Annotated in this window: 34 protein-coding genes (1 of these 34 running past the window's edge); 10 read left to right on the top strand and 24 right to left on the bottom strand. The window is 47.7% G+C overall.

Going from position 1 to position 57,671, the window contains the following annotated elements; all coding sequences use genetic code 11:
- The 3 genes from AC2215_RS25895 to AC2215_RS25885 form a co-directional block, all read left to right on the top strand.
- Positions 1-34: the final stretch of a PhoH family protein gene (locus AC2215_RS25895; protein WP_486812920.1), read on the top strand. Its footprint begins 926 nt before the window's first position; the window shows 34 of its 960 coding nt (coding positions 927-960); its start codon lies off the left edge, out of view; its stop codon occupies positions 32-34.
- A 1,045-nt stretch (positions 35-1,079) separates the two neighbouring features.
- Positions 1,080-5,246 carry a toll/interleukin-1 receptor domain-containing protein gene (locus AC2215_RS25890; protein WP_486812919.1) on the top strand — a complete coding sequence of 1,389 codons (4,167 nt, stop codon included), beginning with the start codon at positions 1,080-1,082 and terminating at the stop codon, positions 5,244-5,246.
- Positions 5,247-5,392: 146 nt separating this feature from the next.
- Positions 5,393-6,175: a hypothetical protein gene (locus tag AC2215_RS25885; protein WP_486812918.1), complete on the top strand. Its 783-nt coding sequence runs from the start codon at positions 5,393-5,395 to the stop codon at positions 6,173-6,175.
- Positions 6,176-6,242: 67 nt separating this feature from the next.
- Here AC2215_RS25885 and AC2215_RS25880 read toward each other — a convergent pair whose 3' ends face one another.
- Positions 6,243-6,890 (bottom strand): glutathione S-transferase family protein, encoded by a 648-nt coding sequence (locus tag AC2215_RS25880; protein ID WP_486812917.1) that lies wholly within the window; start codon positions 6,888-6,890, stop codon positions 6,243-6,245.
- Positions 6,891-7,217: 327 nt separating this feature from the next.
- On the opposite strand from AC2215_RS25880, the gene AC2215_RS25875 reads away from it, so the two are divergent.
- Positions 7,218-8,396, top strand: coding sequence for a serine hydrolase domain-containing protein (locus tag AC2215_RS25875; RefSeq protein ID WP_486812916.1), 1,179 nt, complete (start codon positions 7,218-7,220; stop codon positions 8,394-8,396).
- A gap of 173 nt (positions 8,397-8,569) precedes the next feature.
- Here the strand turns inward: AC2215_RS25875 and AC2215_RS25870 are convergent, their stop codons facing one another.
- The 8 genes from AC2215_RS25870 to AC2215_RS25835 all read right to left on the bottom strand — a co-directional run bounded on the left by AC2215_RS25870 (position 8,570) and on the right by AC2215_RS25835 (position 23,752).
- On the bottom strand, positions 8,570-9,118 hold the full coding sequence (locus AC2215_RS25870; protein WP_486812915.1) for a GNAT family N-acetyltransferase: 549 nt from the start codon (positions 9,116-9,118) through the stop codon (positions 8,570-8,572).
- Between the two features lie 252 nt (positions 9,119-9,370).
- On the bottom strand, positions 9,371-12,919 hold the full coding sequence (locus AC2215_RS25865) for a WD40 repeat domain-containing protein (protein ID WP_486812914.1): 3,549 nt from the start codon (positions 12,917-12,919) through the stop codon (positions 9,371-9,373).
- Positions 12,920-12,933: 14 nt separating this feature from the next.
- Entirely contained in the window at positions 12,934-13,902 is a 969-nt protein-coding gene (locus tag AC2215_RS25860) for a M48 family metallopeptidase (RefSeq protein ID WP_486812913.1), read from the bottom strand.
- 234 nt (positions 13,903-14,136) lie between these two features.
- On the bottom strand, positions 14,137-15,849 hold the full coding sequence (locus tag AC2215_RS25855) for a tetratricopeptide repeat protein (RefSeq protein WP_486812912.1): 1,713 nt from the start codon (positions 15,847-15,849) through the stop codon (positions 14,137-14,139).
- 86 nt (positions 15,850-15,935) lie between these two features.
- On the bottom strand, positions 15,936-17,135 hold the full coding sequence (locus tag AC2215_RS25850) for a DUF6473 family protein (protein ID WP_486812911.1): 1,200 nt from the start codon (positions 17,133-17,135) through the stop codon (positions 15,936-15,938).
- Between the two features lie 203 nt (positions 17,136-17,338).
- Complete coding sequence (locus AC2215_RS25845; protein WP_486812910.1) at positions 17,339-18,373, bottom strand: hypothetical protein; 1,035 nt, start codon at positions 18,371-18,373, stop codon at positions 17,339-17,341.
- Positions 18,374-18,414: 41 nt separating this feature from the next.
- A complete protein-coding gene (locus AC2215_RS25840; protein WP_486812909.1) occupies positions 18,415-20,127 on the bottom strand; it encodes a tetratricopeptide repeat protein in 1,713 nt (570 codons plus the stop codon).
- A 121-nt stretch (positions 20,128-20,248) separates the two neighbouring features.
- The gene (locus tag AC2215_RS25835) at positions 20,249-23,752 is read right to left on the bottom strand and encodes a tetratricopeptide repeat protein (RefSeq protein WP_486812908.1); all 3,504 of its coding nucleotides are present in this window, start codon (positions 23,750-23,752) and stop codon (positions 20,249-20,251) included.
- Positions 23,753-24,720: 968 nt separating this feature from the next.
- Between AC2215_RS25835 and AC2215_RS25830 the strand changes: the two genes are divergently transcribed.
- From AC2215_RS25830 to glmU, 3 genes are all read left to right on the top strand, one after another.
- Entirely contained in the window at positions 24,721-25,737 is a 1,017-nt protein-coding gene (locus AC2215_RS25830) for an energy-coupling factor transporter transmembrane component T family protein (RefSeq protein ID WP_486812907.1), read from the top strand.
- A gap of 744 nt (positions 25,738-26,481) precedes the next feature.
- A complete protein-coding gene (locus tag AC2215_RS25825) occupies positions 26,482-27,081 on the top strand; it encodes a hypothetical protein (RefSeq protein WP_486812906.1) in 600 nt (199 codons plus the stop codon).
- A 244-nt stretch (positions 27,082-27,325) separates the two neighbouring features.
- The gene (glmU, locus tag AC2215_RS25820; RefSeq protein ID WP_486812905.1) at positions 27,326-28,693 is read left to right on the top strand and encodes a bifunctional UDP-N-acetylglucosamine diphosphorylase/glucosamine-1-phosphate N-acetyltransferase GlmU; all 1,368 of its coding nucleotides are present in this window, start codon (positions 27,326-27,328) and stop codon (positions 28,691-28,693) included.
- Positions 28,694-28,900: 207 nt separating this feature from the next.
- Here the strand turns inward: glmU and pyrG are convergent, their stop codons facing one another.
- The 5 genes from pyrG to AC2215_RS25795 all read right to left on the bottom strand — a co-directional run bounded on the left by pyrG (position 28,901) and on the right by AC2215_RS25795 (position 41,935).
- Complete coding sequence (pyrG, locus tag AC2215_RS25815) at positions 28,901-30,571, bottom strand: CTP synthase (RefSeq protein WP_486812904.1); 1,671 nt, start codon at positions 30,569-30,571, stop codon at positions 28,901-28,903.
- Positions 30,572-30,813: 242 nt separating this feature from the next.
- Positions 30,814-36,870: a LamG domain-containing protein gene (locus AC2215_RS25810; RefSeq protein ID WP_486812903.1), complete on the bottom strand. Its 6,057-nt coding sequence runs from the start codon at positions 36,868-36,870 to the stop codon at positions 30,814-30,816.
- Positions 36,871-37,609: 739 nt separating this feature from the next.
- Complete coding sequence (gene ccmP / locus AC2215_RS25805; RefSeq protein WP_486812902.1) at positions 37,610-38,248, bottom strand: beta-carboxysome protein CcmP; 639 nt, start codon at positions 38,246-38,248, stop codon at positions 37,610-37,612.
- 309 nt (positions 38,249-38,557) lie between these two features.
- Complete coding sequence (locus AC2215_RS25800) at positions 38,558-40,087, bottom strand: alanine/glycine:cation symporter family protein (protein WP_486812901.1); 1,530 nt, start codon at positions 40,085-40,087, stop codon at positions 38,558-38,560.
- 363 nt (positions 40,088-40,450) lie between these two features.
- On the bottom strand, positions 40,451-41,935 hold the full coding sequence (locus AC2215_RS25795) for an alanine/glycine:cation symporter family protein (protein ID WP_486812900.1): 1,485 nt from the start codon (positions 41,933-41,935) through the stop codon (positions 40,451-40,453).
- Between the two features lie 352 nt (positions 41,936-42,287).
- Here AC2215_RS25795 and AC2215_RS25790 point away from each other — a divergent pair, with 352 nt between their 5' ends.
- Positions 42,288-42,452, top strand: coding sequence for a metallothionein (locus AC2215_RS25790; RefSeq protein WP_486812899.1), 165 nt, complete (start codon positions 42,288-42,290; stop codon positions 42,450-42,452).
- 429 nt (positions 42,453-42,881) lie between these two features.
- Positions 42,882-43,844 (top strand): hypothetical protein, encoded by a 963-nt coding sequence (locus AC2215_RS25785; RefSeq protein ID WP_486812898.1) that lies wholly within the window; start codon positions 42,882-42,884, stop codon positions 43,842-43,844.
- A gap of 71 nt (positions 43,845-43,915) precedes the next feature.
- On the opposite strand, the gene AC2215_RS25780 is transcribed toward AC2215_RS25785, so the two are convergent.
- The 5 genes from AC2215_RS25780 to trmFO form a co-directional block, all read right to left on the bottom strand.
- Positions 43,916-44,257 carry an STAS domain-containing protein gene (locus AC2215_RS25780; RefSeq protein ID WP_486812897.1) on the bottom strand — a complete coding sequence of 114 codons (342 nt, stop codon included), beginning with the start codon at positions 44,255-44,257 and terminating at the stop codon, positions 43,916-43,918.
- A 727-nt stretch (positions 44,258-44,984) separates the two neighbouring features.
- Positions 44,985-45,554 (bottom strand): Uma2 family endonuclease, encoded by a 570-nt coding sequence (locus tag AC2215_RS25775; RefSeq protein ID WP_486812896.1) that lies wholly within the window; start codon positions 45,552-45,554, stop codon positions 44,985-44,987.
- A 43-nt stretch (positions 45,555-45,597) separates the two neighbouring features.
- Positions 45,598-46,737 carry an NAD(P)/FAD-dependent oxidoreductase gene (locus AC2215_RS25770; RefSeq protein WP_486812895.1) on the bottom strand — a complete coding sequence of 380 codons (1,140 nt, stop codon included), beginning with the start codon at positions 46,735-46,737 and terminating at the stop codon, positions 45,598-45,600.
- 6 nt (positions 46,738-46,743) lie between these two features.
- The gene (locus AC2215_RS25765) at positions 46,744-47,403 is read right to left on the bottom strand and encodes a GUN4 domain-containing protein (RefSeq protein WP_486812894.1); all 660 of its coding nucleotides are present in this window, start codon (positions 47,401-47,403) and stop codon (positions 46,744-46,746) included.
- Positions 47,404-47,450: 47 nt separating this feature from the next.
- A complete protein-coding gene (trmFO, locus tag AC2215_RS25760; RefSeq protein WP_486812893.1) occupies positions 47,451-48,806 on the bottom strand; it encodes an FADH(2)-oxidizing methylenetetrahydrofolate--tRNA-(uracil(54)-C(5))-methyltransferase TrmFO in 1,356 nt (451 codons plus the stop codon).
- A gap of 364 nt (positions 48,807-49,170) precedes the next feature.
- Between trmFO and AC2215_RS25755 the strand changes: the two genes are divergently transcribed.
- A complete protein-coding gene (locus AC2215_RS25755; RefSeq protein WP_486812892.1) occupies positions 49,171-50,355 on the top strand; it encodes a tetratricopeptide repeat protein in 1,185 nt (394 codons plus the stop codon).
- Between the two features lie 256 nt (positions 50,356-50,611).
- On the opposite strand, the gene AC2215_RS25750 is transcribed toward AC2215_RS25755, so the two are convergent.
- The 5 genes from AC2215_RS25750 to AC2215_RS25730 all read right to left on the bottom strand — a co-directional run bounded on the left by AC2215_RS25750 (position 50,612) and on the right by AC2215_RS25730 (position 57,018).
- Entirely contained in the window at positions 50,612-51,004 is a 393-nt protein-coding gene (locus AC2215_RS25750) for a phosphomannose isomerase type II C-terminal cupin domain (protein ID WP_486812930.1), read from the bottom strand.
- Between the two features lie 460 nt (positions 51,005-51,464).
- Positions 51,465-53,432, bottom strand: a complete 1,968-nt coding sequence (locus AC2215_RS25745) for a phosphodiester glycosidase family protein (protein WP_486812891.1) — start codon at positions 53,430-53,432, stop codon at positions 51,465-51,467.
- Between the two features lie 48 nt (positions 53,433-53,480).
- Positions 53,481-55,181, bottom strand: a complete 1,701-nt coding sequence (locus AC2215_RS25740; RefSeq protein WP_486812890.1) for an SLBB domain-containing protein — start codon at positions 55,179-55,181, stop codon at positions 53,481-53,483.
- A gap of 526 nt (positions 55,182-55,707) precedes the next feature.
- Entirely contained in the window at positions 55,708-56,412 is a 705-nt protein-coding gene (locus AC2215_RS25735) for a TVP38/TMEM64 family protein (RefSeq protein WP_486812889.1), read from the bottom strand.
- 141 nt (positions 56,413-56,553) lie between these two features.
- The gene (locus tag AC2215_RS25730) at positions 56,554-57,018 is read right to left on the bottom strand and encodes a glutathione peroxidase (protein ID WP_486812888.1); all 465 of its coding nucleotides are present in this window, start codon (positions 57,016-57,018) and stop codon (positions 56,554-56,556) included.
- Between the last annotated feature and the right edge of the window lie 653 nt (positions 57,019-57,671).

Genomic DNA, 57,671 nt, shown 5'->3' with positions numbered 1-57,671 from the left:
CGTGAAAGCTTACGAGAAGTACGAGAAGAAGTGAAATTGGGCAATTGACAATTGACAATTGGTCAGCATTCGCCAGTAATAAGTAATAAGTAGGAGTCGTATCGGTTAAGCCCGAATTCAGCCGAATGCGCGCCTCTCGATCGATCGATAAAAAATCAGGTCCAATTCATTTGTGGAATCCTTCGCTCGGAAGTAGAGGTCAAACTTATTACTTATTACTTTCAACTTATTACTTGTGAACCCCTCTCCCCCTCCCTGCGTCTAGAGCGTCTGGAGCGTCCCCGTGTCTTCCCCCGCTCCCCATCCTCCCCTGCTCGCGAAATAGTCTGTAACCATCCTGAATATAGCGATAAGATGGCAGCTTACCCGTCTGGGGTACTGCGATCGCTAGTTATCTCGTCTATACTATTAGCTGAGAATTGAAGGATTTGCAATCTCTGGGTGGATCTCAATGGCAAATCCACATGCTAAATCTAGAGCAAATCTATAGAGTAGGGACTCGCGCAACCCTACTCCTGGGGCGTTATTTTCTGGCTTTTCTACTCTGGTATATCTATAACGTCTGGCATTTAGACAACAGTCGATCGAATAACCTGTAACTCTCGTGTTACCGGAATTTTTGGCTTTAAATCGTCAATTAACCTCTAGACTCTCAAATTCGATCGGGATAGAGATTTGACAGTTCGCGGGATGAAACGGGTCTTTGAATTTGTCTAAACTCCCATTCACGCCCTCGATCGCATTTCCGATGGTCGGTGAGGTTTACAAAAAGATAGTTATCTCGATCGAGGGCGATATTTTACCGCGCGCTTTTTTGGGTTCTCAAACAATTGCGATCGATCTGAATATCTATCTATAGTATTTCTCGAATGGATAAGGTACAGACGATCCCCCTAAATTCCCCTTAAAAAGGGGGACTTGAGATTCAAAATATGTCTTCACTGAATTGAGCATCGCGATAAATCCTAATTTTGAATTTGTTGCATCGCTCGATGTTACAAGTTTGAGAATCACAAGTTTCAAATCACCAGGGTGATGCCCCGAGCCTTGTCTGCAAACTATTGATTGGGGAACTCAACATGACCACTTTTTTCGATGCTTTCATCTCTTACGGACGACCGGATAGTAAAGAATTTGCGATCGCCCTCAAAGAGCGTTTAGAACAACAGGTTTTAAATATTTGGTTTGATTTCGATAATATTCCCTATGCCGTCGATTTCCAAAACCAAATTAATGATGGAATTGAAAGGGCACATAACTTTTTATTCATTCTCTCACCCCATGCCGTTAATTCACCCTATTGTCTCAAAGAAATCGAACTCGCCATTCGGTATAAAAAGCGGATTATCCCGCTATTGCACGTCGAGGAAATAGATCGAACGATCTGGCAACAGCGAAACCCAAACGGAACGGATGAGGAATGGGAAGCTTACCAAGCCCAAGGGTTGCATTCAATTTTTTCCAATATGCACCCGACAATTAGTAAAATAAATTGGGTTTATTTTCGAGAAAAAATAGATAATTTTGAGACCGCGTTGACAGGATTAATTGAATTATTAGGTCAACATCAAGAGTATATCGAAAAACATACTCATTTACTGGCAAAATCACTCAACTGGGTTCGCCATCACAAACAAACTCGGTACTTATTAATTCAGGAAGAGAAGCACCAGGCACTATCTTGGCTGAAAATCCGGTTTCAAGACGAACAACCACCTTGTATTCCATCAGATTTACATTGCGAATATATTACTGAAAGTCTCAAGAATGCCAATAACTTGATGACTCAGGTTTTTATCTCCTATGCTGAGGGCGATCGAAACAGAATGGAGGTAATTTGCAAGCGTTTGCGACGGGAAGGAATTACCGTTTGGCGGAACGATCGGGATATTCAAACGGGTGAGGCTTTCGAAGAAGCGATTTACCGGGGCATCGAGCAGGCAGATAATATTATTTACCTGCTTTCGACCGCTTCGATTGATTCCTATCGCGCTCGCCAAGAATTGGATTACGCCTTATCTTTGCATAAGCGGATTATTCCGATTTTACTCCAAGAAATTCCGCCAAAACAAATTCCGATCGCCCTACAAAGTTTGCAGTATATCGACTTCACGGATAACGAACGAGAAGAAGAGCGCCGACTCGATGAAAGCCAACTCCTGAAGGTTCTCTATCTCGATGCCGCGTACTATCACGAGCATAAAGTCTTCCTCACCAAAGCTCTCAAATGGAAGCAACAAGGGGAAAACCCCAGTATTCTGTTGCGAGGGTATAATTTGCGCAGTGCCGAAACTTGGTTGCAGGTGGCGCAGACGCGGATGCAGCATCCCCCCACGCCGTTGCAAGCAGAATTTATTACCCAAAGTTTGCAGCAACCGCCACTGGAATCTCTTGATGTTTTTATTGCGTATTCCCGTACGGATTCGGACTTTGCCCGGAAGCTGAACGATCGGTTGCAGATGCAGGGAAAAACGACCTGGTTCGATCAGGAAAGTATCGCTTCGGGTACGGATTTTCAGCGGGAGATTAATCTAGGAATTAAAGCCTGCGATAACTTCTTGTTTATTATCTCGCCGCGATCGATTCATTCGCCTTACTGTGCCGATGAGGTGGAGTATGCAGCATCCTTAAATAAGCGCTTCGTGACGGTGTTGCATCGAAGGGTAAAATCGGTCGATTTGCACCCAGAACTGGCGAAAGTACAGTGGATCGATTTTAATGGTCACGATGGGGATTTTAACGCCAATTTCAACCCCTTGGTGCGAACCCTCGATACCGACCGACAACACGTCCACAGTCATACGAAATGGTTGCAACGGGCGCTGGAGTGGGAGGAAAGAGACCGTAGCGATGACTTGCTGCTGCATGGAAGCGAGTCGGCTTTTGCCAACAAATGGTTGCAGCACGCCCAACAACAGCTTAAAAAACCCGCAGCGACAACCCTACAAAAAGAATTTATCGAAGCCAGTCAAAATGCGATCGCTGCGACCCAAGCAGAGGAACAGCGGCGACGAGATGAAATGCTGCTGCAAGAAGAACGGACCAAGGAAGCAGAAGCACGACTAGCCCAAGAGAAAAAACACGCCAAACGACAACGGAAAATTGTTGCTGCCTTGAGTTTGCTACTCGTTACTGCGGTAACCGGAACTCTGGTGGCTTTTAGTCTGTGGAGGGAAACGAAAATTATCAAAGAAAGTTATATGTCTTTGGCGAGTCGAATTTCCTTAGTGCTTTCGGAGAACAATCGCAAGTTAGATGCCCTCATCGAAGCACTTCGGGCTGGGAAACAGTTGCAAGAGCAGCCACGGGTTAGCCAGAACACTCGAAGTCTAGTTTTAAGCGCGTTACAGACTGCAGTGTATCGATCTCGATTCCAAGAAAAAAATCGCTTGAGCGAACATAAGGGTGCAGTCAATAGCGTCAGTTTTAGCCCTGACAAGCGCCCTGAAGATCGGATAATTGCCACGGCCAGTAGCGATGACACGATTAAACTCTGGAGTCATGAGGGCGAGAGGCTTGAGACCCTAACTGGGCATACGGGTACGGTCGCAAGTATCAGTTTTAGCCCCAACGGGCAGATGATTGTGAGTGGGAGTTGGGACAAGACGATTCGACTCTGGAGTCGCGAGGGTGAGCCACTTGGTATTATTGGCGAACACGATCGCACGGTATACGGCGTGAGTTTCAGTCCCGACGGTCAAACCATTGCCAGTTCGAGTCAAGATGGAACGGTTAAGCTATGGAACCTCCAAGGCGAACTTCTCCAAACTCTGACCCATCAAAACGAAGTCAGTAGCATTAGTTTCAGCCCCGACGGTCAGACGATTGCCTCAACCATTTACGACCCTCCCATCATCACCCTCTGGAGTCGGGAGGGTAAAAAACTAAACACCCTCGAGAATCACAATGCTCCGATTCATACGGTCAGCTTCAGCCCCGACGGCAAGACAATTGCTTCGGGTGGAAACGATCGACAATTGATTCTCTGGGATGCGGAAACCGGCGTCCGGCAACGCACCATTCAAAGACATGATGATGCGGTAAAGAGCGTTGCCTTTAGCCCCGATAGTCAAACCATTGCCGCTGCAAGTCGAGATGGCACGGTCAAACTCTGGGATCGAGAAACCGGTAGCTTGCAACACACTCTTGAAGGGCACAAGCTTCAGGTGAATAGCATCAGTTTCAGCTCCGATGGTCTGACGATTGCTTCTGCGAGTACGGATTCAACTGTTAAACTCTGGAATCTTGAAAGTCAGACGCTTCAGCATCTCAACGGACACACAGATTTAGTCCAAAGCATCAGTTTTAGCCGCTATGGCAAGCGCGTGGCGACGGCAAGTGATGATAGAACTGTAAAAATCTGGAGCCGCGAGGATGACGGTGAATGGTTCCTAGACCAAACTCTTCCCCATCCCGGTTGGGTTCGTAGCGTCAGCTTCAGCCGCGACGAACAGACGATCGCGACGGCAGGTCAAGGTCGCACCATTCGACTTTGGAGCTATGAGGGTAAACTTCTCAGAGAAATTTCCCACGATGATGGGGTCAATAGCGTCAGTTTCAGTCCCGACGGTGAGAAAATCGCCGTTGGCAACCAGGATAATACCGTAACACTTTTGAATCGGGAGGGCGATCGACTTGGCATTTTTAAAGTGCATGAAGATGAAGGGGATGACATACAGGTTTTGAGCGTCGCCTGGAGTCCTGACTCTCAGAAGATCGCCGTCAGCACTCAGGAGAACCCGGCAGTCACCCTGTGGAGTGCGAGCGGTCGGCAACTTGGCACCCTTGAGGGGCATCAGCAAGAAGTCCATAGCATCAGCTTCAGCCCGAACAGCACGCGAATTGCAACGGCGAGTGTGGATGGGACGGTGAAACTCTGGAGTCGCGAGGGAAAGGAACTACACACCCTGGTGGGGCACGACTATACAGTCAGGAGCGTCAGTTTTAGCCCGAATAGCAAAGTTGTTGCCTCCGCCAGTGATGACGGAACGGTGAGGCTGTGGAATCTCAAGGGCGAGCCACTTCATATTTTGAGAGGTTATGACAGACCGGTTTATAGCGTAGCTTGGAGTCCCGACGGCAAGATTCTTGCCTCTGGTGCGCGTGGCGGAACCGCGATTCTATGGAATTTAAAAGATTTACAGCTCGATCGACTGATGGAGGATGCTTGCGATCGAGTCAGAGATTACCTGACGTACAATGCCCCAAAGCGCGATCGCACCCTCTGCCCCGATATTGAGAATTGATAAAGCCAGACAAATCTCCGGATATAACTGAATATAAGTAGATATAAGTATACGCATTCGTCCGTGCGTTGTTTTGATGTGCTTACTGTCTGTGTGGTCTTGACATCGCCCTCGCAATTCTCACAATCTAGAGCTGCCTTTTTTCCATGCAACACCCTGTTTCGATCGAATTTGAATCTGGCCCCACCGCCAAAGCCCTCTATCCCCAAGCCAATACAGACCTCGAGAGCGCCCTAGAATTGTTGGGACTCAAAAGCCCCCGCTTGGTACTAGTGGTGGTGGGGGGAGCCAGTCTCTTGAGCGATGCGGCTCGGGAACGGTTACGATCGCTCTTTCTCGATGTTCTCGCTCCCCTAGCCGAGTCCTTAAATGCCTGTGTCGTCGATGGCGGAACCGATGCGGGGGTGATGCAGATGATGGGGCAAGCACGTCACAAAATAGGAGCCACCTTTCCCCTCATCGGTGTCATTCCTGCGGGTTTGGCCACTTTGCCGAACCAAGAGCCTCCCGCAGCGGATGCAGCTCCCCTCGAACCCAATCACACCCACTTTTTCTTAGTTCCGGGTTGCCAGTGGGGGGACGAATCCCCCTCGATTGCGGCGATCGCTCAGACCCTATCGGGCCCTTCTCCTGCGGTTACCGTGTTGATCAATGGCGGACAAATTACCTGGGTGGATGCCGCTCAAAGCGTGGCAGCGAAACAACCGGTGGTGGTGGTTGCCGGTAGCGGACGGACGGCGGATATTCTGGCAGCCGCGTTGAACGGGAACGTCACGGACGATCGCGCCCTACCCTTGATAGAATCGGGTCTGCTGCAAGCAGTGGATTTGCACGATCCCGAAACGTTAGAGCGAGTCGTCAAACAGATTCTGACTGGGGAAACTGCCCTGAGCGGTGTCGGTTGTGGAGATTCTAATAAAATGCAATAGCCTCCGCTAAAATCACGGGATGGAGAATAAGACAATGGGTCAAATCGTAATTGTCTGTATTGAATTTTCAACTGTCAGTTGAAAATTCAGTTGCATATTTGTCATCTTTCAATCGAATAAAAGTTGGGCGCTCCATTAACTGGGTAATATATTGTTTAACCGGGCTGTCTTCTGGCATCATTCCCAGTTTTAAAGCCCAAAGTAATACGCCCCCCGTCACCACATCCGCTGCGGTAAACCGATTTTCAACCAAATAATCTCGATCGTGCAATCGTTCGTTCAGCGGTTGACACACTTTATCAAACCACTGCAAGGCTTCTTTCTGAGATACTTTGGTGCGATCGCTCTTGGGCAAAACTTTCTCCGGCAAATCCGGCAGCACGTTAAACATATACTGTTCTACGGGCGCTTCGAGGGTTAAAGAGGCATAAAATAACCATTGATAATAATATCCTCGGGCGGGACTTTGTGGCGGGGGCGCTAACTCTTTTTCCGGATATCGATCGGCTAAATAGGCGCAGATTGCTGCGGATTCATAAATCGTCACATCTCCATCGACTAAAACTGGAACTTTGCCATGGGGATGGAGTCTTTGATACTCGGGCTGACGGGACATTTCCATCGTCACCGGGACGAGTTCGTAGGGAAGATTGAGTTCTTCTAAAAGCCAGCGAGGGCGCACGGCTCGTGTTGTGGGTATATAGTAAAGTTGCATCAGGGATTTAAATTAAACAAACGGCTTAAAATAATTAAAAATTAATTCAAAAATTAAAGTCCTTAAAATAGAAGCATATCATAAAAATTGAATAAATCAGTCGGGTGAGTATCTAGCTTCTGTCGCGATCGAGATACTCCCCTAATAGATAAAAAATCGCTCTAAGGTCGATAAGTATTCAGCGCTCAAATATCTGCTTTTAAATCACCAAAATTGCTATTATTTTAAATAAGTTTATCGATTGAACAAAATTAATTATTTCCTGAGTTTAAACCGTTTTTTTTGCGGAATATTTACGGCTGGAATAAATTTAAGGGAGACGAAAAATTGAAAACTTCACTTACAACAGAAATTGAATCTATTGTTGCCCCCTGGATTGCTAAAAAAGAACACATCAATCTTGCGATTGGGGTCATTCAGAAGGGCGAGCGCTGGGTAAAAGGCTGGGGTTCGTTACCTTCAGCATCCAATCCTTCAGACTCGATTGCTCCAGAATTAAAGACGGTCGATGGCGATACAGTATTTGAAATTGGTTCGGTAACGAAAGTCTTCACCTCGACGCTGCTCTCATTATTGGTAGAAAAAGGAAAAATCGAGCTAACCGCACCCCTCTCGAAATTTGGAGACAACTACAAAAAAATTCCCGACACCGTAACTTTAGAAAGTTTGGCAACCCATACCTCGGGCTTACCCAGACTGCCGGAGAATGGCGCTCTAGCCGCTCGCGAAAACCCGGATAATCCCTATGCAAACTATACCTTTGAAAACCTAAACGAATACCTGCAAAACTACGATGGCAAGCCGGGAAAAACCGCCGGAAGCATCAGTTATTCCAATCTCGGTGTGGGGATTTTGGGGAATATTCTAGCCCACCAGTGCGATCGCTCCTATGAAGATGCAATTATAGAGCAAATTTGCCGTCCCCTGGGGTTGAAAGATACCAGCATCACCCTCACCCAGTCGCAACAGTCTCGATTTGCGTTGGGTTATCTCGAAGATGGGAAACTCACGCCTCACTGGGATTTGCCGACGTTTGCTGGGGCGGGTGCATTGCGATCGACTGCGAACGATTTACTCACGTTTCTAGAAGCCAACCTCCAGCCGAGTCAAACCCCCATAGCGGAGGCGATTCTCAATACCCACAAGTTGCGCCACCAAACCTTTGCCCCCACTGGCGGATTGCTAGGGTTGCTAGGGGGGATGGCGAAATGGATGCGGCGGTTGCAGGGTAGCCCCCTGGTGAAACGGGAAGAAATGGGTGTGGGTTTGGGGTGGTTTGTGGAGTATATGCCCGGTGTCGATCGCAACGTTCGCAATCACAATGGGGGAACGGGAGGACATCGATCGTTCTGCGGGTTTATCGAGGAAACGCAAACCGGCGTGGTGGTGTTGTCGAATTATGGGGAAATTCTATCGAGTATGTTCGGGCGATATTCGATCGATACAGTCGCGTTGAAGATTTTGGAAACGATTAACTCGAAGGATTTCGATCTTACACAGGGGTAAGGTGGGCAGTTGGGCGATCGGTTTCAATATTTAATTGTGACAAGAAAAACTGTCCACCCTATGACTGTAATTCCCCCTCTTGGGAGGGGTTAGGGGTGGGTTCAGAATCGCATCGCACAAGTTATTTCATCCTCATTCCTAAGCCCACATACCGACGAGAAAAACTGCCCACCCTACAACAACTCACTGAAGATGCGCGAATAGCAAAGCACGTCGCTGAGTTCGGGATTGCCTAAGTTGGGAAATACCAAATATTGCCGCAGTGTACCTTCGAGGGCAAACCCGCACTTTTCCAATACCCTCGACGATGCCCAATTTTCGGGGTGGCAATGGGCTTGGAGGCGGCAAATCCTCAGTTTGGGGGCAATGGCGACAATTGCCCCGAGTGCTTCCGTGGCATAGCCATATCCCCACGCATCTCGGGCGAGGACGTAACCCACAGTTGCCTGCAAGGGGGTCTCGAAATCAAAGCCGGTACTGCCGAGAAGGGTTCGCGAGTGGCGAGATTCGATAAGGTACGGGCCGCCGGGTGAGTTTGCCCAAGCCGCATCGCTAAATGCCAAAAACGATCGGGTTTGTTCGATCGATTCGTGTCTGGGCCACCCCAAATACCGCGTAACATCGCGATCTCCCCCATAGCGCTCGAAAATCATCTCCGCATCGGTGGGTAAAGGTTGGCGTAAGATGAGGCGATCGGTTTCGAGGGATTGAGGTGCTTTCATAACGTCAGTTCGGGATAAAAAGTGTCGGGTGAGGGTGGGGTTGGGGTGTAGGGAATAGAGTTTCCGGTGACCCCCGATCCTTGGAGTCTCTCAGACCGAGTTGGGGGATAATATCAAGTTCGGTTAAACACTTATAATTCCTCGTGAGGTGAGCAGGGGGAGTAGGGGGAGCAGGGGGAGCAGGGGGAGAGAATTTCCAACGGATTTGATGTTTTTCATAGATGCCAGCATTTTTTGCTGTAATCGCGCATCCTACAAAACCGCCCCCAAAACCTTTAACATCTCTTGCTGAGGAAAACTCAACCCCCTCACCCCCGAAATCTGCATTCCTTCGTAAATGCGGGGGGCTTTCCAGGTTCGATCGCACTTTCCATCGGGCAGCGTCCAAAACTTCACCGTCAGTTCCCCACTGCCACTCACCAAAACCCGATGATTCGGACTAAACGCCACGGATGTTACCCACATCTGATGACCTCGCAACACTTGCAAGCATTTGCCGGTGGAAACCTCCCACAATCGCACCGTTCCGTCTTTGCTGGGGCTGGCAAGAATCTGTCCGTCGGGGCTAAAGGCGATCGCCATCACCCAATCTTCATGTCCTGCCAAAACCTGCAAGCATTGCCCGGTGGAAACCTCCCACAGCCTTACCGTCCCATCGACACTCCCACTTGCGAGGATTTTGCCATCGGGACTGAGGGCAACGAACCACGTCCAATGGATATGTCCGCTAAAGGTTTGACATTGCTTCGTTTCCAAATCCCACAGACGGACGTTGGCATCGAACGCCCCCACCGCAAGCTTTTTCCCATCCGGGCTAAAGGCGATCGATTGGATGAAATGACCCGATAGCGTATCGAGAACGGCCCCAGTGGCCAGATCCCAAAGCCGCACCGTCCCATCCCAACTGCCACTAGCGAGAATTTTGCCATTGGGGTGAAACGCTACTGCCGTCACCGTTGCCGTATGCCCTTGCCAAATCTGGCGGCAGGATCCGGTTTGGGCATCCCAGAGACGAACGCTCAAATCGCTACCCCCACTGGCGAGGGTTTTGCCATCGGGGCTGAAAGCCACGGAATAAATCGTCCCGCGATGTCCCCAACGGGTACGAGAAGTTCCCGTTGCCACCTGCCAAAATCGCACTGCCCCATCTGCACTGCCGGTAACGAGGGTTTCGCCATCGGGACTGAATGCCACCGAGGCGATCCAACTCATTTGGGCTTGAATGGTTTTCTGGCAGGTTTTCGTCCGCAAATCCCACAGGCGAATGGTAGGATCGTCGCCACCACTGGCGAGGTGCGTCTCCTCTGAGTTCACCGCCAAACCGTAGATGGTGCTGGTATGACCCCTCAACGTGGCGATCCGATCGCCCGTACTCACCAGGGCAATACAAATGGTGCGATCGCTGCTACCACTGGCGAGTTGTCGCCCCCCATCCAGGAATGCCAGGGCAAAAATGGCGTGGGTGTGGGGGTGAATTTCTCGGATGCATCGCCCGCTTTTTGCCTGCCATATCCGAATCGCCTCGTCGCATCCTGCCGTTGCCAACCACTCGCCGTCGGGACTGAATTTGACTGCGCGCAACCAGTCCGTATGTCCAATGAGGATATGGATACAGCGTCCAGTTGCCGTATCCCACAGCTTAGCCGTGCGATCGTCGCTGACACTGGCGAGAATTTTGCCATCGGGGGAGAGAGCGATTTCCCACATGGGTTGAGAATGGGCCCTCCAGGTTCGGACAGTGTTTCCGGTTGCTAACTCCCACACCCAAATCCTGCCATCGTCTCCCGCTGCAAATAAACGATCGCCCTGGCAAGAAATGGCAATCGATCGAATGCAAACCCCATCGGTGTCAAAAACCCGATCGCATTGCCCCGTCGCCACCTCCCACAACCGCACGCTGCCATCCTCGCTGCCACTGGCGAGATACCGCCCGTCGGGGGTAAAGGCGATCGACCAGACATTATTCGTGTGTCCCTCAAACACCCTCACCAAGAGAGTTTGAGTTACATCCCACAGCAAAATACGACCGACAAAATGCCCCGTTGCCAAAAACTTGCCATCGGGACTGAATGCCACGCTGGTGATGATGCTATACGCTTTTGCCAGTTCCGATTTCGACAAATCCGCATCGGTGAAGTTCGCCCCTTGCAAGGGGGTATATTGTAAATCCGCCTGCCAAATAACCAAATTCGAGAAGTCGCAATCGGTTAAATCCGCCTGGAAGTGGCACAACAGATTGAGGAGATTTCCCGCCAGATAACCGGGTTCGCGAGGATGCTGGCGGCGCAAGTTATCGAGGATGTCGTGCAGTTGCGTTTCGATCGCTTCTGGCGTGTGAAAATAGGCGAGGAGTTCGTCTACCAGGGGTTGGAGGATGAGTTGGCGTTGAGTGGCGCGGATGTAGTCTTTGGTTTGGGCTTCGAGGAGGGCGTGATGCCACAGCAGTCCCGAGGGGGGTGGGTTGCCGCCGACAAGTTCGGTGCAAGCGCCATCGATGAGTTTTCCGGTGACGAATTCCATTACCACCGGCTGCAGGGTGAACCGGGGGGATGAGTTTGGGGCGGCGGGTTCGCGAACGGAGACGCACAGGGAACGGCGGTGCAAGGATTCCAAGGCTTCGAGTAATTTGGGACTGGCGATGGGGAATACCAGATGCGATCGCAACTGCCCCAGGGAAATGGGTTCGCGCACAGTTGCCAGCCAGTACATCAGTTCCCGTTCTGAAGCCGACAAACGCCCGAATTGCTGTTCTAGAAGAATCCGCAAGCCGTTAAAAACCGCAATCCCTTCCCCTAAAAACGCCTTCACATCCCCGGCAAAGATATCTCGAATCGCCGTGGCTACCATTTTCAACCCCAGGGGATTGCCTTGGTAAAATTCCACCAGCCGTTGGTATTCATCGGCTTCCCCCGCCAATCCCTTCACTTCCAGCAAGCGAATAGCATCCTCTGCCCCCAATCCCGGCAAAGGAAACGTTCTCACCGGCAGGGTATCCCCTTCAAGGGCAGCAATTTCAGCCGGTTTTTCCCGACTGGTTAAAATTAAACAGCTTTGATGGCAGACTTCCCCCACTTGCCGCAGCAGTTCGGCGTATCCTTCGTAACCGGCGCGAGGCAATCCGGCGACGTTCTGGGCACTCCCTAAGAGAGTTTCCCAATTATCGAGTACCAACAAGCAGCGGCAACTGCTCAAATATTCCAGTAATTGCGCAATTTGGCTGCCCAGATTTCCCGTTGGCAGGTTTTCCGGCATCAGGAAGCCGAAGATATCCGCAAGTACGTCCGTTAAAGGAGGTGCGTTCCGCAGCGATCGCCACAGGATACAATCGAAATGCCCTTGGAGTTGTTGGGCGAGTTTCACCGATAGGGCGGTTTTGCCCGCGCCCCCCATTCCGAGCAAGGCAACGATTCGGCAGCGATCGCCCAATACCCACTGGTTCAGGGTTTGCAACTCGGCTTGTCTGCCGTAGAACGCACTAATATCGACGGCTTCTCCCCAATCTATTCGCGTTGCTTTGTCGGTTGTCGCTTTAGCGGGGCGAGTGTAATCTTCTTCCGTCAGTTCCAATTCAAAGCTGCGAAAAATGCGATCGAGGGTGCGCTTGTCGAGTCCGATTTGGCGATCGAAGATTTTGGCGATCGTCTTCGGATCGAGTCCCACGCGCTGGTTCAAGTCTTCGAGAGTGTAGCGTTTCCCGTCGCGATCGCCAACTTCAGAATGTTCGATCGCCCCTCGCAGTCGCGCCAATCCGATACGAGAGAGAATCACGCCTCGCCTGCGCGTCGATTTGCACTGCACCATCGGCAACTCTCCTATCAACCAGACGATTTGCGCTGTTTTGCCCGATCGATTTCCTGTTGCAGTTTCTCAATTTGCCGTCGCAAAGATTCTGCTTGTTCTGCTTCAGCAGTGGCGACATCGATGCTACCGTCTTCCCCTTCCCGTTGATAGTTACCAGTGCGAATTTGCCGGTATTCCGCCGACTGCCACCACTCTTGCAAATAGGAAATGCGATCGACGGGGAAGGGGTGAGATAAAATTGAGCCTTGCGCGCCGTTGTAGAGTAAAAATTTATAAATTTGATTGAGGCTATCGAGGTCGAGTTCTTGATAGCGTTCCGATTGTTTGACGAATTCTTTTAAGCTAATTTCGTTGGCATACTTCCCGCTCCCTCCAGCGAGTTTCATCATCGATCGCATCACTGGATTTAGATCGTCTAGAACCAGCAAAGACGCGCGATCTGCCGAGAGTTCGGCTTTTCTGCGCCATTCGTAAAAGGCGTAAATCAACCCCGTGCCGATAAAGTTACCAAATCCAAAGGTAAGTTCGCCAATATACGTAGCCGTGGAAATTGCCCACAGCGCCATCTGAATTAAGATGGTATGACCGCATTTAATATGCCCGAGTTCGTGAGCGATGACCGATCGAATTTCCGCTTCTTCCATCAAGTCGAGCAATCCGGCATTGAGAGTAATCGACGGATTTTCTTTGCCTAAAGAATAGGCATTCGCTAAAGGCGTTTGAGAAATGAATAAAGAGGGTTCCGGGGCAATATCCAAATCCCGAACGCACTGGCGAAAAATTTGATACACCGTTGAATATTGGCGCGGCCCCACTTCGATACTATTGCCCATGTTGTAGACAAATTGCGGGCGTTCGTATACGAATTCCACAAACTTGCGCGCCACCAGATCGAATCCAGGAAGACTGCGTAGGGTTTCTTCCGCTTCGCGATCGAGGGGATGGCGCAAGGCTTCGCTGGAAATTCCGGGGTAGGTTGGCATAGTCGCAGGATGACCTAAAAGGCGAAACTCTATCTATGATACCTCCCCCCTCTGAGTGTTCGCGATCGAGCCTTAGCCGAAAGAACTTATTCAAAGCTGGTGAGTTTCCGGGAATCGATCGGGTGGAGATCGGGTCTAATGGTGACGTTGCGGTAGAAATATCAACTCTATCGCTTCTGACGGTTGGAGCTTCAATAATACTCCCACGCCTAATCTCAAATTGAATCCCAACATTTAATCCCAGTTAAACTTCCGCCCTAAAAATTCTTCTAATTGTTGGTTGTAAGGTCGATAGAAGTCTTGCAAACGAGAGAGTAAATCAGGATCGATATCCTTGGGATAGTTCCCGACATTTCTGGGAGTATAACTAATATTACGATCTTCGGGTAAACCGAGAAAATTAAAAACCTGTTTCATGACTCCTGCCGGATCTTGAGCTAAATCCTCATTGCTTAAAATGAGAAATTGCTCTCGAGAAAACAGTTTCATCCATCTTTCTAACAGATAAATGTATAAACCAGATTTTAAAATATCACCCTGTTGATGTCTGGGAATGTCGCTAATTCGAGCTGATTTTCGACCGATATCTAGCTCATTTAAAGAAATCTTTAGTGAAGTAGCAAGAGAATGTTTGGGTCTATTACTTTTTAAATGATGATAATAAGCCGAGATAGCTCGCTTAACTGGATGTCGGAGAATCGCAATCAGCTTAATATTGGGAAACCAGTTATATACGATTTTCTCAACCCCTGGAACAATATTTGATGTGCTAGCTTCTCCTGTAATAAATTTGCTATCATCCGCTCGAGGCGGGAAATGAGCTAAATATAGCCTTTTTTCTGGTTTCAATAAAGACCAATCTTCTGGAACTTGAATTCTATCTAGCTTAGGGACTAATGTCTTTAAATACTGAGGTTCTTTTTGAACGGCTGGCAAAAGTAAAGAGTGCTGGGACATATAATCATAGAGTGCAGTGGTGCCGCACTTAGCTACCCCAATGATTAAAAAGTTAGGCTCCTTTAATTTTCCATGCTCCCAATGCCGATCGACAAACTCAGGATAAAATTCCTTTAATTTGAGATAAATTACCTTCTGGTAGTAGGGAACTGCTTCAGAAATTTCGCCCATTGCTCCGAGTAAGTACCCGATTCTAAAATATTGAGGAGGTTTAACATCTATTGTTTTTTTAAGATTTTTGTTCAGTATCTTTTTCAATAACTCTCTATTTTCTATAGAAGCGAGTTTTAAGAATTCTGATTCAAAATACTTTCGTGGTAAGTTGGGTTTAATTTGCAAAGCCTTGAGGCGATATTCCCATGCTTTATCCAGATTTCCTTGTTCCTCAAAAAGCAAAGATAACTCTAGCAGTGCAGGCCAAAAATTGGCATTGAGTTCTAGGGCTTTGTGATAACATTGTATCGCCCGATCTAACTGAGCTATTTTGGAAAAGTTTAGTCCTAGATTATAATGAAGCCAAGGCTGACTTGGTTGAGATGCAAGCGCTTTTTCAAAAAATGCGATCGATCGATCGAAGTTTCCTTGTCGAATGCTGACCTTGAGAAGAATTTTTCCCAGTTCTTCATGAGCGATTTCCATGTTTTCTGATGAAACCACATCAAAAGAGTCTTGATAAATCTTAATGGCTTTATCTATATCGTTACTTTTAGAAAAAAATCGTGAATAACTATTTATTAGTTTTTTAATAAATTTTTCATTATTGGGTCTTAATTGAATCAGCTTTTGAAGACAATCGATTTCCAAATCAAATGCATTTTGCTTTTGATAAATTTCTGCCAACTGAGCTAAGGGTGAAAAAAATTCCGAATTCAGTTGAAGCGCTTGCTGGTATTCCTCAATAGCTCTATCTAGTTTTCCTTCTTGTTTAAGTTGGTTCCCCCACTTTAAGTGTTCTTTAGCCGTTGTTGACTTTTTTTTTCTTCTCATCATTCTAAATTTAAAGTCCTAGCAGATTCTATCGCAATTCAAAGATGCTGACTTTCAGTATCTTGATTGACTATAAAATAATGCATTTACTATAAATATTTTTGGCAAACAGGTAACAACAGCTTAGCTGCATCTTCATGCATCTCCGGGGAGGCGTAACCAGTATTATATTCTCCTTGTTTATTCGTGACGGGTTCCCCAGTAAATCGGCTAATTAATTTTTGAGGATACCCCCTCAATGAGTGACATTCTACAAAGTCATCAAAGTGATGAATCACTCGATCGACAGTTTCTCGATTAATAAAATGTGGAAAACCCTGATGTAAGCTGGGAAAATCTAGATCGTAATTATCTTCATAATCAAGAGAATGATGAGATAAGTAAAGTAATATCTTTGGAACTTTAATTTTTTGAGTCAGCTTAATGTAATCCTCTACAAAACTATTTCTCATATCGGTAATGACACCTCTAAGAAAAGGTCTATCCTTTTTAAAGTACTGAGATAATTCTTTCATAATCTGAGGACTACTCAAGCTTCCAAGTCTAGCCGGTCGATGCAGACGACTTGGATGAGAACGAGCAGACATCACTAGAATAATCGCAAATCTAGCATCATTAACCAAGTCAATGAGTAAACTATTATCTTCTTGATTCAATAACGTAGCTCCACAACCTGGCATACCGAGGTTTAGATTAGGTAGACCCAGATCTTGTTCCAAAAGCCACAAATAAGGTCGCTTTGTATAGCAACCAAAAGTTGTCGCAGGTCCTAAGCCAACAAAGTAGCAACTTTTTTCTAAAGGAAGGGGTTGAGGACCGCGAAATCCAAAAACCTTGTTATTTTTTTTATCTTCCATCGGATATATTTGATAATCAACAATATCAATATCTCGACGTTGATACGGTTGAGGCATTCCTTCACTAATTGGGCTTCCTGCTGTAATTTGATTGATTGTAATTTGATTGATTGAAAGCGCTTTTAAATAACAATTTTCTTCTTCTTTATTCTGCCCTTTCTCCTGAAAAATTTTTCCTAGCTTAATATAGATCCGGGCAAGATTTTCTACATCTTTCAACTCATTAGGTTGATATTCAAGAAGACGTTTTAGATATTCAATTGCTTGCTCGTAATTTTTCAGTCGATCGTGGATCTTTGAGAGTTGACGAAGTGCTATAATACTATTAGGCTTAACCTGAAGGGCAAGATTATACTGTTCGATCGCTTGCTGAAAATTCTTCTCCTGTAAAAATTTTTTTCCTTGATGAAAATAAGATTTTAATGTGTTCATATATTTTTTTGAGCTTTCATTGATGTTTGGGAGCTAGACAAAGTATAGAACGAAGCCAGTTTTTTCAGATTTTCAAACCAAAGTACGCTAGCTCTGGTCAACTTTTAATAAAGCCTCAATTACCTTTCAAACAGATTTAAATTTCAAGGAATACAACAAGTTAGATATCGTTTATTGCATATTTTTTTATAATTTTCTAGCTTCTATTTGAGAGCATCAATCTCATTCCAAATTTCCTGGAGTAACACTAACATTATTTCAAATTGGGTATCATGAGAAATCTCTGAGATATGAAAGCTTGTGATTTCTTTCTCCTGTGGTTCTTCATAAAAAAGTTGTCCATCTTCCCTTGCAAGATATTCTCGTGCAACATTGCTGTTAGACTTGGAAAATATTTTTAAAATATCGAGTGATTCCGAGCGACTTAGCTGATTAAACTTATCCTTATTAGATTGATTTTTTTGATAATACTTTAAAATAGGTTCTAAAAATCTTCCTTGTTCTTTACCGGATTTTTTTACGATATGATTATCCAAAGTATTCGAAACATACCTCAAGATTTCTAAAGTTTCATGACTTGGAGAGCCATGCAATTCTTGTGGTTTAGTAAACTTTTCTCGATCGTATTTTAGCAATTGAATATTATTCAAAAAATCCCAACAAATATGCTGCTCGTGAAGCTGTTGTTTTTCTAATGGTCGGACAATGACATTATCGATATTAAAGCAATCTGTCCACGGCTTTAAGTGTAGGTCAAATTGAAAGCGCTGAGAGAGTTTTGAGTTGACGTTCTTAGCTTCTCGTAAGAAATTAGAAAATGGACCTCGATGACCACCTTTGATCAGCTGAGTATACATAGACTGAATGAGAGAATCTTGCCGTCGAAGGTAGACAATTAATTGAGTTTCATAAGGTTGAAGTTCCTGTCGTACTTTCTCAATCGAATCCGGTGGTAAAGACTCAAAGTCTTCTGAACTTAAGATAATATTATTTACTGATTTCGACTCAATTTCTGCATGCAAGTCTTGCCAAGTTCCATGCTTATTGCTAAATCTTGGATCGGGTCTCACTTGCCAGGGTAAATTATGATGACCGAAGTAGGTCATTCCAGACTCTGGATATAAATACCCATAATTGAGCAATACATTCTTATTTCGACTCAAAAAGTTTTGTAACGTTGTGGTTCCCGTTTTATGGAGACCGATATGTAGATAAACTTTTTTAGATTGACTTTCCATAGGTTTTAATTAATTCACTAAAGACTAAATGAGAGTATAGCTTAACTCGGATACCAGTCAAACGATCTATTTAAGTATGCTTCTAGTTTCTGCGTATGTGGTTTGTAAAAGTTGGAGATTCGATCGAGGAAACCTGGATCTAGGTACGATGGATAGTACCCAACATTTCTAGGTATATACTGTATCTGCGTACAATCTGGCAAATTCAAAAAATCAAACGTTTGCTTCATAATATTAGCTGGATTTTGTAAGAGGTCTTCATTTCTTAAGATGAGAATTTGCTCTTTTCCAAATAAATCAACCCAAGGTTTCAAAAAGTAAATATATAAACCTTTATGTACGTATCGAAAATCTTTGTGATCGGCAACAATTTGAGATTCTAAATGCTCCATTTTTTCAAGTATTTCCATCTCTGTATTCATCACCATCTCAAAAGAACGTTGCTCTTTTTTTCCTTTTAAGCCTTGCTCGTAGTGAGAAACCAAACGTTTTGTTGGATGTCTTAGTATAACGATAAGCTTTATTTTTGGGAACCAAGAGTGCACGAGTTTTTCCATTCCTGAATGAATTGTATCAACACTCGCTTCTCCAGTTATAAAACGCTCCCGATCGGGTCTAGGAAGAAAATGTGCTAGGTAAAATCTCTTCTCTTCATCTAATAAGGAAAAATCACCGGCTTCGCTCATTTTTTTGAATGAACCCTTAAAGCGATTAAAATAAGAAGGTTCTTTGGTGATCGCAGGTAAAATTTGAGGATGTTGTACCAAATAATCATACAAAGCCGTCGTTCCGCATTTTCCAACTCCAATAATTAAAAAATTTGGCTCTTGCGGCTGACTAATAGCCCAATATTGACGAATAAAATCAGGTTTAGTTTGCTCGACTTGATGATAAAGACATTTTTGAGAAATGGATATGGCTTCCGAATAATTTCCCATATCTTTCAACTGCTGAGCGACATATAAACCGCCTGATTTTAGTTGAGAATAATCGATATGATTTACATAATCACTAAAGAACTGATTTAGATCTCTATCTTTCTGAGCATAGGGTAAATTTAATAAGTAGTAAGGATGTTGAAGATTCGGATTAATCGCTATTGCTTCGAGAGCGCAACGTACCGCTTCATCATATATCCCTTGAGCTTTAAGAGCTAGTCCTAGTTCTACCCAGGCGTTATATGATTTAGGGTTAATTTCTAGAGCTTTTCTATATGAATCGATCGCATCACTATATTTACCTTGACGCGATAAAACTAAGCCTAAGTTATAGTGAAACCAGTCAGAAGTAGGTTGCCTATGTACTTCTGCCTTCCAAAAAGCAATCGCAGGTTTGAACTCCTCTTTTCTGACACTCAGCTTTAGAATAACTTTGCCAATCTCTTCATAAACTTGACCAATAGGTTTTTCGAGGTTTGGATCGGTTTCTGAAATTGTAAGACTTCGAATGATTACTTTAGAAATGGCTAAAGCTTCATCAAGCTGGCTTACCTTAGACAAAACATTTTTAGACACCCCAGAAAGCTGACGAATCACTTTCAGCGCTTGAGGCTTGACTTGTATCGCACGCAAGTAATAGTTTAGAGAGCTAGAAAATTTTTTTTGATTTTCATAAGTCTCTGCTAGTTTATTGATAACTTGAAAAAAATTAGAATTTATCGTTAGAGCTAATTGATACTTTTCGATCGCATCTTCTATCTTTCCGGATTGCTTAAGCCGATCTCCTTGGATTAAATAGGATTTAGCATGTTTCATTTGTTTTAACCGACTCCATGGAACGAAACTTTAAAATGGCTTATGCGAAGATTGCTATCCAATTTATTGATAAAATTTGATGATTTAAAATTTATTGTTTTCCAATCTTATTTTCTTGATTCTAAATCGAGCTTAGGATTGTACTTAAGTTTTTCGTGAACTGTTGAGGAGAACATTCAACTTTAACTCTGCCTAAAGCATTGATTCGGATTTGATTCCAAAGATTTGAATCTGTGTAAAGTCTAACACATTGTTTAGCAAATTCTTGCGCGGTATCAGCGATTAATAACTCAATTTCATTTCTCCATCCAAGCTGCTGAGCAATTAAAGAAGTTGTTACCATTGGAATTCCTTTCGCAGCAGCTTCATGAGCTTTATGGGGAATTCCCGCAGCAAAGCGAGTTGGAACAACAAAAATTCGAGAAGAGTTATATAAATCTGTTAAGTCCTCAACTCGACCTAATAGCTTAATCGAAGAGTTTCCAAAACTTTCGACTTTTTGATTGAGTTTTTCAACTTTATTGGTGCCGGCGACAATTAAATTTACACGTTCTGGTATTTGTGATTGAATTAATGAGAATATTTCTTCCCCTAACCAGAGCACTGAATCAGCATTCGGAGATTGAATATCATAGATAGCTCCTACAAATAAAAGGTCTTTGCGATCGCTAAATGATTTTTGTGTAGGAACAGCCGTAACAGAATGACCTAAGACATGAACATTAGGATATCCATATTCAATAAATTTCGATCTTTCTTTCTCAGAAACAGAAATAATAGAATCACTTCTCTTGGCAAGCTTTAATTCTTCTTTTATCTCAGCTTCGATCGCCTCTTGCGATAAAATTTCTCCACCCAAACGCTTTAGCTCAATATCTCTCAAACAATATAGTGCTTCTGCATCGTAGATGATTTTAGCACTTTGTAGATATTTGTCAGACTGCGGAATTTTTTCCAGATGTTCCATATTATGAGGTCTGCTGACAAAGACCAGATCGTAGTATCCTTCTCGCTCTTGCAAAAAATTTTCTAACTCAGGTAGAGTATAGCCATTCATAACTTCTACCTCATGAGAAATATCTGAATAAACTAGCTCCCAATCTTCCTTAATTAGTAAATCTGTTGGATAAAGGGTTACGAAGAAGCCCAGATCGATCATGCTTGAAAGAATACAATTTCCTCGGGTATAGCCAGACCCTAAGAAAGTATGTGGGATTTTATCTTCTAAAAAGAGTATTCGTTTTCGGTTTTCTCGAGCTGTGCGCGCAAAAATAATATTAGGAGCTTCTGGTTTTAATTGGTGACTTAACCAAGACTTATGGCTTTCTATAAATAAATTTTGATTTCGCTTTTGAAGCTCAATTGCTTCACCACTTGCCTCGGAGCTTTTAGAGCTCGCAAATTCATAATGCAAGATCGAAATTCGGGGATTGTAGATAATTCTTTTTCCCGATCGAAGAAGTCTAACGCAATAATCTGTTTCTTCATAATATGCAGGCTGATAATTTTCATCAAACCCACCCATATTTAAGAATAAATTACGGTCGGTTAGCAAAAAAGCACCCGAACAGTAATCAACGGAGCGTTCAAACATATACTGAGGTGCAGTGGGAGAATCTCCTCTTCCATAACCCAAACACGAACCATCTTCCCAAATAATACTTCCAGCTTCTTGAAGAGTCCCATCTGGGAGTATTATTTTCCCACCAACAGCTCCAATATCAGAAGCCGACTCGATTGTTTCTATGGCAATATTTAGGCTATCTCCTAAAATCTGCGCATCATTATTTAAAAAGAGTAAGTAATTCCCCCGAGCAATCTGGGTCGCTTGATTGCAAGCCAGTAAAAAGTGTAAGTTTTCCTCATTATAGATAATTTTTGCACCTCGAACTTGTTGAAGGAGGTTTTTAGTTAAATCTGTTGAGCAGTTATCAACAATAATAACCTCAAGAGATTTAAATGAGCTTTTTGAAATAGATTCTAAACAACTTAATGTGAGTTCTGCTCGGTTATAGAGAATTAGTATTATACTAATTTTTGGCTCGTTAATTTCTGGAAAGCATAAATAGCTCTTTGTTGATAATAGATTTTCTAAAAAAATTTTATTCAAACAATCTAAGGCTGTCTTAGCTTGTTCTAGACTAGAAGGGAGTGTATCGTGTCCTGCATACTTGAATATTTCTTCGATTTTTTCGTGGACGCAAGGCAAGTCTGGATTTAGACCCATTGCCTTTTTGTACATAAAAATTGAATCACTCCACTTTTTTTGTTTTTCAAGGACGGCTCCTAAATTATAGTAAGACCATTCAAATTTAGGATTAAGCTCTAAAGACTTTTCATAAAAAAAAGCGGCATTTGACCATTGACTTAACTCAAAGCAGACATCTCCTATATTGTGATAAATTTGCCAATAAATTGATTGAATTTCGACAGCTTTGCTACAGTCAGATAATGCTCCACTTACATCTCCATTCCTGACTTTTGCTTCTGCTAATAATCGATAGATTTCTGGATTAGAAGGGTCTAAATCTCTGGCTACACTATAGGATTTAATTGCCTCATTGAATTGCTGGGTAAAACTGAATAAATTTCCGAGGGTAATGTAAAATCCAGAAGATTGTTGTGAATTTAACTCAACAACTTTTTGATAGCTAAGAAGGGCTTCTTGAGGCTTGTCTCGGCTCTCTAGAGCTTGTCCTAAAAGTAAATAAGTTTCTGCATCGCTTGAGTTTAGCCCGATCGCCCTTTGATAAGCTTCAACTGCTCCATCCAAATCTCCTTGCTGATTCAATGCAAACCCTAAATGCCGATACACCCAAAATGGCGATTCGGTATCCACTTCCACAGCTTTCCGATAGACCTCAACAGTCTCCTCCAACCTCCCTTGTCTCTCATAAATTAGTGCCACCTGATGTAATGCAGCCAGGTTAGTGCTATCAACAGCTAAAATTGCGCGATACTCGACTAGAGCTTCATCCAAGCGCCCTTCCTGCTGTAACTGTCGCGCTCGTTGAGTTAGATCCCTATGGTTGACTTCCTTACGAGCAAGTAGAACCCCTAGCAACTTGCGAATACCCAAGTTTTCGGGTTCTAATTTCAGCACCTTTTCGTAAGCTAAAATCGCCTCGTCAAAATTTTCAAGCTCCTTCAAAGCGTCAGCCAAATTTAAATAAACCCAACTGGGCTGATTGGCATCGAGTTCGATGGCTTTTCGATAACTTGAAGTTGCCCCCTCGAAATCTCCAATTTTTCCTTGAACCTGTCCCAATAAATTGTAAGTATTGATATCCTCGGGCTGTAACGAGATCGCCTTCTGATAAGCCTCGATCGCTTCTTCTAAATTACCACTCTGGCTCAGAGAATATCCTAAATGTCGATAAATCCAGAAAGGAGGAGTCTTATCTATTTCAATGGCTTGCTGATAAATCTCGATCGCTTGGAAAAACTGTCCTTGACCTTCACAAATTTTAGCCATCTGATGTAATGCAGGAAGGTATCGCCCATCAATTTCCAAGATGGAGTGATAACGCTCGAATGCAGCTTCTAGCTTCCCTTCAGATTGAAGCTTTTGGGCTTGCTGCCATCTCGTCGTAATAATTTCCAATTGTTGTTTGGAGTCTAACATACGATCTCCTCCGCTGACTACGATAACTCGGAGTGAAGTATATTTCTGGTACTTAAAATATTAAATTTTTGCGATTGCATAAAAATTTGGCAAATAAAAAAACGTCGCAAATTAATTATTTATTTTTGATTTTTGGTTCTGAAATAAACGTTCAAATCAAAAAAAATTAACGTAATAAAGTTAACAATATTTAACGAATTATCGTAGGAATTTTACAGACGTATCGGTAAGCCACTTACACTTTTGGCTTTACAAAATAAAAACTCTTAGGTATTATTTCTCAATAATACTCAATTTAACTAAAGTCTAAATTTCTGTTAACGCACTCCTACTTCAGAACTTAACGAAAAAAAAAGAAAACGTCAATCTTTTTCAGAAAAATACGAGAAATTACTGTATCTCAAAACTCAGATCGGAAACTATTAACTATGTCTCTGTATTTACACTCACAAAATGATTGACAGCAAACATTCAGGTTCATAGAGTAGACCCAACCCCCAGACCCAAAAAAACCGGAGATCGGGGAGAATTCACCCAAGTGCCCCCCGTAGGTAACCGTTCAAACTTCCCTCACTTATCAAGGAACAATCCGGGTTTTCAGTCTTTTTCCAGGGGGGAGTGAATGATTACCCCCGCACAACTTCTGAGGGTTGCTCGATGGTGACTTCGATCGGGTTTGGCTGTCTTCGATCGATGATCTTTAAAGCCGTTCGACTTTTTCGATCGGTTTTTCAATTAACTGTTTCGGAAAGCATTTTTCTCAATGGGTATTCGATCGGGTGTTCGATCGAATCTGGGGCATGCCGATGGGGGTACGAGACAAAAAACGCTGATGCGTCAATAGCAATGGACAATGGGAACTCAAGCTGACTTTCTCTAGTTCGATCGGGAGATTGCCGTTGTCGATCGCCTCAGATCCGACTAAAGTGAAAGGTTGACGGCTCAACTACCGACGCGAAATTGCCGATATGGATCTGCTGCGATCGCTTCCCCTCGGACTGTACCTCGAACAACCCATTACCTGGTTGCACCGCCTCGATCCGAGAGTGAAACTGGTTTGGTTAACGAGTTTTTTACTCTCTCCCATTTTGGCAACGGTGCAGTGGCGTCTGTTTTTGGTGGGATTGCTGATTGTTTTGACGATCGCGGCGCGCATTCCTCTGCGAGTTTGGAAGCAGCAAATGGGATGGCTGCTCGTCTTTTGTGCGATGATTTTTTGCATTAGCGCCTTTGCCCCCGACGGCTTGCAAGTTTCCTACCAACCTCGCCTTCCTGCAGACGAACTTGCCTTTGCTCAGCAAAACGAACCCCCATCTGCGGTAGAAGCCGATCGCCGTCCCTGGTACGATCCGTTTGGTTTTGGCAAAACAACACCCGAGCGTTCAACACCGCAAACAACACCGGAAACCGATGGGGATGGAATCGCAATGCCTGAGTTGCCGCAACCGACATCCTATCGCTACGTTTTTTTCAACGAATGGATTCTGAAGATGACTCGCCGTTCTCTGGAGTTGGCGATCGTTACCAGTACGTTGGTGTTTACCCTCATTTACAGCACCAATTTATATCTTCTCACCACTGCTCCAGAAGCCATTACTGCCGGATTGGAAGATTTGATGCAACCGTTGCGCTGGTTCAAGTTACCCGTCACGGAAATTGCCCTAACGCTGACACTCTCCCTGCGATTTTTACCGTTAGTCCTCGAAGAAATTCAAAATCTCTCGAGATCGATCCAAACTCGGGGGATTAACTGGAATAAACTCGGGTTTCGGGGTGCGATGAAAATTTGGCCCATCGTTGCCGAACGCTTACTCGAAAATTTGCTGTTGCGTGCGGAGCAAATCTCCTGCGCAATGCAAGTCCGCGGATTTACGAGTCCCAACGAACATCGCGTCGAGTGGCATCAACTCAGGCTGGGGTGGATGGATCGATTGCTCTTAGGTGTTTTAATTGGATTTTGGATAGGACGATGGATCTGGGGGTAGAAGCCCGATATATTCCGCTATCTCCGGAATTAAAAAGCTTTTTTTTTCTAAGCTCTACCGCTTTTGGGTAGAAGGCTGTACTATGAGTTAGGGATTTTTTTATGAGTGTTTTTAATGCGGAGAGATCGGAGTGTTTCCTTCCGAACGAACTGAGCCGAGACTTTTGCGTGGGGAAGTTAACCTCTGAGTCTAGGCAAAATGGCCCATACGAATGCGTTCCCGATCGTATTTTCAACCGCAGTAGGGTTACGACACCACTTTACCTTCAGCAAAATGGCGGATGACGATGGTGCTGACCATCACCTAGTATTTATAAAACCAAACCTTCAGTGTAAATTTAGGCTTATATCTCCTTAATGATTGTAGCTTAAATCAACAGTAATAGTAAATATTTTAGAGTCAAATAAGGAGGTACCGAACCCGTACAAGAGTTTAAACTCTTGTACTATTTTTGCCACTCATTTCAAAAACTTTTTTCTAGACCCATTAATCGTTTTCAAGAACGATCGCACAAAATAAATGACCTATTTTACCAAAAGACTCAAACAACGTGATTCAGGTTGATTTCAGAAATCAATCGTTATGAACTGGATCGAGTTTTGAGTCGATCGAACCCTCTCAAGACTGGGAATGAACTCGAACCTTCAAACTGATTTTGCCAGTTACAATTATCAAACACCTACTTGATTGTCGAGCAAAGCCATGATTCATTATGGTTTTAGATGTTTAGCGAGATGAGAGACGATGACTAATCCGAAAGCATTATCTAATACTCCAGCTCCTTTGTCATGGTTGGAAAATATCGACACCTCTCCATCAATTAATTGTGAACTGGGTAAATCCCTTTTAAATTCCGATCGAAATTCTCTTGGATTTGGATTATCGATTGAAAAAATGAAAGATTTTAATAGAAGAAGAACGGAAATGATATCTCGAAAAAAAATCATTAATTTATTTATTCGATATTATATTAATGAAGATCGAAACAGCGTTCGAACTCTTTTAAGTACTCCCGCATCAAGTAGTGATTTTTCCGACGACCTATCGGCTTTAGATCGATCGATTACAATCGACCGAGAAATCGTGAAAAAGAAAGAGAAAGATGGCTCGATCGATGCTCTCAAAAAGCGACAAGGTTATGTGATGCGAGAGAGGATTGATGCCATAAACGAGCGCTTGCAATTGGGCGGGCATTCATTACTCACAGAAAAGGAAACTCTTTTAATCTACAAGAACTGGCCGTCAATCTACCAACTCGTTCGGGAGTCGATCGAGGAAGATGCTGGTAGCGAAAATACTACGCCATCCACTTTTCTGAGCGCCACATCAGAATTTTTGCAGTAATCGAACCCGGGGGTAGATGTAAATATGGGTATGACGAATTCGCACGTACTTCTTTGTGCCCTAGTACTGAGCCATACTCATTCTGATGGGTCATTGGTGTAGGAGTCGCAATCGCTAAAATCGCCCGCGACCACTGAGTTTGACCGATTCGTAACTAAAATCTGGAAATTTACCCAAGCCCAACGGTAATCGGTGAGAAACCGCGATACACTCTTAGATCGAAAAAGCCAAACAGATCGAAATCATGGTAGCGGTAGCAATTCTTGCGGCGGGACGCGGCACTCGGATGAAATCTCACTTACCCAAAGTGCTGCATCCGTTGGGGAGCAAGTCCCTCATCGAGCGGGTCTTAGAGAGTCTATCGATCGTTTCTCCCACGCGATGTTTCGCCATCGTCGGTTACGGTCGAGAGCAAGTGCGATCGCAACTGCAATCGTACCCCAACATTGAATTTGTCGAACAAACGGAACAACTCGGTACCGGACACGCCGTTCAACAGCTACTACCACACCTGAAAGGATATACGGGAGATTTGCTCGTTCTCAATGGCGACGTTCCCCTCCTGCGTCCGGAAACCCTCGAATTGTTCGTCACCACCCATCGCGATCGCCAAAACGCCGCTACCATCCTCACAGCACAAATCCCCAACCCCCAAGGATACGGACGAGTGTTTTGCAACGGTCAGAACGTCTTTCAGCAAATCGTCGAAGATCGCGACTGTACCGACGCACAAAAGCAAAACCGTCGCATCAATGCCGGCATCTACTGCTTTAACTGGTCGAAATTAGAGGACATTTTGCCGCAACTCCAAGCCAACAACGACCAGGGGGAATACTATCTCACCGATGCGGTAAATTATCTCGATCCGGTAACGGTGGTGGATGCTCCCGATCCGGAAGAAATTTTTGGCGTGAACAGTCGCCAGCAACTGGCCCAGGCCTACCAAATTTTACAGGCGCGGGTCAAAGATAAGTTGATGAGTGCTGGGGTGACCCTGATCGACCCCGATAGCGTCACTATCGACGATACGGTACACATGGAACCCGATACCATCGTCGAACCCCAAACCCACCTGCGGGGCCAAACCACTATCGGTTCGGGATGTCGCATCGGTCCTGGATGCTCGATCGAAAACAGTCAGATCGGCGAAAACGTAACGGTGCAGTACTCAGTAATTTCCGATAGTGCCGTCAAATCCGGTAGCCGCATCGGACCCTTCGCTCACCTCCGGGGGGCTGCCGATGTTGGCGAAGGCTGCCGCGTGGGGAATTTTGTGGAAATCAAGAAATCCCAAATTGGCGATCGCACCAATGTCGCCCATTTATCCTATCTCGGGGATGCCACTTTAGGCGATCGGGTCAACGTCGGGGCCGGAACGATTACCGCCAACTACGACGGTGTTAACAAACATCCGACCCACATCGGCAGCGGTACGAAAACCGGGGCCAATAGCGTCTTCGTTGCGCCAGTGACCGTCGGGGAAAACGTCACCATCGCCGCGGGATCGACCATCGCGAAAGATGTCCCCGACAAAAGTTTGGCGATCGCCCGTTCTCGGCAGACGGTCATCCCCGACTGGCCGATGAAGACTCGCAAGACCGAAGAGAAGTAGCACTCCACTTGCATCCGCGAGAGCTGGGTGGGAGAGGGATAAGAGAGAGGGGGAGACAAGGGAGACCAGGAGGACAAGGGAGAGGGAGAAGACGTGGTGAAACGGTGATGCCGTGATGAGAGACAAGGGAGATCGAAAGTATCAATTCCTCATTCTCTCCCCCTGCTTCCTCTGCTTCCTCTGCCTCCCCCGCCCCATTTCCTAAAATTAAGACACTTCCGCCGGAGAAACCATCGCCGGTATCTCTTCAAGCAGAGGTGGCACTTCTCCTTCCTTTACCGGATTTTCTCCCAAGGTCACCCGAACGAATCCGGCCAGTATCGGGTGAGGTTTGTTGGGGCCCGACTCGAATTCGGGGTGGAACTGGGTGGCGATAAAGAAGGGATGGTCTTTGAGTTCGATGATTTCTACCAATCGCCCGTCGGGAGAGGTGCCGCTGACGACAAAACCCGTCTCTAAAAATTGATTGCGATAGGTATTGTTAAACTCGTAGCGATGGCGATGGCGTTCGTAGACCACCTCTTGCTGGTAAAGCGCAAAGGTGAGAGTATCGGGCATCAGCCGGCAGGGATACAATCCCAGGCGCATGGTTCCCCCCAAATCCACCACGTCTTCCTGTTCCGGCAGTAAGTGAATGATGGGATTGGTGGTCTCGGGATCGAATTCCGAACTGTTGGCCGACTCCAAACCAGCCACGTGACGGGCCCACTCGATGGCGGCACACTGCATTCCCAAACATAACCCTAAAAAGGGAATCCGGTTTTCCCGAGCATAGCGCACGGCAGCCACTTTCCCATCCACACCGCGCACCCCAAATCCACCGGGAACGACGATACCCTGTACCCCTTCGAGATAGGTTTTGGGATCGTTAGTTTCCAGGTTCTCCGAATTCACCCAGCGCAGGTTGATATCCGCTTCGTTGGCGAGAGCCGCGTGGCGCAGGGCTTCTACCACTGATAGGTAAGCATCAGATAACTGCACGTATTTGCCGACGATGGCAATCTCCACTTTCTTTTGGGGATGGTACATGCGATCGACCAACGTCTGCCATTGGGTTAAGTCGGGGACTCGCTGTTCCAGGTGCAACAATTCCAAGGTGGCCTGGGCCAATCCTTCCTGTTCCATAATCAGGGGCACTTCGTAGATACTACGGGCATCTTTGGCAGTAATCACGCATTCGACGGGAACATCGCAAAATTCCGATAATTTTTCCTTCATGCCCTGTTTGAGGGGGCGATCGCACCGACACACGAGCATATCCGGTTGAATACCGATCGATCTTAACTCCTTCACCGAATGTTGCGTCGGTTTGGTTTTCATCTCCCCAGCAGCCGGAATCCAAGGCATCAGCGTCACGTGGATGTAAGCAATGTTGTTGCGCCCCACATCTTTGCGAAACTGGCGAATGGCTTCCAAAAACGGCAGAGATTCGATATCTCCCACGGTGCCGCCAATCTCGGTAATCAGCACGTCAACGTTGGTATGGCGGGCAACGCGCTGGATGCGTTCGCGAATCTCGCCAGTGATGTGGGGAATCACCTGAACGGTTCCCCCCTGGTAATCTCCCCGACGTTCCTTATTAATTACCGCCTGATAAATCGAACCGGTGGTGACGCTGTTGAGGCGAGACATGGACGTGTCGGTAAATCGCTCGTAATGTCCCAAATCCAAATCCGTTTCCGCCCCATCCTGGGTGACGAAGACTTCTCCATGTTGAAACGGACTCATCGTACCGGGGTCGACATTAAGATAAGGATCGAGTTTGAGAATGGAAACGGAGTAATTGCGCGACTTGAGCAGCCGTCCCAAACTAGCGGCGACAATTCCTTTCCCAATACTGGAGACAACCCCACCCGTAACGAAGATAAATTTGGTCATCGAAACTCAATCGCAACTCAGCTATATGGAAGCACCAGGGTTCATTGTGCCACAGAAGGAGAAGGGAAGCGTTTGCAAGTGTGTGGTTTTCACCACCAACATCATCTTCCCATCCCCCACTGACTGCGGACTGGCGATAAAATGGCCGCAAAGTAACAATCTTCAAACAACCTTCAAAATTGCGAACCCAAGGCTTTTCGAGTCATCCCTGGGTTCGTTCGCGGTTTAAAACCGGTACGCTCTTACTCTTTAACCACGCCAAAATACAACGCCGCATACTCGATAATGCTCGCTTCGTGGGGTTGCAACTCCGGCAGATTAGTTTTCAGAGTTTCCCGCACCGCTTGCGCAAAGATGGCATAATCTTGGGTCTTATTCTTGACGAACGGTTCGAGTTTCTTAATCAACTCGTAGTTACTCTCGATATTGACCTTCCGAATTGCCTTTTCCATGGGTGGGGCATTGGGGGCTTCAATTTCGGGTAACACCCGACTGACAAAGGTCACCCGATGCATAATCCGCCAGCACTTGGGCTTTTTATCGCTTTGGTTGGCCTGACGCAACGCCACGGCATTGGGAGCATCGCTTTGTTCGAGCCAAATCGGATCGACCACCTTATTGAAAAAGTCCTCGAAGTTATCTTTGGTGGGTTCGAGATAGAACGACATAAAGCGGTAAGCATCCACTTTACCCGGACGTAAGACGGGATTTCCCTCCTCATCGTAGGCTCCACCACCTTCGTTAATCCGACCTTGGTACTTCTTCCGTTCGGCATCGGTATTCACGTACAGTTGAATATCGCATTCCGGTTCGACTTCCACCGTTAAGCCAAAAGATTTTTCCGTCTCTTTCCCCTTCGTTTTGACAGTCTCCACGTGACTTCCGAATAACGCATCCATTGAAAACTCCATGCCAACACTACCCGCACTAATCCCCATATCGATCGTGGCACCCATCGCTCCAGCGAAGGAATAGGAACCGGTAGTGGATTCTTGAACCGATTCCATCACTTCGGTAGACTCTGAGAAAAAGCCACCATCGGCGGTCCAAACGTAGGTATTCACCAGATTTCGCGAGGCCAGACTCTTGGGAATCTCGTCGCTGCTCGTATTGCCGCCAGCATCCACACCGTAACTTTGGTAATAGGTCTGAAGTTCCTGTTGTTCCCGCTCGATTTTCTTTTTCAGGGTGTAGGCTTCGATCGGTTTAAAGTAGCTGTGTTGACCGTAAGTACTGGCATTGGCATAATCCGGGTCGCATTGAACGCTGCCATCTTCCTTGAGACCGACTTTGCCATCGAGCGTGCCCTGTTTGGTGTAGGTATTGTTCAACGGGAAAGTAATAATATTCCAATCCTTGGGAATATCGGGATTCGGTTGCATCCGGTAAGACACCAGGGCATTATTGTGAGCGAGACGCAAGGCAAATACGTCCATCGTATCCGACTGAACCAAGGCAAACCCCGTATTCGCCGGAACGAAACGCCGACCGACAGCTGGATTGATTTCCGACCCAGCCTGGTCCCAACTTCCCCGCAACTCCAAGCGACTGGTTTTGGTGGCATTGCGGCCGTAGCTGACACTCGACTCGCTTAACTGGCTGTTGGAAAATTCCAGAGTATTGCGCACCCCGGCGGTGCAGTTGACATCGGCAATTTTCGTCGTCACTCCAAATCCAGCCTCAACTTCGATATCGACCCCCGTGGCGAGTGAGGTTTCGATCGCCGTATCGAATCCCTCTTCCTTGGAGGCGGCATAGAAGTAGTTGACGGCTTCGGCTTCTTCCAATTCTACGGAACTACAGCCGTTGTAATCCTCAAACTCACCCATTATCATACTGGTTGCGGTGAGGTTTTCGCTCGGCACCGGCGGCGCACCTTCGATATAGCCGATAATTTGCGGGTCGGCTTGCACTTGTGCGATCCATTCCGTGACCAAATTACCCACTTTGTAGCCGGTGAGCAAATGCCACTGACCGTTTTTGATGTAGCCGTAACAGCGCTTGTGAACCCCCGTGAGGTTGCCGTCGATATCGTATTGCAAATCGCCGTATTCCCCGACCGCCGGACGAGAGTGAATGATATCGTGAAACTGAGTACTGACGCGGGCTAAAGCCGACTGGACTTGGGCGATGTCATTACTCACCGGAGCCGTGGAAATCACTTCTGTCGGTTGGTTGCTGCCAATGCCAAAGGCGAGATGGTTCCCCAGTAGAGAGCGATCGCTCAGTTCGGTCTCGTTCTCTAAATCGAAGGTATAGTAAGCAATCAGATCTTCTTTTTCCCCTTTGAGACGGGTAAACAGGTTATCCTGAATTTGCTCTTGGGTGCGGGAAACTTTCCAAATCCGAATTTCTTCGAGGGTGCCCGAAAAGCACTCTTGCAAACCCCGGTTTTTACTCGCGCCGAGGCTGAATTGTTCCTCACCCCACGATGGCTTTTGTTCCATCTCTTCGGTTTCGATGGGAGAGCCATTCCGATACAGCAAGAGCATCGAGGCTTTGGGATCGGGGTTTTTCGTCCACTGCGCCCCTTTGACGATCGCGTGATTGCTGCTTTTCGCATCGTAGGCGATATTTCCCTCTTTTTCTTCGAGTCGCCACCAGGACACCAATCCTTCTTCGTTTCCTTGCACCCGACGGCAGATATTTTCCGGAGGTAGGGCTTGATTCCAAAGGCGAATCTCGCTGATGATGCCTTCGAGATAATGTTCCTGGCCGTAACTGTAGGTTTTGCCAATTTCCAGGGGAAGGGTGTTGCTGCCAGCATCTTCTCCATGGTAGGTGTGAGACCCCGCTAGATTTTGCTCGAGGTAGAAGTCAATTTCCGTCCATTGCTTCACTCCTCGACCTTCGCTGGTCGGAACTTCAATTTTGTGCTGGCGCGTGAGGGCAATTTTCTGAAAAGCCCCGGCTTTGAGAGCTTGGGAAGATTTGTACTCGTGGCGGCTACCGTCTTTATCTTCAAAGGCAAAGACCATTTTGCCATCGGTATCAACATACAAAGCGTAGGTCACCGACTCTTCGGTGCCGTCGCTCAAATGACCTTTGGTCAAAATACCCTGGGTTTGGCTGAAGTTCTCCAGTTTCAGGAATACCTCAACCGTCAAATCTCGCCCGAGATCGAGGGTGGTATTGTGGTCGCAACTGAGGGCGTCATCCCCTTTAAATTCCAACGCATAGGACTGGTAATAAACCGCCGCAATATGCTCCCACTGACCGAAGGTAATCGATTGTTGGGTTTGCTTAAATTGCTGGCCTACGCCTGCAAACAGGGTGTAGGGAGCTTTCAGGGGTGAGGCTACGTTCCAGGGACTGCTGTAGGGATTTCCGTGATTGCCATTGGGAGAATAATCTTTCGCACCGTCTTCAAAATGCCAATACCCCACGAGTCCCGTTTCTTGCCCGGTGAGTTGGCGGTTCATATCCGCTTGAATGTCGGCTTGAGTCCGCACCTGATTCCAAACGCGAACTTCATCCACCTCACCGTGGAAGTAGTAGTCCCCACTGCGTTCTGTGGCTCCAGCCCCAATGCGTAAAGGACATTTCGTATTCGGCGAGAATTTAACGTCCGATTGCGATGCCACCAGCTCGCCATTAACGTAGAAATCCATTTGCTCGGATTTGGGGTTATAGGTTCCGGCTAAATGCGCCCAAATTCCTTGTTCGTAGCTTCCTCCGACGATTCCTATCCATTTATGACCGACACCCAGCCAAAACGCCCATTTGCCAGCATTGGCATAGAAGATATAACCTTGTTGCGGGCCGTCGTTTCTGGAGGTGAGAGGAGACATATGACCGCTTCCACCAGTGACTTTCGCCCAGACTTCGATAGTAAATTCTTTGGGATTTAACTCGGCTTTGTAAGGGACATCTACTTTATCTTGGCGACCGTCAAAGGCGAAGGCCGAATTGATGGCTTTGGCTTGAACTCCCAGGGTGTACGCAGAAACCCGCGAATGATGGTGAATAATGCGGGTTGTATCCCCACCGCCGCTACCGGGTTGTATCCACGCTTCGAGGGTGAGGTTATTATCGGCATCAAATTTTGCCAGTTTGGATAAATCCACAGTACTGGTAGGTTGAGCCGAACCCGTTAGACTCTCAGGAGGGGGCACTTCCTGGGGTCGTCCGCTGGGGGTTCCGTGATTGCCGTAGCCGGAGTAGTCTTGAACACCCTCGGCTTCAAAGCGCCAGTAACCGACGACACCGGGTTCGTTACCCAGCAATCGCTGATTCATTTGGTTTTGAATGTCGGATTGAGACCGAACCCGATTCCAAACGCGGACTTCATCGACTTCTCCGTGGAAGTAGTAGTTACCGCTTCCTTCTGTAGCTCCAGCTCCAATGCGCAGGGGATATTGAGTATTGAGGGAGTATTTAACGCCATCCACCGAACCTGCCAACTCACCGTTGATGTAAAAACGCATTTGCTCGGATTGCGAGCTGTAGGTTCCGGCTAGATGGGTCCAAGTTCCTGGCGCGTACTTGGGACCAACCAGGGCTTCCCAACGATGACCGATACCCACCCAAAATTCCCAGGTTTGGCTGTGGGCGTTGGCGTAGAACATATATCCTCGTTGGGGATAATCGCCTCGGGACGTGAGGGGAGACATATAACCGCTACCCCCGGTGACTTTCGCCCAAAATTCGATGGTAAATTCTTTGGGATTTAACTCGGCTTTGTAGGGAACATCTACTTTATCTCGGCGACCGTCAAAAGCCAAAGCCGAACCCGAGGGTTTGCTTTTTTGCTGCTCTTCGAGACCTGACTTCGGTGGCAGTCCGACATAATCGTCGTCGCCATCGAAGGTGAGGGCTTTACCGGGGGATTGCGCCACCCACTGACAGGGTTTATCTGGACTGATATTGGTGTCGTAATAGGCGGCAAAAAACTGATTTTCAATGCCTCGGAAGTACAGTCCCAGTTGACCGGTGGCACTTTCGGAGAGCAAAGGCGTATCGCGAGTCCAGGCAAAGTCGAGCAGTCCCCCGGAAACGGTGAGTCCCAAGCTATCGGTATGCAGCAGGGACATCGGCAAAGCAATCTCAGCTTCCTGTTGCTCTAGGGTGGGGGCAACAATCTCGGGTAACTCGATTTTCTCGGGAACTTGGGCCAGTTGACCTTCGCGAGAAATGGCAAAATCTAAGATGCTGATGTACTGTCGGGCTTCTTCGTCGTTGGGGTCTGCGGTGGCAACGGCAAGCATCATGCGGGCATTGCGTTTGACGGGTTTTTCTTGCTGGTCGTAGCCGGTTGCTTGTTTGTGCTGTTGATAGTACACAATGGTCGAGAGTCCGGATTCGATGCTACGACCCTTAAACTCAAAACTGCTCCGACGAATCCCAGAGTTATTACCCAGGGGAATTAAATCTTTTTCGGTAAACGGACAGGTTCCCGGCTGCCGCTCGAAAACGGATTTTTGATATTGGGGGTCGGGACTGGTGTAGAACTGCGTGCCTTTGGTCTTAAAGAGTAAATCGACCGCACGTTCGACGTTGAACGAGTCAATTTGTCCGGTTTGGCTATTGTGGGTGAAAATCTGCCAACGCTGTATCCCGGCAATCTGAGTCGGCAGTAACAAGACGCTAAACCGCCCATCGCGCAAGTTTTTAACAAAGTCTAATTCCTGAGTTGGCTCGAAGAAGGGTTTCTTCTCCATGTCCTGAGCCCCTAAACTATCTTTGTTACTCTGGGGGCGATATTTGTTACGACTGCGTTTGTAACGGACTTCCCGCGTGGGCTGTAGTTCTGTCCCAGCCAATACAAAACGATCGACGAGTAAAGTATCGTTAACCAATGGCACTTTGTTGCCATCTGCGTCTACAACCGGGCTGCCATCGGTATTGCGGGCATAAACGATCTCCTCGTGTTCGGCATCGATAGACTGCCGGAAAATATAGATATATTTGCCATCGGAGAGGGCATCAAAAGGCGCTTCTGCGGTAAGACGGGCAGTTGTCGAGAGGAAGGGGTCGATTTCCTCGGGACGCAGGGTTCCGGGTTCGGCTTCGGCACGGCTGCCTTTTTTGACAACGGGCATCTTCACCGGGTCAACCACACCATAACCGACCTGTACGATTTCATTACTGAAACGAATTTGTTTCGGGTTTTCTAACCAATAGTGAACGTCGAGGGGACTTTTGGCATCGTCGGTATTATCGAGATTCAACACTGAGTAATAGATGTGCCGCAAATCGTCCATGGCAAGTGCCACAATTTTACCTTTATGGCGCACCATCGCCGCGTGCTTGTAGGTTTTATCGGCGTAGGTTTTGAGGAAGTTATTGGTAATTGTCATGAATCAAACGATCTCGGTTAGCTCAACAATGAATTCAAGTTGATAATTAGCTCAACTGCACATAATTTTTCATCGCAAATCATCCGAATAATATATTTTAAAATAGTCTTCGTGAAGATCGATTAATGGAATTAAATTTGCTTACTCAGGAAAGATTTAGTTGTCAAAAAAGTAGCACAACGTGAGTTTTCTTTTAGGGCAAAATCGAGAGCGATCGAACGAGTAAATTAGGTTTTTACTCATTTTTGGAAAACGGCAGAATAACGATTTGAGCCGATCCAAAACTGGCGTTAGCACAAGCTTGACGAAGAGCGATGGATTCTCTAGAGAGAATACGAGGCAAAAATATGCCTCTAGAGAGAACGATCGATATTCGATTTCATCTTAAAACCACACTATGTTTAACGATCGCTCGCATCAGATTTACGCTGGGGCAATCTGAAGCCCGAATTTTGGCAAAAGCGATCTCAATTTATCCCAAAAAAGCGATCGGTCTTGAAACGCGCTCGAATTAGATGAATAGAACTTAGATTGTTCTCAAACGTTTAACAAACTTAACAGGAGTCCAGAAAAAACTGAAAATTACAACGAATTGAGAACTAAGTCTTGTCATTAGACCGAAAAATCCTTACTCATAGTAAGGGTATCAACTGAGAAAAGTCAACGGAAGTCACAGTCTTGTCACAAAGATAAGAGTGCTGACTCCCGATCTCCAAGCGATCGAGATTTGGCTTCCCATCTATTCCTTTTTTGCATCGGAAGGGTCTCGTCCGGTCACGCTTTCGATCGCCGCTAAAGCTGCTCGCGAACCGGCAATGATATCTCGTTCTTCTCCTCCCAAATACAACCGTCCGAAACTTCCCACTGCTTGCACTTGCAAAATATTAATTTCTGCGGCTTTTTCCGCTTCGTTTGCCGCCAGGGCTGCATAAGCCGCCGGAGTCACTTCCAACACGTATAGCGTTTGTCCGGCCAAAATCATTTGTCCCCGACGATTGCGATTGATGAGCTGGGTATGGTGGGGATCGAGATTGCGGATAATTTGACTCGAAACGACGCGGGGTTTGAGGCGTTCTTGTTCGCGCACCCCCAATGCCCCCAGAATGGCTCTCCCAGCGGCTCGAATTTCGCCCTGTTTGTTAGAGTGCACTTCGAGCAAACCGTAGAGGCGTTCGACGAACTGCACCCCAGGACGCACGGAGGTGGATTTGAGGGCGACATCGGTAATGCGATTAATTTCGATGCCGGGAGAGATTTCGATCCACAGCGACGTATCCCCCGGTAGGGGCAAAAATCCCAACGCTACGGTTCCCATATAGGCAGCGTGCTGTGGCTGCAAGCTATCGATATAGACGTAACTGCGCAGTTCGATTCCCAAGATATCACTCTCCGTTATTGAGGAACGCCCGATTCGAGGCAATTCCCGGCCAAGGCGATGATATCAGAGTTCGGAATTCAGAATGTTGGCAGCGCGCAATTATCGCTAACAGTATCTGGTCAGGGTTAGGTGTAGGGTGTAGGGTGACCGGGTGTGGGGAAAAGGGATCGATCGTGATAGTTAACGGAAGCAGCGGGGAGCTGAAGAAGATAGATACTGGTGAAATCTGAGATTGTCCGCACCCATCGTGGCTACGGCTCAAATCTAAAATCGCGCAATCTAATATCTAAAATTCTCAACACCCCAACCTCAGTTTGTATGCTTTCCCCTCTCTACTCCGTGCAAGTGATGCTCCATTTTCCCACTCTTGAGTCGCATCATATAATCTTCGAGATCGGCGGCTACTTTTCCCGAGAGCAAAAAACAGCCGAGTAAATTGGGAAACGCCATCACGAAAAAGGTCATATCGCTAAAATCGACGATCGCCGTTAAATCTTCTCGCACGGAACCCAAAAAGATACACGCCACAAACAAAATTCGATAGAGCAGTGCGGATTTTTCCCCCAGCAAATAAACCCAACACTGCTCTCCGTAGTAACTCCAAGAAATCATCGTCGATAAAGCAAACAGAAACGTTGCTGCGGCCAACATGCCGGGAAACCACGGAATCACCGTGCCAAAAGCTTTCGAGGTCATCAGAACCCCTGCCAGACCTTCAGCGTACTCCTCTTGATACGCTCCAGTCGTCACAATAACCAGAGCGGTCATGTTGCAAATGACAACGGTGTCGATAAAGGGTTCGAGTAATGCTACGAGTCCTTCTCGAATCGGTTCCTGGGTACGAGCGGCAGCATGGGCGATGGCCGCCGAACCCAATCCGGCTTCGTGGGAGAAAACCGCTCGGCGAATCCCCTGCACGAAAACCCCAAGTGCTCCCCCGGTAATTGCCGCACCGGGAGAAACCGCTTCCCGTGCGATGGTGGCAAATGCTCCGGGAATGTCGGCGGCGTGAACTCCCAGCACCCACAGAGCTGCAATGGTATAAATCGCGGCCATCAGCGGCACGAGGGTCGAGGCGACTTTGGCAATCCGCCGAATCCCACCCAGAATCACAGCTCCGACTAAACTGGCGACGAAAAAGCCATACAGCCAGTTGGGTACGGTCACAATTTCCGAAACGGCCACGTAGGATTCGTGGGTTTGAAACATATTGCCACCCCCCAAAGCCGAACTCAAACACAGAAAGGCGAACAAGATGCCTAAACCTTGCCCGAGAGGATGCAGTCCGATTTCCGACAGACCTTTTCCGAGGTAGTACATCGGGCCTCCCAAGACGGTTCCGTCGGGTTTGATGATGCGGTATTTTTGGGCGAGGGTACATTCAACAAACTTACTGGTCATCCCAAACAGTCCCGCCACGGTCATCCAAAATGCGGCACCGGGCCCCCCAAGCTGAATGGCGATCGCCACCCCAGCAATATTTCCCAATCCCACCGTGGCGGAAAGAGCCGTGGAAAGGGCTTCAAAATGGGAAACTTCTCCCGCTTCGTCTGGGTTATCGTAGCGTCCCAGGACGATGGAGAGGGCGTGTTTGAGACCCCAAAAGTTGACAAAAGTCATCCGCCAGGTGAAAAATATCGCCCCCAGGGTCAACCACCCGACAACGAGTGGAACGCCACCGAGGCTGAAGAAAAGAATCTTCCCGATACTTTCAACGATTTGCGCGAATGTCGCGTTCGTTATATCGATAAACTGTTCGATCGAGCTGTCTTGAGCCTGAGCTACGATTGCCAAGAGAACTGCTAGAAAAAGCCACCAAAAAAGCCACCATCTTCGCATGAATTTTGTTGGGCGCGTTTATGAATAACTTCAAGGGTTTCGATCGAAAAACCGGGTAAAACGATCGAGTTATTCAAAGATGCTACTGATGGCGGGTGTCACTTAACAATCCAAAACCTGACAATGCCGGGTAAAAGGGGAGCTGGGGGAGCGGAAAATACGATCTGCTCGATCGTCACGGAATTTGGCATCAAGTTGCACGTGGCGTTATTGAGAAGCGCCGAACGATCGATTGAGGGAGAGGGAGGAACCCCACAGATGGGTCTGAATTCTAGGTTGAGACGATCGAGAACTCTCCCTTAACCCTTAACCCTTAACCCTTAACCCTTAACCCTTTTCCTCCAGACGTCCATTGCCTTCCCGTTACTTATAAACGGGCATCACGCCACTGCTCAAACGTTCCATGTAATCTTGGGTATCTGCGGCGACTCCATTACACAGTAGAAAACCACCGAGTATGTTGGGAAATGCCATGGAGAGGAGCATCATATCGCTAAAATCGAGTACGGCTCCTAAATTGAAGATGGAACCGAGAAAGACGCACAGGACAAATAAGACTCGGTAGATACCCATGGTTCCTTCCCCGAGCAAGAACGTCCAAGCCCTTTCACCGTAGTAACTCCAGGAAATCATCGTCGAGAAGGCAAACAAAAATACGGCGATCGACAAAATGATGGGGAACCAGCTAATGACACTGCCAAAGGCCGCTGAGGTGATATCCACGCCCGAGAGGTCTGTTTGTTGGTAGGTTCCGGTAATCACCACCACTAACGCAGTCATGTTGCAAATCACCACGGTATCGATAAAGGGTTCGAGTAAGGCCACAATACCTTCTCGCACGGGTTCGTGAGTTCGAGCGGCAGCATGGGCGATGGCGGCCGATCCGATACCGGCTTCGTTGGAAAAGACCGCTCGCCGAATCCCCTGTACCAACACGCCGACAAATCCCCCTTCGATCGCCTCGGGAGAGAATGCGCCTTGAACGATCGTGCCTAAGGCGGCGGGAATTTGCGGCAGATTCGTCAGCAAAATCCACAATGCGGCGATGACGTAAATCAAGCACATGGAAGGAACGAGGGCAGCAGCAACAGAACCGATACGCTGGATGCCCCCTAAAATCACCAGACCTACTAGAATGGCAACTCCCAAACCGTAAGCCCAGTTGGGGATGGGGATAATATTGGCAACGGCGGCGTAGGATTGGTTGGCTTGGAACATATTACCGCCACCTAAGGACGCACCAATGCACAAAATGGAGAAGACGATCGCTAACACTTTTCCGAGGGGACGCAATCCCCGTTCGGCTAAACCCCGAGACAGATAGTACATCGGACCGCCAGAAATGTGACCGTCGGGTTTGACGATACGGTATTTCTGAGCGAGGGTACATTCGACGAACTTACTCGTCATCCCGAACAGTCCGGCGAGGGTCATCCACAACACGGCACCGGGACCGCCAAGGCTAATGGCGATCGCTACCCCAGCAATATTTCCCAATCCCACGGTGGCGGAAAGAGCCGCAGACAGCGCTTGGAAATGGGTGAGTTCTCCTTCTTCATCTGGGTCGTCGTAGTGTCCCAGAACGACAAAAATTGCGTGTTTGAAGGCGCGGATGTTGATGAAGCTCATCCGAAAGGTGAAAAAGAGCGCTCCGCCAATCAGCCAGATGACGATGAAGGGAATGCCGCCAATGGTGAAAAAGAGGACGGTTTCCATCGCGGCCACGATTTGAGCGAAGAAATCATTCAAGGTGGCGAACAGGTTTCCCCCAGTGGACTCTTGACTCTGGGCCAATGCTGCGGTGGGGAATGCAAGAAGGAGAACAAATAAAATCCAGCGTTGTTTCATCAGGGTTGGGGGTTAACGAGCAAACTCAAATTTCAAGAACGATACATCGAGTGTATTTTAACGAGTTGTGCGGACGTGGCTGCGACCCTCGGTGAGGGCGATCGTTTTTCGGGATGGGTTCAATAATTAACGTCAGTTCGGGTTACTGATGCAATTGAGTGCAATTGACCCGTTTTATCGCCACGATCGGTGGTGAAAGGTTTGTTTCATTGTGCCGGAAGGTTTGAGATTTGAAAACCCTCACGGGGGCGATCGTCCCTCGTTATTACCCGCCAGTCTAACTTTCGATCGCTCTTTATCTGAATAGTTGCTCACGTGTTAGTATTTGAGGGTCGAGCTTATCAAAACAGCCATGACCACCGCGACTCAAGTTAAATGTGCCTGCGAACCTTGCCAGTGCCTCGTTTCAACCGATTCAGCGTTCTCCAAAGATGGGAAGTATTACTGTGGTGAGCCTTGTGCCAACGGTCATCCCAACGGAGAGAGTTGTTGCAATAGCGATTGTTCTTGCGGCTAGTTGTCAAGAGTATCCTAGATACAGATGCTGACCCCATCTTGGAATTTGAATTCCATTGAAGTGAAGAACCGATTTCTCTAGAGAGTGTTTCTCGAAAGAAATCGGTTTTTCGTCGTGATGCCATATGTAATTTTGTGCTGAGTCACCACGTGACGAATTAAGTTGCCCATGGCGTGAGTTGTCGGTGGAAATCATTTCAGAACCGGCGATCCCAACGGAACAATCCGGTTCGACGGTTGGAAGGGGTGTAAAACAAAATGTTGGGGATCGGAGTCAATCCAACATTGGAAAGTGTGGTTTATACTGATGAGCGAGTCTCGGCTGAGGGGTGGCAATCGCCATAGGATGAGTCGTTATACTCAGGACTATTAACGTGGTTTTCGTTCAAACCGGGTTCTACGATAAACCCGATCGCAACTTATGGAACGGATGAAAGTACCTTTCGGATGGCAGGTTTGGGGTTGGTTCACCTTACTCGCCTCCCTAGGCGTTCACGGCTTCCTCCTCAGCTTGCCGATGTCCTTTTCGCTGGATGCGCCGGAACCCGAACCCGAACCCATCGCGGCTGTTCCTCTGACGACGCTGCCGGAAATCGCTTCACCGCCACCGGAAGTTGAAACCACGGCTGTCGAACCTACATCAGAATCTGTCTATGGTGAGGAGGAAACTTACGAACCCGAATCCGAATATAGTTCTGCTGTGGAGGAAGTTTACGAACCCGAACCGGAATACATTGCGGCAGATACTCTAACTTACGAACCCGAACGACAGGTTACAACCCCGTTCGCCACAACCGTTTCCCAAACAAGGCGATCGAATTTCGAGCAAAAGCCTTACCAAACACCTCAACCCGAATCGGAGGCATCTCCAATTTTCACCAAGAAATACGTGATGAATCGCTCCTCTCAAGAAGAGTCAGGTAGTGGAAGTGAAGATGATGAGGTGTTGGAAACAATCGCCAGTGAAAAACTTCAAATGGCATTAGGAGGGTTTCGAGGTGGTGGTGATTTTTCTACCGTCGAAGGAGCCGATACGTTAGCGATGCTCTATGGTGTCGATGACCTAGAGATACTAAAAAGCTCATTTACGAGCGGGCAGGAGAACGAGCTGAAACCCGAAATCGATCCCGCACAATTTCGCTGGATTGATGATAAAACTCTAGAACAAGTCACGGCTGAGATTGATGCGAATATCCCCAAAGATATTTTTGTCATCAACGAGATACCCAAAAACCGCCTTGCAGATCGATATGAAGGTCGGGTTTTTGAAGTTAAAAGTCAAAGAGGCAATTTTGTCCGCTATATCAATTTAGTGCAGCTTTATATGGACCAGGAACCGAATGCAGGAACTTTATTTGTCGTTTGGAATCAGCTTCCAGAATTAGAACTCTAAAAAAATAGATGCAATTGCATCGGTTCAAGATTGGGAATTTTAAACGTAAAATGGAATCCCTTATTTCTCGATTAAGTCAACTCCAGTCTTAAATTCGGCATTAACGATCGCAAATAGGTTAAAGAATTCTGATGCCAGCCAATCTCTTTAGACCCTAGAACTGTCATGTGGATACGTTTCTGGTGGCGCACTTGAATGACAAATTTCGACAGCATCCTGATTCCCGAACTATCAATCGATTTTAACCCTTGCAGGTTCAGAATAACGAACGGCGGTTGAGTTTCGATCGCCAAATTCAAAAATTTGCTGACAAACGCGCAGTTTTCTCCCCCAGCCAAGCAAGGATTTTGAAAATTCACGATCGCCTTTTCGCGATCGCAGCGGATGAAGCAATCCTCGATCTTAATTTCCATCGTCATATCTGTAACCCGAGTTGACTTGCTAGTAAAAGCACCTTCGATCGTGCAAACGATATCGAGTTATATCGTCGATTGAATCATCATTGAAATCTTCTGAAACCTTGGCATAAATTGAAGTTTATGTTGCGTAAAAGTACGGCAATGTATTCAGAAAAATATGAGTATAGCATCCAAGAAATCGGAATTCTCGCAGATGACCAATAGCTCGATGGTGCGACTGATTGTTCTCTTTCTGTGATGGTACGGTTGACTTCTGTCAATTGCGTGTAATTCAGATTCAGTTTTACAGAAGTTTTATATTGCCAACCGAGTGCATCGGTTATCTTTATAACTATTTGTCACAAGAAAATATGTCACGTTAGATACAAGTCAGAGATAAGATAGAAGGCTGACTTTACCAATTCCCATCCCGAGTTCGGAGTTTTGAAAACAGCCTGAAAAGTAACAGTTTGTCTGTAATCCTTAATATTTATTCAATCGATCGAAACTCCGTAAAATCCCGTAAATTCGTTCGATTTATAAGTTTTGTTTATATAAATACAGATCTCGCTCTTGTCAGTAGATTTACGTAAGCTTTACCGAGCTGGGCTGCGATCGAGGCATATCTTGGATAAAAAACGATATGACCCGGCGAACCCCTTGCTTTTGCCACCATGCGTCCCGCGCGCGCCATTAGAGTCGTTCTGGGTGGGTTTCTCTATTGAGTCTTGAAATCGTGTCGTTACTCCAAACTCAACCAGCTAAATAATTCCGCTACTGAAAGCTGCCAATCCCCCAGAATATCCAACACTGGAAGAAGATCGTCTCCTTCCTTAAATTCCGGCAGGCGATCGGGTTGAAAGACCGTCACGGACTCATCGCTAGGATCGAGAAACCACGCCAGCTTCGTTCCCTGCTGAATGCAAAAGGTAATATTGCGAATCACGCGGTTGGGAGATTGGTCTGGAGAGAGAATTTCAATCGTCCAGTCCGGGTAGGTTTCAAACCGATTGGCAATTCGACCGTTCTCTTGACGAGGAATTCTCGACCATTCAAATACGGTAATATCGGGAACGATCGAGCGTCCGCTAAAAGTGCAGCGTAATTCTGTAAATGCATGAACTAACTTTTTGGGAAGTCCAACCTCATTAATGGACGATCCCAAACGAATTTGTAATGTGCTGTGTTCACCTTGAGGCATGGGTTTATGGTAGATTTTACCGTTGATGTATTCACTGGCGGGTTTGGTTTCTGGCATCGCCAAAAACGCTTCTAAAGAAAGGTGGGTGGGTTTGGGAGTTGTGGCAGTCATCGCAACCAATTCTCGTAAAATGACGAAGATGAATGGGGCAGTATTAATACTGTATCGCCTGCCGAATTTCTCGGGCCGTTGCTGGGGCGAGGAGTACTCCATTGCGGTAGTGTCCCGTTGCCAGGAGAACGTTGCGATAGCCGGGGAGTTTACCGATAATCGGGGCGGGTCTGCCTTGAGGACGGGGACGCAAACCCGACCAGTGCCGGATAATCTCAGCGTTGGCTAAACTCGGACAAAAGTCGATCGCCTCGGCCATCATTCCTTCGAGGAGAGCCGACTCGGCAACGATTTCCCCAGAATCACTTTCTGGTGCATCCGGGGGAAACTCTACCGTTGCCCCCAGCCAATACTCGGCATTTCCCAGGGGAACGATGTGGATGTCGTTGCCGGTAATCACGGGTTCGTTTTCGGCGAGGGGTTTTTGCAATCGCAAGCGCAATGCCTGACCCAAAACCGGTCGAATATCCACCGGTTGCTCTAGGGTTTGGGTGAAGGGAGTCGATCCCAAACCGGCTGCAACTACCACCCAATCGGCTTCGATCGACTTTTGAATCTTGGAGGATGCGGGGGAATGATAGTGGATGTGCTGGCAAACCCGTTCCTCAGAGGTTTCTTCAGAAGTGGCCCCAGAGACGATCGCATCGAAATCAAAGGTCACCCCCGCAGCCTGTGCCGCTTTGACTAATGCCTGAGTTAACGCCACCGGATCGATTTGCCGATCGTCTGGAGATGCGATCGCGGCGATAATATTGTTGCAGTTGAGATAGCCAAATCGCTCGCGAACTCGATCGTTCGGCCAAATTTCGAGTTTTAGCCCTTCTTGCGCTCGAATCTCCACCAGTTTTTGCCATTTCTCTAAATTGCGATCGGCATTTTCGTCGGCAAAACAGAGTTTGAGAATGCCGTTGCGATTGAAGGGGATGGTTCGATCGGTTCGCGCTTCGAGTTCGGGAATTAAGGTTTCGTAGCGATCGAGACTCGCCCGTCGCAATTTCCAAGCTCGACTTTTCACCTTTTTTTGACTGATAATTCCCATGAGCACTCCCAACGCTGCCCCCGTTGATTCTCGGGCGGGAGGTTGGCGATCGAGTACGGTAATTTTGAGTCCGGAAACTTGGCTGAGTTCGTAGGCAACCGTCGCGCCGATAATGCCGCAGCCAATAATCGCAACATGGTTCATAACCTATTAACCCAGTTCGCACGCCATCAAGCGCGCCAGGAAATAGTTGGTCATTTTCGAGCCATACGGGGAATTCCACCATCGGGAGGGATGACAGCCCGTCGGAGCTGCTAGGGAGTAATCCAACTCGCTACATTTAAGCCATTTCCCATTGACTCTCCAGCCAACGGTTGCGCCCCATTTCTCCACCAGAGCGCGATCTTGACGAATCGTCGAGGCTAAATCGCCACCGATACTTTGATAAATGGCAAGTTGGGAAAGAAAGCCAAAACGACCCTCACTATAATCGCTCCACAATCGATCGATGGTTTTGAGGGCATTACAGGGAAACTGTTCGATTTCTTTGGGGGTGAGTTCTTCGAGATCGGATTTTCCCGAAATATCGAGAATTAAGTGAATCGTTTCGCGATCGGCATCGGACCATTGACCGGCTGCCAGCAGGGTTTGCAGCTTTTGATATCGATAGACATCGGGAACTAGGCGCAAATTTTCCTCAATCCGGGCCATGCGATCGAGCAGTTCCGTAGCCGGCTGGGGGGATGTGGCATTCTTTTCGAGTTGAGATTCGATCGCCGATACGCGAGTACTTAATTGTTCGAGCAGTTCGAGTATGCTGGCCAATTGAGAATCGAGCGTTTCTCCTGGCTCTTGTTGAGGGTTTTCCATATTCGGGTCAAGGGAATAGCAGGAAAGCTCGATTTTATCAAATCTCCTCAGCTACCGGGAGTCTCTGGGGCAGCCACACCCAATCGATCGCGCCAAGCCGCTAAATCCGCCAGCGCCCGATCGCGATAGACCCCGTACCGTTCGCGCTTGTTGCGAATCTTCTGAGGCAATTGGGGAATAATCCCGAAGTTGGGCGGCATCGGTTGAAAGTGTTTGGGAGAGGCCGAGGTAATGAAATCGAGCATTGCCCCCATCATCATCGTTGTCGGTAGCTGCACCGGTTGCAAACCCAATGCCAGTCGCGCCGCATTGGTTCCCGCTAACCAACCCCCTGCTGCTGCGGCGGTGTAGCCTTCTGTTCCCGTCAGTTGTCCGGCGGCCAACACCGTGGAACGGGTCTTGAATTGAAGGGTGGGTTCGAGGAGTTGGGGGGAATTGATAAAAGTATTGCGGTGCATAACACCCATGCGGACGAACTCGGCATTTTCCAACCCCGGAATCAGGCGGAACACCCGTTTTTGTTCGCCCCAGCGCAGGTTCGTTTGGAACCCCACCAGATTCCACAGCTGTCCGGCTTTATCTTCCTGGCGCAATTGCACCACGGCGTAGGGGCGTTCTCCGGTGCGATCGTCGCTCAATCCCACGGGTTTGAGGGGGCCGTAACGCATGGTATCTTCCCCCCGCTTGCCCATTTCCTCGATGGGCAAACAACCCTCAAAAAACTTGGAGGTTTCTCGCTCGAAATCCTTAAGTTCTGCCTGTTCGGCGGCACACAACTCTTGCCAAAATCGCAGGTACTGCTCCTTATCCATCGGGCAGTTGATGTAGTCGGCATCGCCTTTATCGTAGCGAGAGGCGCGAAATGCGACTTCCATGTCGATCGAGTCGCCAACGACGATGGGACTGGCCGCATCGAAAAAGCTCAGGTACTCCAACCCCGTGAAGCGTTGCAAATCCATCGCCAGATCGTGGCTGGTGAGGGGGCCGGTGGTGAGGACGACAATGCCTTCGGGGGGAATCTGTTTGACTTCTTGGCGAGAGAGGGTAATCAGGGGATGATGGGAGAGGGTTTCGGTGAGATCGCGACCGAAAACCGCGCGATCGACGGCTAATGCGCCCCCGGCTGGAACTTGGTGTTCGTCCGCTTTGCCGATGACGATCGAACCCAATTGACGCAGTTCTTCGTGCAGCAATCCCGCCGCCCGATCGGTCGCTTTCGCCCCAAAGGAGTTGCTACAAACGAGTTCGGCGAGTTCGCCGGTATGGTGTGCCGGACTTCGATACACCGGACGCATTTCGTGCAACACCACCGGAATTCCCGCTCGGGCAATTTGCCATGCCGCTTCGGTTCCTGCCAGTCCGCCGCCGATGACTTGAATTGAATCTCGCTCGATCGTTGCCATCTTTTCTCCGATAAGTATTTGTGTTTAAGTGTATTTACGTATTTTAGTTTTTTTGAGCTTTTGAGACCCGAAAATCGACGATCGCTGAATTACATTGTGGGTTTACGCAAAATTCAAGAATTAAACCTGGCAACTTAAGATTAAATATGATACATTATCATACTATATTATAAAGTTTTAATTATTGTTTTTATTCACCGGTCGAGACTCAAAAAGACTCTTTAAGCTTACGTCTTGTTTCAATCCTGTTTTCGACAAAATATATTCACTCAAATTTAAGATAAGCCTAATCTGATTTAGGGTGTGTCGATCGCTCGGTTAAATCTGGCTTTCTCGACTTTTATTGAATAGAGACCCCCATCATATGTCAAAAGAATCTGGTGAGATGACGATCGCAACCAAACTCGATCGTGCCAAACAACTCCAAGAGCAAGGGAAATTTGATGAAGCCTTGCCTTTATTGCTCGAGATCGTTGAAGCGTCACCCACTCACTTTCGGGCACTGATGCAAGTGATTTCCATTCATGAAGATTGCCAAGAATGGGAGCAAGTGGTGACGTATTGCCAGCGAGTTTTGGAATTGAAACCCGATCGCGTTCCAGTGTATGGGAAACTTGCGAAAGCATTGCAAAAACAAGAGGATACTCACGGGGCGATCGCGGCATATCAAAAGGCGATCGAACTTAAACCCGACCAATCAGCTGGTATTTACGCAAATTTTGGCAATGCCCTCAGCGAAGTCGATCGAATTGACGAAGCTGTTGATGCCTACCGTAACTCCCTCAAGCGCAAATCGGAACAACCCCACGTGCAGTTGAAACTGGGGGATTTGATAGGAAAACGCGGTCAGTTGGGGGTCGCCGCAGAATACTACCAACAAGCCTTCACCCTCAAACCCGAGTGGGGGGAAAAAATCCAGATGAAGCTGGCGGAGATTCGGATGCAACAAGGGCAACTCGACGGGGCTATTTCCCACTACCAAACTGCTCTGCGAATCAACCCCAACCTGGCGACAGCTTATCAAGGATTGGGGGATGCATTTCAACAAAAGGGGTTGTCGGAAGATGCCCTAGAAAACTACAAAAAATCTCACAAGCTCAAACCCAATCCGACACTCAAAAAAGCGATCGACGCGGCAACCCCCAAACCCGTTTCCGAACCCGAAATCCTGGAAGAATTCACGACGCAATCGAAAGAACCGACAGGGGATGTTCCTGATGCAGCCTTAGCCACCAAAGGCTCCTCCGAAGCCACTGGTCCGATGATGGGAAACAAGTTCAGTAAGATGGGGAAATTTAAAATTAGAAGCAAACCCAAACCCGTCGACCAAAAACAACTCGAAGGAAAAGAAATCTTCCCCTCAGTTGATATTCAATGGAATCGTACCAGTCTGATTTTCTGGAGTCTCTTTCTGGGGGGTCTGTATATTGCGGGATTGATGTCAGCCTTGTCCTCTGGGGTGAAAGCAATTATCATTGCCATGACTGCGGGTCCGATTCTGCTCGGGGCGTTTATCGGTCTGCTATTCTTTATCAACCGTAATGTGTAGTCAGGAATCTGCGGGACAAGAACATACCAATCGTAGGGGTCAACGACCGCAAGCACCTGTCATCATGGCTGCGCTCAAACCCCTACGGTAAGTCGTTGGCAAGCTGGTCTCTTATTTTTTTGCAAGTCCCTAAACTGAAAAATCAAAAAATTTAGGTCCAAACAATTTAGGGCGCACTGCGGTGCGCCCCGATAATTATATTCAGTATTGAAATAGTTAGTTGCCCTTTAGAGGGGAACCGCAACCCACGACTCGCTTATTCGTGGCGGGCGTAGTCGTCTTGGAAACGAACGATATCATCTTCACCTAAGTATTCGCCGTTCTGCACTTCAATTAAAACCAAGGGAATAACACCGGGATTTTCGAGGCGGTGGGCGGTTCCTTGGGGAACGTAGGTGGATTGGTTGCTGTAGACGATTTCTTCGTTGTCACCGCAGGTGACTTTGGCGGTGCCGGAGACGACAATCCAGTGCTCGCTGCGGTGGTGGTGCATCTGGAGGCTGAGACGGTGTCCGGGCTTAACCTCAATGCGCTTAATTTTATATCTCGGGCCTTCTTCTAAAATGGTGAAGGAACCCCAAGGGCGTAATTCGGTTGCTGCGACTCCGTTTTGGGGAAGAGACAGAGGGGCCAGAGCCGTTTCAGACATTTCGCGAGCGTGAACCATAACGTTCGTCCTTGAAGAGGTAACTTTTTTGGATAGGTTATCGATCGAACCGACCAATTTCCTGAGTGCGCCGCACCATGACTTGTCCGGCACAACTACTATTCTGGTATAGGAATGGAAAAAGTGGAAGAATCTATATCAATTCTTCACGTCGATCGAGAAGGCTTTAAAAAGCCTTTAAATTTAAATTCATTTTAACTTTTTTGATTTCTTCATCGTGTTCTGTATTTATCAAATTCGATGCAATCTACGGTGAATTTAACCAAATATTGAGTAGCAATAGATACAGTCAATAAATTAATTTATGAATGTATTGGCGACATTAGTTAATTATACTCATGACTGTTTTTAAAAATTTGAGTAAGGCAGGAGTTTCTTAGAAACAATGCCTTCTCTCAATTCGATAATCGATCGCACCTCAATAGATTCCTCATGGAATTGCTCAATCGTCAGCTGGGGATACCAAAAATACCCCCAAGCCATTGTGAACCCGAGACACTTTGCGAGGAGAGCGATTGATAAGCTGACCCCCCAGAGACAAAGATGCCGACCCCCCGCCATCGAGATTGAGGGCATCAACAGCTCCCAATTGCCGCACGATTTGCGCAGTTTGAGCTAACGTCGGTCCAAATCCCTGAGTGCCATAATGAATCGTCACCAGTAGCAAAGTTCCCGCATCCGTTGTCGCGATCGCACTTCTCGGGGCCGCACCTTCCCGAAAATTTTCGTTGAAGCGTTCGGCTTCTGCATCCAGAACGATTTCACCCTCACGCATCAGCACTGGCCCAGCGGCGAGAATATCGGGATAATCGGCGAATTCGGGAGGATCGAGGGTTCGATCGGACTCTAACTCCATACCGATGGCTAACCCATCGAGTACCGTCGGATCGTCGCGAATCACCAGCAGGTAGCCGTTCGGGGGAATGGGAACGTTTCGACGACCGGCTTTGCCTCCCTCCTGAATCTCGATAATACGGCGATTGTAGACGATGGCGATCGCTTCGTTATCCAGAATCGGCACGTAAGTTTCGCCCCACTCCCGCGTATACCGAGAGACCCCCGCTCCCACGTAGCCGCTATTGAGATCTCGCACGGAAATCCGATCGCCCGAAGAAGTCGTTAGGGTTTCTTGCAAGCTCAACCGATCGATTCTAATTTCTCCCGCATCGTTCCAGGCGATCGCCCCTCGGTGGAGAATGGGGCTAGAAAACCACAAACCATCTCGCCGAATGGCCCCCAAAGATAGCTCGCGATTGCGATTGAAGTAGCCGCTATTAATCGCCGCCGCCGCCCCCCACAGCGGTGCGGTTTGCCACAAGGGAGCAATGCCCACCTGAGTCTCGGGATGCGTCCAAATCGGATCGAGTTTTACGAGGGGATTCCCAACATCCACTTCCAGCCAGAAGACCGGAAATCGAGCTTCCTGGGTATCGAACATCTGCTGTCGCCAGCGAATCCCCGGTGCCCAGGCGATATCTCGCGCCACGAGGGCATCGGGACGCATTTCGATAACCAAACCCGGCGGATCGGATAAGCTGGAAATCCTTGGGGGCAAACTGGCTGGCGTATTCAGATAGATGCGGGTTTGCTCTCCATCGGCTTTGACAATAAAAGGTGGGGGTTCGATAGGGGGTTGCTTGCGATCGAGGTTTTGTATCGGTTGGGGGGAGAATCGATCGAGCAGCACCTCCGGCGTTGAGGCATCGAGCAGGACAACCCACCCCTCATCAGTGCGATCGAGTTGCCAGGGGGTCGGGAGATCGAGTTCGAGTTCGATTTGTTTTCCCCATTGGCGATCGCTTACATAAATACTTTCGACGCGCGCCGTTGGTGACAATATATATAATATCTCGTCCTGCACTGCCAGCTCCCAATCCATCTGTCGAGCCAACTCGGTTATGTCGAGATAACGGTAGCCATCGGCGAGGGTGGCGGGTAAGGTGACGTATCCCGAGTCAAACCACTGCACCGGCTGTTGGGTAAAATCTGCGGTATCGACCAACTCCACCCCCGCAATTTGCATCAATCCCGTATCGCTAATGCCGATGCGTTCGCTGGTTTCTCCCGGTAGGGTACGCCAAGCCACCGGCCACGATCGCCCGTTGATTTGAACTTGCCTCCCCTGTTTTGAGGTTTCAGATAGTGGATTGGGAGGAACTTGTGCAGAATGTGGGTGAGGAACTCCAGCCATTGCGGCAAGCCCGGCAATGGAGTGCAAATTGCGATTCACCTTCGGAGACGCTTCGCGAACGCCTTGAAAATACGCCCCCATTCCCCAACCCAGAACGGCTGCTATAGCGACCGACAGATCGATGAGGACACTCGTGAAGGTAGGCTTCGGGGGACGGGGGTGACGCGGTGACGCGGTGACCCGGTGACGCGGGGAGGGAGAAACGGAGGAATTTTTCATTTTTCATTTTCTCCCCAAGTTCCCAAAACCCCCCAGCCCAATCGCATCTTACGGTCCAAAAAGATTCTCGGCACTATTTTCGAGTTGGTCAAAAAAGAGCAAGAAGCCCAGAACATCGCGGAACGGCTGAGTGAAGGTATTGAGAAAGTTACCGATACTGGCAATCAGATTGCGATCGACCACGATGACATCGTTATCTTGGAGGGTAATATTTTGGGAAATATCCCCTTTAATCGCCGCCTCTGCGTCAAACTCCTGGGTGACGGCTCGTCCGAGTTGTTCGTCAAACCGAATCAGGGCCACATCATCCAAATCCGCTTGACCTAACGGAACCCCTTGGAGAGCATCCACGAGGGTGCTGGTATTCGGTAGGGTGAGAACCCGAAACGAACCCCCTTGACCGCCGCGCCGACCGGTACTGGCATAGCTGAGGACTCGCACCCGAATTTGCTGTTGGGCGAGGGTGGAACGAGCGGCGAGTTGGCGATCGTATTCTTCGCGATCGGTAATATCGAGTTTGGGGACGATCGCCACATCCCCATCTTCCAGGCGTACTTCCGGCAGGGGTTGCCCTTCTAGCAACGGGGTAAACAAATCGAAGACTTCTTCGATGACCGAATTATCCGGCAGGGTGCGACGCACGATCACGTTGCGCAAATTCGCCGTCACTTTCGTACCCCCAGCGGTGAGGAGAACTTGCGACAAATTTGGCGGTGGCACCGGGGCAATGGGGTAAAATCCCGGTCGCGCCACTTCTCCGACGATCGTAATTTGCAGTGCTCTTTGAGGAGGTGCGGTGATAATTGAGTTGTTGACCAGTTCGACATCGTAGTCCCCATCAAATCCAAGGGGGCGTTCGGGAACCACCACCACATCTCCCTCTTGGAGGAGCAAACTGGGAATCGGTGCGCCGGTGGCTAGGGGGGAGTACAAATCGACGATCCGTTCGAGAACCCGTCCGCCGGGTAACGCGCGCTGTACCCGAATCTCGCGCAAATCCGATTCGAGGGTGGCACCACCCGCGACGAGCAAGGCATCATCGACAGTGAGGGTATCGTCGGCGGCCACCCCCAACAGGTAGAAACCCGGACGGGTGACCGCTCCAGTGACGGTTACCAGAATCGGACTTTGGCTGAGTAAGGTCAGAGAAACAATCGGATTAACTAGGAAGCGGTTGAGATCGCGCTGAACTCGGGCGGCTGCTTCATTGGGGGTATAACCGGTCAAGTCGATGGCACCGAGCAGGGGAATGATAATGTTGCCTTGAGGCCCGATACTTCCCTGAATGCTTAAATTCTCGAAGGGTGGCTCGACCCTCAGAAAAATCGCATCTCCCGGACTCAAGCGGTACTGCGTCCAGAGTAAGTCATCGGAAAGGGTGCTTCCGGGAACTTTCGCTCTGGCGGGACGATTGCCGGGATTGTCATCGGTGAGGGGGGGCGGAATTAGCGTGGGTAGGGGGGAAGGTGCCGGTCGTAAAGCGCGGTTGTTCGACCAATAATCGAGGGCGGCAATACTCACCTGGGTTTGAACTTCACCGAATTCGAGTAACTGCTCGAATATCTCGGAGGGTGGCTCGGATGATGATTCGAGTGACCCCTCGAAAAGCTCTGGAAGTAGCTCTTCTGAGTCAGTTTGACCGTACGCTGGGGGGGCAAAAAAACTGAAGCTACTCCACAACGCTGGAATGCCATAGAGGAGAGTTGCGACGAGGCTCGTCACTTGTTTTGGCGTTTTGTTTTCAACCATGCAGAAAGATTTAGGGGGCGATCGAACTTATGACGATTAGGGTGACGGGCTAACCGATTTGGGTTCGGGGGTTTGGGTTTGGCGAACGCACCCGTATTTTTCTTTCCCATTCTCCCATTCTCTGGGGCGATCGCAACCTTCTCATCCCTAACCATTTTTTGAGATCGCCAGTTTTTGCTATTGCTAGCTGTTATATACTAGGTGACTTACTCGCGAGGCTTTCTATTAAATTGATTCATGTGTTCAATACCTGATTTTCCCGATCGTCTCGAGATAAAATTTACCAGATCGATACAGAGAAACTCTCAATAAAGTTAAATGAAATTCCGTCCTATCGTATGAAGTGTACGGGTTTTGCGAAATGTCTGTACCAGCTTGTTGAATCGCGGCAGGAGATGGAAACTCCTCAGATCCTAAAAGAGTGGCAAGACGCTGCTCGTAACGATATCTTTCCCGAGGTTAAGCAGGCTTGGCCAGTGTAGAGGTCTGTGGCTATGGGGTTCAGTGCAAAATGTAGCGATCGAGCTTACTCCCAACGCACCAGCGATCTAACATTCAACCAGTTATAACGGTGCAATAACAAGGGTATCCCAACGAACAAAATCGTGAAGAATGCTGCCAGAGTTATTATCATCCAACCCCCAAGCTGCAAACTACCGCCCAAATAGGTCAACAACAACGTTGAAGGTACCATCCCTAAGAAAGTGGCACTGGCATAAACCGGAAACGATAGTCCCGTCATTCCAGCACCGTAGCTCACTAAATCAAAGGAGAAAACCGGCAGCAGTCGGGTGGCAAAGATCGCCCAACCTAGGTAGCTTTCCCCATATTCGGTAGAAAAACTCAGGGTTTTACCGGTCAAAGCGGCGATAATCGATGGTCCCATAATTTTGCCCAGACTGTAGGCAATCACAGCACCGCCAAACCCACCGACGATCGTGTACGTACCGGCGATCGCTGGGTCCCAAACCGCACCCGCAGCCACTGCTAAAGGCGCTCCGGGAATCTGGCTGACTACCACGGAGAGGGCGATCGTGGCGATGTATAGCACGGGCCCCCACACCCCCATCTGAGCTAGAGTTGATGGCAAAGACTCGGGGCTAACCCATTGGAGCGCTTGCGGTTGCAGAAGCAGTACCAGAGCAATACCCAGGACGATCGCTCCTGTCAGCCAAACAAAATGAGCGTTCGTTGCGATCGAGTTAGAGGTGATGGTTTCGCGGGGATTCATCTGTCGCGCTCCTGGGGGTTGATGTTTGTAGCGTGACAGATGGGACTGAAGAGGAGCTAATGGCTAACTGAGAGAAAGCTAAGAAAGCAGTGCGATCGAGATCGCACATCCTAACGGTATGAGAACGTGCGATCGCGCGGATTAACCCAATGCCTTTTCAATGGCAGCTTTCAAGGCCGGATCGTTGGGAGGAGTTTGGGGATCGAAACGCTCGACCACTTCTCCATCCCGTCCAACGACAAATTTGCCAAAGTTCCAAGAGATATCGGACCCTTCTCCCACCAGAAACTGATAGAGAGGACTGCGATTGGGGCCGTTGACATCTTGCTTTTCGAGCAAGGTAAAGTCTACGTCGTACTTGGTTTTCGTGAAATCTTTAATTTCATCGGGGGTACCGGGTTCTTGGCTACCGAACTGGTTGCAGGGAACGCCGACGACAACGAAACCGCGATCGCCGTATTCTTTATCCAACTCGACAAGACCGCTATATTGAGGGGTGAGACCGCACTGGCTGGCGACATTGACGAACAGAATCGCCTTGTTGGCGAGTACTTCTGGAGACAGCGGCGTACCGTCAAGGGTGGCGAGGTTAGTCGGTAAGGGCATCGTAATTGTATATGTATATTTTTACAACGTTCCCTATTATCAGTCATTCCCGATCCCATGGTGCGGAAAAATTTGGCATGACTGGAAGACGATCGCGATATGATTCGATCGAGAGCCGGTTCGGAGATCTTGCAAAGCGATCGGCAAGACTCAGCTTGCTGTTGGCTGAATGCTGACCGCTAGAAAACCGAACTTCCCCCGCCATGCAAGAGAAGTTCGATGTCACTGACCCCCGGTCTAAAGACACGGGGGCTTGAACCGGACAGGGTTCAACGCGAGCAGTGACTAGACTACAAGGGAGAGTTCGCACTCATTATGACCTTGTTCTAAGACTCGAATAGTTACGAACGTTCGAGTGTTTCCCTAGCTCGGACCTCTTCAAACCTTCTGTCCAAAGGTGTGGGTTAAAGCCCAGAAATGCTACTCGAGTTAGTCTTAGGGACTTACAACTCCATCTCGTGAGGATTATCTCCATGCTACGAGTACCTGTTATTTCAGCCGAGGGTCAACCCCCATTGGTGAAAGGTTAAGGAAATCGCTCGTTTGTCAAGGGTGCGCTCGCCACGATGGCATGGTGAATCGAAAGATGACTCCAGGAGTGAAAGATGGCCCACTCTCAACGTAGTATCCGCGACCATGGCCGAGAAAAACAT

It is taken from the genome of Zarconia sp. (assembly GCF_057467645.1).
This window is presented reverse-complemented; position numbering and strand designations above follow the sequence as displayed.

Coding starts and splice junctions, on each gene's coding strand:
- AC2215_RS25890 (WP_486812919.1), top strand. CDS start 1,080: ATGACCACTTTTTTCGATGCTTTCATCTCTTACGGACGACCGGATAGT.
- AC2215_RS25885 (WP_486812918.1), top strand. CDS start 5,393: ATGCAACACCCTGTTTCGATCGAATTTGAATCTGGCCCCACCGCCAAA.
- AC2215_RS25880 (WP_486812917.1), bottom strand. CDS start 6,890: ATGCAACTTTACTATATACCCACAACACGAGCCGTGCGCCCTCGCTGG.
- AC2215_RS25870 (WP_486812915.1), bottom strand. CDS start 9,118: ATGAAAGCACCTCAATCCCTCGAAACCGATCGCCTCATCTTACGCCAA.
- AC2215_RS25865 (WP_486812914.1), bottom strand. CDS start 12,919: ATGGTGCAGTGCAAATCGACGCGCAGGCGAGGCGTGATTCTCTCTCGT.
- AC2215_RS25860 (WP_486812913.1), bottom strand. CDS start 13,902: ATGCCAACCTACCCCGGAATTTCCAGCGAAGCCTTGCGCCATCCCCTC.
- AC2215_RS25855 (WP_486812912.1), bottom strand. CDS start 15,849: ATGATGAGAAGAAAAAAAAAGTCAACAACGGCTAAAGAACACTTAAAG.
- AC2215_RS25850 (WP_486812911.1), bottom strand. CDS start 17,135: ATGAACACATTAAAATCTTATTTTCATCAAGGAAAAAAATTTTTACAG.
- AC2215_RS25845 (WP_486812910.1), bottom strand. CDS start 18,373: ATGGAAAGTCAATCTAAAAAAGTTTATCTACATATCGGTCTCCATAAA.
- AC2215_RS25840 (WP_486812909.1), bottom strand. CDS start 20,127: ATGAAACATGCTAAATCCTATTTAATCCAAGGAGATCGGCTTAAGCAA.
- AC2215_RS25835 (WP_486812908.1), bottom strand. CDS start 23,752: ATGTTAGACTCCAAACAACAATTGGAAATTATTACGACGAGATGGCAG.
- AC2215_RS25830 (WP_486812907.1), top strand. CDS start 24,721: ATGGATCTGCTGCGATCGCTTCCCCTCGGACTGTACCTCGAACAACCC.
- AC2215_RS25825 (WP_486812906.1), top strand. CDS start 26,482: ATGACTAATCCGAAAGCATTATCTAATACTCCAGCTCCTTTGTCATGG.
- glmU (WP_486812905.1), top strand. CDS start 27,326: ATGGTAGCGGTAGCAATTCTTGCGGCGGGACGCGGCACTCGGATGAAA.
- pyrG (WP_486812904.1), bottom strand. CDS start 30,571: ATGACCAAATTTATCTTCGTTACGGGTGGGGTTGTCTCCAGTATTGGG.
- AC2215_RS25810 (WP_486812903.1), bottom strand. CDS start 36,870: ATGACAATTACCAATAACTTCCTCAAAACCTACGCCGATAAAACCTAC.
- AC2215_RS25800 (WP_486812901.1), bottom strand. CDS start 40,087: ATGCGAAGATGGTGGCTTTTTTGGTGGCTTTTTCTAGCAGTTCTCTTG.
- AC2215_RS25795 (WP_486812900.1), bottom strand. CDS start 41,935: ATGAAACAACGCTGGATTTTATTTGTTCTCCTTCTTGCATTCCCCACC.
- AC2215_RS25790 (WP_486812899.1), top strand. CDS start 42,288: ATGACCACCGCGACTCAAGTTAAATGTGCCTGCGAACCTTGCCAGTGC.
- AC2215_RS25785 (WP_486812898.1), top strand. CDS start 42,882: ATGAAAGTACCTTTCGGATGGCAGGTTTGGGGTTGGTTCACCTTACTC.
- AC2215_RS25780 (WP_486812897.1), bottom strand. CDS start 44,257: ATGGAAATTAAGATCGAGGATTGCTTCATCCGCTGCGATCGCGAAAAG.
- AC2215_RS25775 (WP_486812896.1), bottom strand. CDS start 45,554: ATGACTGCCACAACTCCCAAACCCACCCACCTTTCTTTAGAAGCGTTT.
- AC2215_RS25770 (WP_486812895.1), bottom strand. CDS start 46,737: ATGAACCATGTTGCGATTATTGGCTGCGGCATTATCGGCGCGACGGTT.
- AC2215_RS25765 (WP_486812894.1), bottom strand. CDS start 47,403: ATGGAAAACCCTCAACAAGAGCCAGGAGAAACGCTCGATTCTCAATTG.
- trmFO (WP_486812893.1), bottom strand. CDS start 48,806: ATGGCAACGATCGAGCGAGATTCAATTCAAGTCATCGGCGGCGGACTG.
- AC2215_RS25755 (WP_486812892.1), top strand. CDS start 49,171: ATGTCAAAAGAATCTGGTGAGATGACGATCGCAACCAAACTCGATCGT.
- AC2215_RS25750 (WP_486812930.1), bottom strand. CDS start 51,004: ATGTCTGAAACGGCTCTGGCCCCTCTGTCTCTTCCCCAAAACGGAGTC.
- AC2215_RS25745 (WP_486812891.1), bottom strand. CDS start 53,432: ATGAAAAATTCCTCCGTTTCTCCCTCCCCGCGTCACCGGGTCACCGCG.
- AC2215_RS25740 (WP_486812890.1), bottom strand. CDS start 55,181: ATGGTTGAAAACAAAACGCCAAAACAAGTGACGAGCCTCGTCGCAACT.
- AC2215_RS25735 (WP_486812889.1), bottom strand. CDS start 56,412: ATGAATCCCCGCGAAACCATCACCTCTAACTCGATCGCAACGAACGCT.
- AC2215_RS25730 (WP_486812888.1), bottom strand. CDS start 57,018: ATGCCCTTACCGACTAACCTCGCCACCCTTGACGGTACGCCGCTGTCT.